General features: G+C 34.3%; 55 protein-coding genes (1 of these 55 only partly in view). 19 read left to right on the top strand and 36 right to left on the bottom strand.

The genetic code is table 11. The features are described 5' to 3' along the window. A protein-coding gene (locus FLAVO9AF_RS01860; RefSeq protein WP_159683345.1) for a PepSY-associated TM helix domain-containing protein crosses the window boundary here: on the top strand, nucleotides 1-349 show its end. 1,244 nt of this gene lie to the left of the window's left edge; only the last 349 of its 1,593 coding nucleotides appear in the window; its start codon lies beyond the left edge, outside the window; its stop codon occupies nucleotides 347-349. 315 nt (nucleotides 350-664) lie between these two features. Here the strand turns inward: FLAVO9AF_RS01860 and FLAVO9AF_RS01855 are convergent, their stop codons facing one another. From FLAVO9AF_RS01855 to FLAVO9AF_RS01845, 3 genes are read right to left on the bottom strand one after another with little or no spacing between them, the layout of a single operon-like run. Further along, nucleotides 665-2,128, bottom strand: coding sequence for an aminoacyl-histidine dipeptidase (locus FLAVO9AF_RS01855; protein ID WP_159683342.1), 1,464 nt, complete (start codon nucleotides 2,126-2,128; stop codon nucleotides 665-667). A 15-nt stretch (nucleotides 2,129-2,143) separates the two neighbouring features. Next, entirely contained in the window at nucleotides 2,144-2,485 is a 342-nt protein-coding gene (locus FLAVO9AF_RS01850; protein WP_159683339.1) for a DUF5615 family PIN-like protein, read from the bottom strand. Next, nucleotides 2,486-2,719: a DUF433 domain-containing protein gene (locus tag FLAVO9AF_RS01845; RefSeq protein ID WP_024980219.1), complete on the bottom strand. Its 234-nt coding sequence runs from the start codon at nucleotides 2,717-2,719 to the stop codon at nucleotides 2,486-2,488. Nucleotides 2,720-2,758: 39 nt separating this feature from the next. On the opposite strand from FLAVO9AF_RS01845, the gene FLAVO9AF_RS01840 reads away from it, so the two are divergent. The 3 genes from FLAVO9AF_RS01840 to FLAVO9AF_RS01830 all read left to right on the top strand — a co-directional run bounded on the left by FLAVO9AF_RS01840 (nucleotide 2,759) and on the right by FLAVO9AF_RS01830 (nucleotide 5,213). Further along, on the top strand, nucleotides 2,759-3,886 hold the full coding sequence (locus FLAVO9AF_RS01840) for a DUF3810 domain-containing protein (RefSeq protein WP_370516440.1): 1,128 nt from the start codon (nucleotides 2,759-2,761) through the stop codon (nucleotides 3,884-3,886). A gap of 194 nt (nucleotides 3,887-4,080) precedes the next feature. Beyond that, the gene (locus FLAVO9AF_RS01835) at nucleotides 4,081-4,581 is read left to right on the top strand and encodes an RNA polymerase sigma factor (protein ID WP_159683336.1); all 501 of its coding nucleotides are present in this window, start codon (nucleotides 4,081-4,083) and stop codon (nucleotides 4,579-4,581) included. Further along, nucleotides 4,581-5,213 (top strand): hypothetical protein, encoded by a 633-nt coding sequence (locus tag FLAVO9AF_RS01830; RefSeq protein WP_159683334.1) that lies wholly within the window; start codon nucleotides 4,581-4,583, stop codon nucleotides 5,211-5,213. Before FLAVO9AF_RS01835 ends, FLAVO9AF_RS01830 begins: the two co-directional genes overlap by 1 nt. A gap of 35 nt (nucleotides 5,214-5,248) precedes the next feature. Here FLAVO9AF_RS01830 and FLAVO9AF_RS01825 read toward each other — a convergent pair whose 3' ends face one another. After that, complete coding sequence (locus FLAVO9AF_RS01825) at nucleotides 5,249-6,058, bottom strand: 1-acyl-sn-glycerol-3-phosphate acyltransferase (protein WP_159683332.1); 810 nt, start codon at nucleotides 6,056-6,058, stop codon at nucleotides 5,249-5,251. Nucleotides 6,059-6,168: 110 nt separating this feature from the next. Next, nucleotides 6,169-6,816 carry a CoA pyrophosphatase gene (locus tag FLAVO9AF_RS01820; protein WP_159683330.1) on the bottom strand — a complete coding sequence of 216 codons (648 nt, stop codon included), beginning with the start codon at nucleotides 6,814-6,816 and terminating at the stop codon, nucleotides 6,169-6,171. A gap of 86 nt (nucleotides 6,817-6,902) precedes the next feature. Here FLAVO9AF_RS01820 and FLAVO9AF_RS01815 point away from each other — a divergent pair, with 86 nt between their 5' ends. Further along, nucleotides 6,903-7,343, top strand: a complete 441-nt coding sequence (locus tag FLAVO9AF_RS01815; protein WP_159683327.1) for a DUF4268 domain-containing protein — start codon at nucleotides 6,903-6,905, stop codon at nucleotides 7,341-7,343. An 80-nt stretch (nucleotides 7,344-7,423) separates the two neighbouring features. Here FLAVO9AF_RS01815 and FLAVO9AF_RS01810 read toward each other — a convergent pair whose 3' ends face one another. The 5 genes from FLAVO9AF_RS01810 to FLAVO9AF_RS01790 all read right to left on the bottom strand — a co-directional run bounded on the left by FLAVO9AF_RS01810 (nucleotide 7,424) and on the right by FLAVO9AF_RS01790 (nucleotide 12,613). Beyond that, on the bottom strand, nucleotides 7,424-7,825 hold the full coding sequence (locus FLAVO9AF_RS01810; protein ID WP_159683324.1) for a hypothetical protein: 402 nt from the start codon (nucleotides 7,823-7,825) through the stop codon (nucleotides 7,424-7,426). A 22-nt stretch (nucleotides 7,826-7,847) separates the two neighbouring features. Continuing rightward, nucleotides 7,848-8,792: a nitronate monooxygenase family protein gene (locus tag FLAVO9AF_RS01805; protein WP_159683322.1), complete on the bottom strand. Its 945-nt coding sequence runs from the start codon at nucleotides 8,790-8,792 to the stop codon at nucleotides 7,848-7,850. Nucleotides 8,793-8,803: 11 nt separating this feature from the next. After that, nucleotides 8,804-10,420, bottom strand: a complete 1,617-nt coding sequence (locus FLAVO9AF_RS01800; RefSeq protein ID WP_159683319.1) for a S8 family serine peptidase — start codon at nucleotides 10,418-10,420, stop codon at nucleotides 8,804-8,806. A 244-nt stretch (nucleotides 10,421-10,664) separates the two neighbouring features. Then, nucleotides 10,665-11,840 carry a tRNA 2-thiouridine(34) synthase MnmA gene (gene mnmA, locus FLAVO9AF_RS01795; protein ID WP_159683316.1) on the bottom strand — a complete coding sequence of 392 codons (1,176 nt, stop codon included), beginning with the start codon at nucleotides 11,838-11,840 and terminating at the stop codon, nucleotides 10,665-10,667. A 68-nt stretch (nucleotides 11,841-11,908) separates the two neighbouring features. Further along, on the bottom strand, nucleotides 11,909-12,613 hold the full coding sequence (locus tag FLAVO9AF_RS01790) for a toxin-antitoxin system YwqK family antitoxin (protein WP_159683313.1): 705 nt from the start codon (nucleotides 12,611-12,613) through the stop codon (nucleotides 11,909-11,911). A 321-nt stretch (nucleotides 12,614-12,934) separates the two neighbouring features. Here FLAVO9AF_RS01790 and FLAVO9AF_RS01785 point away from each other — a divergent pair, with 321 nt between their 5' ends. Next, nucleotides 12,935-13,867 (top strand): fasciclin domain-containing protein, encoded by a 933-nt coding sequence (locus FLAVO9AF_RS01785; protein ID WP_159683309.1) that lies wholly within the window; start codon nucleotides 12,935-12,937, stop codon nucleotides 13,865-13,867. Nucleotides 13,868-13,942: 75 nt separating this feature from the next. On the opposite strand, the gene yidC is transcribed toward FLAVO9AF_RS01785, so the two are convergent. The 6 genes from yidC to FLAVO9AF_RS01755 form a co-directional block, all read right to left on the bottom strand. Then, nucleotides 13,943-15,847, bottom strand: a complete 1,905-nt coding sequence (gene yidC / locus FLAVO9AF_RS01780) for a membrane protein insertase YidC (RefSeq protein ID WP_159683306.1) — start codon at nucleotides 15,845-15,847, stop codon at nucleotides 13,943-13,945. A gap of 89 nt (nucleotides 15,848-15,936) precedes the next feature. Continuing rightward, complete coding sequence (locus tag FLAVO9AF_RS01775) at nucleotides 15,937-17,550, bottom strand: CTP synthase (protein ID WP_159683301.1); 1,614 nt, start codon at nucleotides 17,548-17,550, stop codon at nucleotides 15,937-15,939. A 173-nt stretch (nucleotides 17,551-17,723) separates the two neighbouring features. Beyond that, complete coding sequence (locus FLAVO9AF_RS01770) at nucleotides 17,724-17,954, bottom strand: DUF3820 family protein (RefSeq protein ID WP_159683298.1); 231 nt, start codon at nucleotides 17,952-17,954, stop codon at nucleotides 17,724-17,726. 8 nt (nucleotides 17,955-17,962) lie between these two features. After that, entirely contained in the window at nucleotides 17,963-19,924 is a 1,962-nt protein-coding gene (locus FLAVO9AF_RS01765; RefSeq protein WP_159683292.1) for a LysM peptidoglycan-binding domain-containing protein, read from the bottom strand. A gap of 127 nt (nucleotides 19,925-20,051) precedes the next feature. Then, nucleotides 20,052-21,581 (bottom strand): glutamine-hydrolyzing GMP synthase, encoded by a 1,530-nt coding sequence (gene guaA / locus FLAVO9AF_RS01760; RefSeq protein WP_159683289.1) that lies wholly within the window; start codon nucleotides 21,579-21,581, stop codon nucleotides 20,052-20,054. Nucleotides 21,582-21,659: 78 nt separating this feature from the next. Further along, entirely contained in the window at nucleotides 21,660-22,334 is a 675-nt protein-coding gene (locus FLAVO9AF_RS01755; protein WP_159683286.1) for a hypothetical protein, read from the bottom strand. Nucleotides 22,335-22,742: 408 nt separating this feature from the next. Here FLAVO9AF_RS01755 and FLAVO9AF_RS01750 point away from each other — a divergent pair, with 408 nt between their 5' ends. From FLAVO9AF_RS01750 to FLAVO9AF_RS01725, 6 genes are all read left to right on the top strand, one after another. Further along, nucleotides 22,743-23,129, top strand: coding sequence for a RidA family protein (locus FLAVO9AF_RS01750; protein WP_159683283.1), 387 nt, complete (start codon nucleotides 22,743-22,745; stop codon nucleotides 23,127-23,129). Nucleotides 23,130-23,394: 265 nt separating this feature from the next. After that, entirely contained in the window at nucleotides 23,395-24,648 is a 1,254-nt protein-coding gene (locus FLAVO9AF_RS01745) for a chloride channel protein (protein ID WP_159683280.1), read from the top strand. 171 nt (nucleotides 24,649-24,819) lie between these two features. Next, nucleotides 24,820-25,824: a bifunctional oligoribonuclease/PAP phosphatase NrnA gene (locus tag FLAVO9AF_RS01740; RefSeq protein WP_159683277.1), complete on the top strand. Its 1,005-nt coding sequence runs from the start codon at nucleotides 24,820-24,822 to the stop codon at nucleotides 25,822-25,824. 4 nt (nucleotides 25,825-25,828) lie between these two features. Then, complete coding sequence (gldI, locus tag FLAVO9AF_RS01735) at nucleotides 25,829-26,458, top strand: gliding motility-associated peptidyl-prolyl isomerase GldI (protein WP_159683274.1); 630 nt, start codon at nucleotides 25,829-25,831, stop codon at nucleotides 26,456-26,458. Between the two features lie 23 nt (nucleotides 26,459-26,481). Beyond that, complete coding sequence (locus FLAVO9AF_RS01730; protein WP_159683271.1) at nucleotides 26,482-27,588, top strand: peptidylprolyl isomerase; 1,107 nt, start codon at nucleotides 26,482-26,484, stop codon at nucleotides 27,586-27,588. A 121-nt stretch (nucleotides 27,589-27,709) separates the two neighbouring features. Further along, complete coding sequence (locus FLAVO9AF_RS01725; protein WP_159683268.1) at nucleotides 27,710-28,924, top strand: peptidylprolyl isomerase; 1,215 nt, start codon at nucleotides 27,710-27,712, stop codon at nucleotides 28,922-28,924. A gap of 200 nt (nucleotides 28,925-29,124) precedes the next feature. Here FLAVO9AF_RS01725 and FLAVO9AF_RS01720 read toward each other — a convergent pair whose 3' ends face one another. The 13 genes from FLAVO9AF_RS01720 to FLAVO9AF_RS01660 all read right to left on the bottom strand — a co-directional run bounded on the left by FLAVO9AF_RS01720 (nucleotide 29,125) and on the right by FLAVO9AF_RS01660 (nucleotide 41,974). After that, nucleotides 29,125-29,565, bottom strand: a complete 441-nt coding sequence (locus FLAVO9AF_RS01720) for a hypothetical protein (protein ID WP_159683265.1) — start codon at nucleotides 29,563-29,565, stop codon at nucleotides 29,125-29,127. Nucleotides 29,566-30,073: 508 nt separating this feature from the next. Then, nucleotides 30,074-30,670, bottom strand: coding sequence for a GNAT family N-acetyltransferase (locus FLAVO9AF_RS01715; RefSeq protein WP_159683262.1), 597 nt, complete (start codon nucleotides 30,668-30,670; stop codon nucleotides 30,074-30,076). Between the two features lie 239 nt (nucleotides 30,671-30,909). Further along, nucleotides 30,910-31,266 (bottom strand): hypothetical protein, encoded by a 357-nt coding sequence (locus FLAVO9AF_RS01710; RefSeq protein WP_024981137.1) that lies wholly within the window; start codon nucleotides 31,264-31,266, stop codon nucleotides 30,910-30,912. 132 nt (nucleotides 31,267-31,398) lie between these two features. Beyond that, entirely contained in the window at nucleotides 31,399-32,577 is a 1,179-nt protein-coding gene (locus FLAVO9AF_RS01705; RefSeq protein ID WP_159683259.1) for an AIR synthase related protein, read from the bottom strand. Nucleotides 32,578-32,656: 79 nt separating this feature from the next. Next, nucleotides 32,657-33,448, bottom strand: a complete 792-nt coding sequence (locus FLAVO9AF_RS01700; RefSeq protein WP_159683256.1) for an OmpA family protein — start codon at nucleotides 33,446-33,448, stop codon at nucleotides 32,657-32,659. A gap of 185 nt (nucleotides 33,449-33,633) precedes the next feature. Further along, nucleotides 33,634-35,115 carry a carboxypeptidase regulatory-like domain-containing protein gene (locus tag FLAVO9AF_RS01695; RefSeq protein WP_159683253.1) on the bottom strand — a complete coding sequence of 494 codons (1,482 nt, stop codon included), beginning with the start codon at nucleotides 35,113-35,115 and terminating at the stop codon, nucleotides 33,634-33,636. 41 nt (nucleotides 35,116-35,156) lie between these two features. After that, nucleotides 35,157-36,530, bottom strand: coding sequence for a CsgG/HfaB family protein (locus FLAVO9AF_RS01690; RefSeq protein ID WP_159683250.1), 1,374 nt, complete (start codon nucleotides 36,528-36,530; stop codon nucleotides 35,157-35,159). 1 nt (nucleotide 36,531) lies between these two features. Then, the gene (locus FLAVO9AF_RS01685) at nucleotides 36,532-36,936 is read right to left on the bottom strand and encodes a curli production assembly/transport component CsgF (protein WP_159683247.1); all 405 of its coding nucleotides are present in this window, start codon (nucleotides 36,934-36,936) and stop codon (nucleotides 36,532-36,534) included. A 15-nt stretch (nucleotides 36,937-36,951) separates the two neighbouring features. Further along, nucleotides 36,952-37,239, bottom strand: coding sequence for a curli production assembly/transport protein CsgE (locus FLAVO9AF_RS01680; protein ID WP_236552258.1), 288 nt, complete (start codon nucleotides 37,237-37,239; stop codon nucleotides 36,952-36,954). Nucleotides 37,240-37,274: 35 nt separating this feature from the next. Then, nucleotides 37,275-37,670, bottom strand: a complete 396-nt coding sequence (locus FLAVO9AF_RS01675; RefSeq protein ID WP_159683244.1) for a hypothetical protein — start codon at nucleotides 37,668-37,670, stop codon at nucleotides 37,275-37,277. Between the two features lie 4 nt (nucleotides 37,671-37,674). Next, entirely contained in the window at nucleotides 37,675-38,169 is a 495-nt protein-coding gene (locus FLAVO9AF_RS01670) for a hypothetical protein (RefSeq protein ID WP_159683239.1), read from the bottom strand. Between the two features lie 64 nt (nucleotides 38,170-38,233). Continuing rightward, nucleotides 38,234-39,460, bottom strand: coding sequence for a hypothetical protein (locus FLAVO9AF_RS01665; protein WP_159683235.1), 1,227 nt, complete (start codon nucleotides 39,458-39,460; stop codon nucleotides 38,234-38,236). 324 nt (nucleotides 39,461-39,784) lie between these two features. Beyond that, complete coding sequence (locus tag FLAVO9AF_RS01660) at nucleotides 39,785-41,974, bottom strand: glutamine synthetase III (RefSeq protein WP_159683230.1); 2,190 nt, start codon at nucleotides 41,972-41,974, stop codon at nucleotides 39,785-39,787. Between the two features lie 550 nt (nucleotides 41,975-42,524). On the opposite strand from FLAVO9AF_RS01660, the gene FLAVO9AF_RS01655 reads away from it, so the two are divergent. Beyond that, a complete protein-coding gene (locus FLAVO9AF_RS01655; protein WP_159683226.1) occupies nucleotides 42,525-43,538 on the top strand; it encodes a glutamine synthetase beta-grasp domain-containing protein in 1,014 nt (337 codons plus the stop codon). 190 nt (nucleotides 43,539-43,728) lie between these two features. Continuing rightward, nucleotides 43,729-44,682, top strand: coding sequence for a TerC family protein (locus FLAVO9AF_RS01650; RefSeq protein ID WP_159683223.1), 954 nt, complete (start codon nucleotides 43,729-43,731; stop codon nucleotides 44,680-44,682). Nucleotides 44,683-44,741: 59 nt separating this feature from the next. Here FLAVO9AF_RS01650 and FLAVO9AF_RS01645 read toward each other — a convergent pair whose 3' ends face one another. The 3 genes from FLAVO9AF_RS01645 to FLAVO9AF_RS01635 all read right to left on the bottom strand — a co-directional run bounded on the left by FLAVO9AF_RS01645 (nucleotide 44,742) and on the right by FLAVO9AF_RS01635 (nucleotide 47,119). Further along, nucleotides 44,742-45,254 (bottom strand): hypothetical protein, encoded by a 513-nt coding sequence (locus FLAVO9AF_RS01645; protein ID WP_159683202.1) that lies wholly within the window; start codon nucleotides 45,252-45,254, stop codon nucleotides 44,742-44,744. 74 nt (nucleotides 45,255-45,328) lie between these two features. Further along, nucleotides 45,329-46,180: an alpha/beta hydrolase family protein gene (locus tag FLAVO9AF_RS01640; RefSeq protein ID WP_159683197.1), complete on the bottom strand. Its 852-nt coding sequence runs from the start codon at nucleotides 46,178-46,180 to the stop codon at nucleotides 45,329-45,331. A 66-nt stretch (nucleotides 46,181-46,246) separates the two neighbouring features. Then, nucleotides 46,247-47,119 (bottom strand): AraC family transcriptional regulator, encoded by an 873-nt coding sequence (locus FLAVO9AF_RS01635; RefSeq protein ID WP_159683194.1) that lies wholly within the window; start codon nucleotides 47,117-47,119, stop codon nucleotides 46,247-46,249. Nucleotides 47,120-47,305: 186 nt separating this feature from the next. Between FLAVO9AF_RS01635 and FLAVO9AF_RS01630 the strand changes: the two genes are divergently transcribed. The 3 genes from FLAVO9AF_RS01630 (at nucleotide 47,306) to FLAVO9AF_RS01620 (ending at nucleotide 49,262) form a co-directional block, all read left to right on the top strand. After that, nucleotides 47,306-47,701 (top strand): FimB/Mfa2 family fimbrial subunit, encoded by a 396-nt coding sequence (locus FLAVO9AF_RS01630; protein WP_159683189.1) that lies wholly within the window; start codon nucleotides 47,306-47,308, stop codon nucleotides 47,699-47,701. A gap of 354 nt (nucleotides 47,702-48,055) precedes the next feature. Next, nucleotides 48,056-48,454 (top strand): secretion protein, encoded by a 399-nt coding sequence (locus tag FLAVO9AF_RS01625; RefSeq protein ID WP_159683186.1) that lies wholly within the window; start codon nucleotides 48,056-48,058, stop codon nucleotides 48,452-48,454. Between the two features lie 409 nt (nucleotides 48,455-48,863). Then, nucleotides 48,864-49,262, top strand: a complete 399-nt coding sequence (locus FLAVO9AF_RS01620) for a secretion protein (protein ID WP_159683183.1) — start codon at nucleotides 48,864-48,866, stop codon at nucleotides 49,260-49,262. Nucleotides 49,263-49,341: 79 nt separating this feature from the next. Here FLAVO9AF_RS01620 and FLAVO9AF_RS01615 read toward each other — a convergent pair whose 3' ends face one another. Further along, nucleotides 49,342-52,782, bottom strand: coding sequence for a methylmalonyl-CoA mutase family protein (locus tag FLAVO9AF_RS01615; RefSeq protein ID WP_159683180.1), 3,441 nt, complete (start codon nucleotides 52,780-52,782; stop codon nucleotides 49,342-49,344). Between the two features lie 287 nt (nucleotides 52,783-53,069). Between FLAVO9AF_RS01615 and purU the strand changes: the two genes are divergently transcribed. Further along, nucleotides 53,070-53,924 (top strand): formyltetrahydrofolate deformylase, encoded by an 855-nt coding sequence (purU, locus tag FLAVO9AF_RS01610; RefSeq protein WP_159683177.1) that lies wholly within the window; start codon nucleotides 53,070-53,072, stop codon nucleotides 53,922-53,924. A 30-nt stretch (nucleotides 53,925-53,954) separates the two neighbouring features. After that, entirely contained in the window at nucleotides 53,955-54,671 is a 717-nt protein-coding gene (locus FLAVO9AF_RS01605; RefSeq protein WP_159683174.1) for a DUF4197 domain-containing protein, read from the top strand. A 193-nt stretch (nucleotides 54,672-54,864) separates the two neighbouring features. Here the strand turns inward: FLAVO9AF_RS01605 and FLAVO9AF_RS01600 are convergent, their stop codons facing one another. The 3 genes from FLAVO9AF_RS01600 to pyrF form a co-directional block, all read right to left on the bottom strand. Beyond that, nucleotides 54,865-55,650: an alpha/beta fold hydrolase gene (locus tag FLAVO9AF_RS01600; RefSeq protein ID WP_159683171.1), complete on the bottom strand. Its 786-nt coding sequence runs from the start codon at nucleotides 55,648-55,650 to the stop codon at nucleotides 54,865-54,867. A 98-nt stretch (nucleotides 55,651-55,748) separates the two neighbouring features. Then, the gene (locus FLAVO9AF_RS01595) at nucleotides 55,749-56,555 is read right to left on the bottom strand and encodes a helical backbone metal receptor (RefSeq protein WP_159683168.1); all 807 of its coding nucleotides are present in this window, start codon (nucleotides 56,553-56,555) and stop codon (nucleotides 55,749-55,751) included. Nucleotides 56,556-56,682: 127 nt separating this feature from the next. Continuing rightward, complete coding sequence (gene pyrF / locus FLAVO9AF_RS01590) at nucleotides 56,683-57,504, bottom strand: orotidine-5'-phosphate decarboxylase (RefSeq protein WP_159683165.1); 822 nt, start codon at nucleotides 57,502-57,504, stop codon at nucleotides 56,683-56,685. Between the last annotated feature and the right edge of the window lie 167 nt (nucleotides 57,505-57,671).

The following is a 57,671-nucleotide window of genomic DNA, read 5'->3' as shown; positions in this document are numbered from 1 at the left end:
AACAGAACCTAACTGCGCTATAAAAGAAGCTAAACTATTAGAAAACAAACAACTTACAGAATTCAATAGCAGAGAATATGGTTTTGTCAACAAACGTTTGCCAGTAGTCAAATTAGCGTATGACACTCCAAATAAAAAAACCTATTTTATAGAAACCGCTACCTCAAGATTAGCTGCTCTAGTCGAAACATCGGACAAAATAGAAGGCTATTCGTTTGCTATTTTTCATAAATTCTTGTTTATGGATTGGGCAGGAAAAAGTATTAGGGACTTGTCTACCGTTCTAGTTGCTTTGATTATTTTAGTTGTTAGCATTTTAGGTTTAATATTGTTTTTGAAAAAGAAGTAGAATTTCTCTCTTTTAATACAGCATTTAATCAAAAAATCATTCTCTCAATTGCATCTTGTGATTGGGAGTTTTTTTTTAAAAGTTGTAATGGCAGCAAATTAACCTACCTTTACTTGATTCACTAAAGAAAGTAATCATGGCAAAAAGTCTAAATGCTAAAAAAACAGCAAAAAAAGAACCGCTAAAAACAGCGAAAGAAAAGAAAGAAGAAAAACGAGATAAAAAAAATAGTCCCAAAAGGGACTAAAATTAGTGTTCAGTTATCAGTTTATAGTGTTCAGCAATTCACTGAACACTATACAACTGAAAAACTAATTATTTCGCAGGAATACTTGCTAAAATTTCTAGGAAGAATTTCCAGAATTTTTGAGAAGAACTAATACTTGCTCTTTCGTCTGGAGAATGAGCTCCGTGAATCGTTGGCCCAAAAGAAATCATATCCATTTCCGGATAATTAGTGCCTAAAATTCCACACTCTAATCCTGCGTGGCAAGCCACTACATTAGGTTTAGCATTATTTTGTTTTTCATAAATACCAACCAAAACATCCAAAATTTCAGATTCTGGATTAGGCGTCCATCCCGGATAAGCACCAGAAAACTCTACTTCGCAACCCATTAATTCAAAGGCAGAACGTAAAGCATTCGCCAAATCCATTTTAGAAGACTCTACAGAAGAACGCGTCAAACATTGTACAGTTAACTGTCCTTCGCCTACAATTACTTTGGCAATATTGTTAGACGTTTCTACAAGATTGTCAAAATCGGCACTCATACGATACACGCCGTTATGGGCAGTATACATCGAACGCACAAAATAAAACTGCGCTATAGAAGGCATTACTTTGGTAGGAACCTCTGTTAATTTTTCAAAAACAATTTCTAAGTTAGGCTCAGTCGTTTTGAACTCCGCTTTAATCTCGTTTACGATTTGTTGCATATCAAAAACAAAGGCTTCATCGTATACCGCGGCAATAATCACTTTGGCTACACTTTCTCTTGGAATCGCATTACGCAAACTTCCTCCAGCAATCGAAGCAATTTGTAATCCAAAGTTATCAAACCCATCAAACAACAAACGATTCATTATTTTATTGGCATTTCCCAAACCTTTGTGAATATCCATACCCGAATGTCCGCCTTGTAAGCCTTTTACGGTAATACTATAGCCAACAGAACCTTCTGGTGTATCTTCTTCGTCGTATTCGGCTGTTGCCGTTACATCGATACCACCTGCGCATCCAATGTCAATTTCGTCATCTTCTTCGGTGTCTAAATTCAATAATATTTGACCTTGTAAAATCCCGCCTTGTAGGTTCAAAGCACCTGTCATTCCTGTTTCTTCATCAATAGTAAACAAGGCTTCAATAGCAGGATGTGGAATATCAGTACTTTCTAAAACAGCCATAATTGCCGCTACACCCAAACCGTTATCGGCTCCCAAAGTAGTTCCTTTAGCACGAACCCAGTCACCATCGACATACATATCGATTCCTTGAGTTTCGAAATCAAAAACGGTATCGTTGTTTTTTTGGTGTACCATATCCAAATGGCCTTGCAACACGATAGGTTTACAGTTTTCCATTCCTGGAGTAGCCGGTTTGCGAATGATTACATTTCGGATGTCGTCTTCAAAGGTTTCTAACCCCAAACGATTCCCAAAATCTTTCATAAATTGGATTACTTGCTCTTCTTTTTTAGAAGGACGTGGTACGGCATTCAAATCAGCAAATTGATTCCAAAGTGCTTTAGGCTCTAAATTTCTTATTTCTTGACTCATTGTTTGTATTGTTACTTATTCGATTCCCTCTATCCTATCTTTAAAAACATTGACTAATTTGTGAGTAGCGTTCATTTCTAAAACACTATCCCAAACTTTGCAAATGTTCTCGTGAAAATCTTTCATCTTCATATTTCCAAATCGGATATGAATTACTTTTGGAGGAGGATTGTTTAACATCATTTTATTGGAAAAATCAACATCTTTGGTAATTATAGTGAGGTTGTTTTCCTTTGCATATACCCAAATTTGTTCATCAAACCACTCATCGTTAATATTCTTTTGATGAATAAAATTATCCGAATTCCAAATGGAAAGGTGATATGGTAAATTAACGTCTATTAAAAATTTCGGCATTTAGGCAACCTCTTTAATAGTGAAATTTCTATTCATTAATTCGGATGCAAATTTAAGACAGGCATCAATATCTTCGTTTTCGAGGCTTGGATATTGCAACAAAATTTCTTCTCTTGAATCTCCAGAACTCAAAAACCCAAGAATAGTATTAACGGTAATTCTCTTGTTTCTTATGGTAGGTTTTCCGTTGCAAATTCTATCGTCAATTGTAATTCTATCAGCAATAGTTTCCATAGTGAAGTATTTTAAGGTTCAAATTTACAAAAAAAGAAAGTGCACGACGGATTTAATCCTTATTTTTATGCCAAAAGTCAAGCCTTGAAAAGAAAATACCTTTTACCGCTATTCCTCGTATTTCAGATTCTAGTATTAAAAATCATCCGATTTTTTCCAGAATTCATCGAACGTTGGTACAGCAATGGCCTCTATATCTTTATCTCGAATAATTTACGAATCAGTTTAGGGAAAGTTCCTTTTTCGTTGGGCGATGTGTTGTATGCTTTGCTAATTATTTGGGCGATTCATTGGTTTTGGCTACTCAAAAAAAATAAAACAATCCAAAGTGTAGCACCAAGACAAAAATGGAAAGCAATATCGCTTTCTATTTTAAGTTTTTTATCGGTGGTTTATTTTCTTTTTCATTTGCTTTGGGGACTCAATTACTATCGAGAACCGTTGTATGAAAAAATGAAAATTGAAAGAGAGTATTCGGATGCAGATTTAGCTTTTTTTACTCAAAAGCTAATTGCCAAAACCAATGCGATTCAGTTGAAACTAATGAAAGACAAAAATCGAAAAGTAATTGTCCCTTATTCCAAATCTCAATTGTTTCAAATGAATACGAATGGATACCAAAACTTGGCTCGAGAACATTCGATGTTTCGATATAGCCATTTGAGTATCAAGAAATCGCTTTTTAGTATTCCGCTGACGTATATGGGATTTGGTGGCTATTTGAATCCGTTTACCAATGAAGCACAAGTGAATGGTTTGGGACCTTTGTATAGTTTTCCAATGACTGCCAATCACGAAATGGCGCATCAAATAGGTTTTGCCAGTGAAAGTGAGTGCAATTTTATTGGTTTTTTGGCTTCGATAAAAAATAAAGACGCTTACATTCAATATTCGGGATACAGTTTGGCTTTGCGCTATTGTTTGCGAAATTGGCAAGCACGTGATGAAAGAAAAGTGGCGCTCTTTTTAAAAACAATTCATCCTGGAGTACTAGCCAACTTTAAGGAAAGTGAAACCTTTTGGAAACAATACGACACTTTTATCGACAAAGGATTTCATATTTTTTACGACAACTTCCTAAAAATGAACCAACAAAAAGATGGAATGGAAGGCTATAGTAAATATGTGGATTTGATGGTAAATTATTTTAAGCAACATTCGTTGTAAGTCTTATTTCTTATGAAAACAGAACGTGTAGAATAGCCCCGATTGCAGTAAAAATCATTTGTGGGCTGGGGTTCAGCCGACAAAGATTGTAACGGAAAGCGGGACGACTCGTCTTGGTATTCCCAAAAGTTGTGCTCCTTAAAAAAAATAGTTTTATTTGTAACAAAAATCAGTTTTGAACCACTAATGTCTATATGTCCGATAATTTAGAACAATCCTTTGTATCACAATTGCAGGCGAACCAGAATATCATCCACAAGATTTGTAGGTTGTATACTTCTGGTGAGGACGCGCATAAGGATTTGTTTCAAGAAATCACCATTCAGTTATGGAAAGCTTTTCCCAAGTTTAGAGGAGACAGTAAGTTCTCTACTTGGGCCTATCGAGTCGCGCTAAATACAGCCATAACTTTGTATCGCAAAGACAAACGCTCGGTGGCCACAACTGAATTTGAAGCCAGACAACATTATACTCCAGAGGTCGAATATGATTATGAAGAGGAAGAACAATTAAAATTAATGTACCAAGCCGTGTACCAATTGAACGATATTGAAAAGGCATTAATTTTTATGTATCTAGAAGACAAAGATTACACCGAAATATCCGAAACATTAGGGATTAGCGAGGTCAACGCAAGAGTTAAAATGAACAGAATTAAAGGAAAATTAAAAAAAATACTAAATCCATTAGCCTAATGAAAGAACTGGATTTGTTAAAAAAAGATTGGCAAAAGAACGAAGCTTCTTTTGAACAGGTGACCGAAAAGGACATTTACAAAATGATTCATAAAAAATCTTCTTCGATTGTGAAGTGGATTTTGATATTGAGTGTTTTGGAATTGGTGTTTTGGTTTGTAATTGGCCTTGGAATAAATATTGATGATGATTTTAAAAGAATGAATCACGAAGAGTTTTCTTTGTATTTTAAAATTTATGACAATTTCAATTATCTAATATTATTGACTTTCATATACTTGTTTTATAAAAACTACAAAATCATCTCGACCACAGTATCTACAAAACAATTGATGCGAGATATTATTAAAACCAGAAAAACGGTTAACTATTATGTATACTATAATCTAGGACAAATAGTTGTTTTGTTTTTTATTTTTACTTTTATCTCCTTTAAGTACAATCCAGATTCGGTAAAATTAGCCAATCAAATTGGAGATAATTATGGTATGTTAGCCTTCACTTTTTTATTCTTATTGACGTTTATTCTTATCATTTTTGGATTGTTCTGGTTGTTTTATCGCATCGTATACGGTCGATTATTGAAACGATTACTTGACAATTACAAAGAATTGAAGAAAATAGATTTATAAAAAAAGCGGTCAAAATTTTGACCGCTTTTTTTATATTAATATTCCCATTTTCGCATTTTATCCAATTCTTTTTGAGCTTCTAATTCTTCGGCAGGAATAACTTTTAAAAAGGAAGGATGTTGCTCGATTGCGTATTCTACTTTTTCTACAATCTCTTCAATTGTTTCGTTTTCATAGTCAATCTCTAAAGGTTCTTTGATGATGAACGATTGCAAGATTCCTTTCTTTTTTAATCGCAAACCTTTTTTATCAAAAGAACGTCTAAAGCCATCAATTACAATCGGAACTACAATAGGTTTGTGTTCTTTGATGATATGCGCTGTTCCTTTACGAACGGGTTTAAATGATTTTGTAGTACCTTGAGGAAACGTTATCACCCAACCATCTGCCAAAGCAATCTTGATATTTTCGGTATCATTAGGATTTACTTCTCTTTTTTCGGTAACATCTTTTCCTTTGGAACGCCAAGTTCTTTCTACTGTTATTGCACCTACATAGGCCAAAATTCTTGGCAAAAGTCCAGCATGCATCGTTTCTTTAGCGGCAACATAGTATATATTCATTTTGGGTTGCCACAAATAACAAACGTTCTTAATACTGTCATCTCTTCCGCTCAAACTTGCGTTAAACACATGGAACATAGCTACAACATCGGCAAAATAGGTTTGATGATTGGAAATAAACAACACATTACTATCTGGTAAATTTCGAATAATTTCTGAACCTTCTATTTGTAATTCATTGAAACCACGATACCTTCTATGGGTAACAACACCAAAAATTCGGATTAACCATTTCTTTATAAAAAGGATATGACCAAAAGGATTCCTTTTAAATAATCCCATAATAATTCTTTTTTGAAATTGGAGTGCAAAGATACGACATATTTTCTTAACGTTTAGAAAACGCTAAACTTGCAATAAATTTACAATAAATCAAGAAAAACAGCGCTTATTTATGATTTTTTAAGCACAAAATGCAAGACTTCTTTTAACTCACTCAGCATCATAGCTGTAGCCCCCCAAACTATATGTTCGTTGATTTTGAAAGCTGGAATTGCAATATTAGTAGCATAAGAAGTCGTCAGTTTAGTCTCATGCAAAAGCGCATCACCTAAAAAATCAGACAATGGTAATTCAATTATACTCGCCACCTCTTTCGGTTCTAATACAAAATTTAGGGTCTCTTTTGCAATACCTAAATAAGGATGCACTAAGAAATTACTAGGCGGAATATACAAAGGAGAAAAAGGTCTTATTACTTTTATTTGCTCACGCGAAACTCCAATTTCTTCTTCGGATTCTCTCAAAGCCGTAGTTTCGTATTCTACATCTTCATTTTCAAACTTACCTCCGGGAAAAGCAATTTGAGCCGAATGTACACCTTCATAAGAATTTCTTTCAATCAGTACCAAATGCGTTTGCTCTTGTTTTGGATACAACAACATCAAAACCGCAGCTTTTCGTGGATTTTTATCTGCATAACTAAACGCTTTCAAGGATTCGATTCGTTCTTTTGGCGCCATTTTTATATGTGAAGCAAAAGCAGGAAGCGGAGCCTCAAGTATTTGAGGGATATATTGCTGAAAATCTTGAAAATTCATAGGTAAAACTTATTTTTGCAAGCATTCCAATAAATATACTATAGTTTTGTTTGGAATACAAACCAAACTTTCTAAATTCAATTCAAATGTACAGTAAAGCAGAAAATCAACGATTAAAACACGATTTTTGGGTGGCCTTCGCCGAGAAATACCCAAGAAAATGGGTGTTGTATGATACAAAAATTAAAGATTTCTCTTTTAAATTTTTTGCAGATAATAAAAAAGCCCAAGTACTCATTGATATCGAACACCGAAATGATGACTTACGTTCTCAATATTTCGAAAAAATCGAAGCTTTGAAAGGTATTTTGGAAGATGAATTCATCAAAGATTTGGTTTTTGAAAAAGACTACACATTAGAAAATGGCAAAACCATCAGCCGCATTTGGGTTGAAAAAAATGGGTACAGTATGAGTAACCGCAATCACTGGGACTACATTTTTGACTTTTTCTTCGAAAAAATGAATGCTTTAGAACTTTTCTATCTCGAATATGATGAGTTTATAAAAGATATTGAAAAAGAGTAAGGGTTTTGGTTTGTGTTTTTTGGTTTATAGTTTTTGGTTTTAATGCTAATTACTTTTCACTAAGGACTAATCACTAAGGACTAAATATTATACAAATAAATCCTATTCTCATAGTTGATGTACAACTGCTTGCGATTGCCTTGTTGTTTGCGAGTAATAATCATCAAAGTGCAGGAATCACCATTTTCGTCTTTGCATTCAAAAGAATAAATGATATCGGTTTTGTTTTCTTCAATTTCTGCATACGAAAGAATGTTATACAATTGAAGCATTGGGGTGTAGACTACAATTCGATGTTTAGATGTATCTAACGTAATTGGGATATTGATTAAATCCAATTCGGACCAATCTCCCCATTTTCCTTTTTCGTTTTTCTCTAAAATACTGTAGCCTGAAGTTTGAAACTTATAGGTTTGAGCATTAGACAGCTGAAAACAAAAAAATAGGACAAAAGACAAAAATAAAATAGTAGGTTTTGACATGAGGAGGCGTTTGGGGTTGGAGTTAAAATTGGAATTGTCCGATTTCAATTTGGGCTTGTTTAAACTCGGCAATCATAGTATCTATTATTTCTTTTACAGGTTGAATTTCGGTAATTAATCCCGCAATCTGACCAATTTCTAATTCGCCCTCGACCAAATCACCTTCAAACATCCCGCGCTTGGCTCGGGCTCTACCAAGCAATGCAACTAAATCTTCTTTGGTAGGACATTTTGCATACAGTTCCTGAACATCATTGTAAAACTTATTTTTCACCAAACGAACAGGCGCTAATTCTTTTAATGTTAATTGCGTATCCCCTTCTTTTACTTTGACGATTACTTCTTTAAAATTATGGTGAGCTGATGATTCTACCGAAGCAGCAAAACGACTTCCTACTTGAACACCATCAGCGCCCAAAGCCATTGCCGCAAGCATTCCTCTTCCAGTGGCAATTCCACCAGCAGCAATCAACGGAATGTTTATCTTTTGCTTCACCATCGGAATCAAAGTCAATGTCGTAGTTTCCTCTCGCCCATTGTGTCCTCCAGCTTCAAAACCTTCGGCAACTACAGCATCAACTCCTGCTTCTTGGGCTTTCAAAGCAAACACCGAACTACTCACCACGTGTACTACTGTAATTCCTTTTTCTTTCAAAAAAGCGGTCCAAGTTTTTGGATTTCCAGCTGAAGTAAAAACAATTTTTACACCTTCTTCTACAATGATATTCATTATTTCTTCCACATTAGGATACAACATGGGAACATTCACGCCAAAAGGCTTATCTGTCGCCTTCTTGCATTTTTGTATGTGTTCTCTAAGCACCTCAGGATACATAGAACCAGCACCAATGATGCCTAATCCTCCAGCATTACTAACGGCACTTGCCAATTTATAACCACTGTTCCATATCATTCCTCCTTGAATGATTGGATATTGAATGCCAAAAAGCTTTATAATTGAATTCATTGAATTGTAAATTAATATTTGATGATTTTTCCTTGAGCTGAAAAATTTCCTCCTTGAATAGTGTACAAGTATACTCCATTCCACAAGGTTTCTACAGAAAAAGAAGGTGTTGATTTTGTAAAAGGTACTTCCATTATTTTTTGTCCCAATAAAGAATAAATAGTAAGGTGCACCTCGTCTACTGTCGAAGGCAAAGTCACATAAACCGTTCCTTTGGCAGGATTGGGATACAAAGAAAATGAAGCAATCTGAATGTCTATTGTCGCTAGAAGTCCTTTATTTACAGCCGCACTAAAATCCGGAATTCCATAGCCCAGTTGTGGCGTTGGAGTCAAATATTTATCGGCAGATTGAATAATCAAATCTCTGATTTCTTTATTGGTTTTATCGGGTAAAGCTTGCCATAAGCACGCCACCATTCCTGCTAGAATTGGACTCGAAAAAGAAGTTCCGTTGGCCGTACCAATGTTCCCAAATTCATCCGAAACAACAGAAGCTTGTCCTTGCGCCATCACTTCTGGCTTAACCCTACCATCAAACGAGGGACCAATCGAACTAAAAGAAGCTCTGGACTTACTGGCTGTTACTGCTCCAATCGTAAGAACAGAAACTGCATCTGCTGGAGCAGCAATATTGGGATTAGTTGTGTTCCCTGAATTTCCCGCAGAAGCCACCACAAGCATTCCTCTACTAAAAGCAATCTCGGCTCCTCGGCTAATAAATGTTGTTGCGCCATTCATATCTTCATAAGTATAGCTATATTTAGAATTATCAAAATCAAAATAACCTAACGAACTATTAATGATATCCACACCCAAACTATCTGCTTTCTCTGCAGCTTCTACCCAAAGCGTTTCTTCAATAGGATTTTCTGATGCATCATTCTCTGTAACAAAAAGATAATAAGACGCATCAGGAGCCGTTCCGACCAAAGCTTGGTCTTGATTCCCGCCCATAGTAGAAAGCACCAACGTACCGTGATTATCTCCCGTATAGTAGTTAGAACTTCTATTCACATAATTGTATCCGCCCAAAATCTGATTATTATCTCTCAATTTTTTAAACGGCAATTGGGTGTCTACGCCAGGAAATCCAGCATCCAAAACTGCTATAATTTTACCACTCCCCGTATAATTTTGCTGATGCAATAAATGACCATTCAACATCTGAATTTGATTAGCTGAAGTGCCATAATTATACGTAATAGCAGTGTTATATTTTTTTTGAATTTGCTGTGATTTTGACACAGCTATTGTTTTCCCTGTAGCATTTAAGGACTTATCCGCGAAGCTAATCTTAGTAACAAAAGCTAAATTTTTAAGAGAAGTAATATCCGCTTGAGTACCTCGAACATGCAACGCATTTAGCCATTTTGATTGCCCCATAATTGTGATTCCCGCCGACTCTTTTACAGCTTTTATATACGAAGCTGGAATGGGAACATCCTTGCTGTCAAAGGCAATTTTTTGTCGCGTTCTTCTATCAATAGCACGTTGTGAAAGCATCAATTGAGGATTGTCTAAATAGTTTTGAACATTGGCTTTATCACCAAAATACACCCAAGCATCTTGTTGTGAAAAAACCAAAAAAGATTGGAATAAGAAAAATAAAAAAACTATTTTTTTCATGCCGAAATGTACTCAAAAAATCATTATAAATTATAATTTTAAGTGTTTTTAGGAGCACAAAATTTGGGAATTCATCACGTTTGGTCCCGCTGTCCTTCCTATCTTTTTATCCAGAAAAAGGATAAAAAGGATATTCCCTCCCATAGGGGCTAGGCGACACTATCTTTTTTTCAGAAGATTTTTTTATGGTTTTTACTAAAGACCAATCACTAATAACTAAGGACTAACAACTAACAACTAAAAACTAAGCTATAACCCCAGAGCCTAACAATTCGTCCTCTTGGTACCAAGCCACAAATTGTCCTTCAGTAATAGCCGATTGTGGTTCATCAAAAATCACATACATTCCTTTTTCTTCTTGATGCAACGTGGCTTTTTGCAACGGCTGACGGTAACGAATTCTCGCCATTACTTCTTTAGACTCACCCACTGACAAGGCTAAATCGGTACGAATCCAATGTGTTTCAGAGGCATCAATAAACAATCCTCTTCTAAACAATCCAGGATGATTGCTAGACAAGCCTGTGTAAATTGTATTGGTCACCACATCAGTAGCGATAACAAACAAAGGCTCTGTTGTACCACCAACGTTAAGCCCTTTTCTTTGACCAACTGTAAAATAATGAGCGCCTTGGTGTTTCCCAACTACCTTGCCCATTTCTGGAGTGTAAGTGATTTTATGAGACAAAGAATCAAGAGTCTCAGTTTCATCAGAGGATGAATACACACTGTGATTTTTGTCTATTTGGATAATTTGACCTTCTTTGGGTTGCAATTTTTGTTGTAAAAACTCTGGTAAACGTACTTTACCAATAAAACATAAACCTTGAGAATCTTTTTTCTCTGCGGTAACCAATTCCATTTCGGCTGCTATTTCACGAACTTGAGGTTTCGTTAATGCACCAATTGGAAACAAAGATTTAGCCAACTGTTCTTGCGACAATTGACATAAAAAATAAGATTGATCTTTGTTAGTATCAGCACCTGCGATAAGGTGATACAAGGGTTTCCCGTCTATTTCTGTAGTTCGCTTTTGGCAATAATGTCCAGTAGCCACATAATCTGCTCCTAGACTCAAAGCAATTTCTAAAAAAACAGCAAATTTAATTTCGCGATTACACAATACATCAGGGTTTGGAGTACGTCCTTTCTCATATTCACTGAACATGTAATCCACAATCTTTTCTTGGTATTGTTCACTAAGGTCAACCGTTTGGAAAGGGATTCCTAATTTTTCGGCTACCAATAAAGCATCATTGCTATCTTCTAACCAAGGGCATTCATTGGATATTGTTACTGAGTCATCGTGCCAATTTTTCATAAATAGCCCAATAACTTCATATCCTTCTTGTTGCAACAAATAAGCCGCAACACTAGAATCTACACCTCCAGAAAGACCAACAACTACTCTCTTTTTCATCAAAACCCTTTTTTAAAATAGGGTGCAAAGTTACAAAACATTTAGCACAGAAATTATCTAAGCAAAAGTTAATTCTTTTTACGCTTGGTAAGGCCTTCAGGATAACTCATATTTCGTTTCTTCACTAACTTATCTTTTTCATAAAACTCCCAAACACCCTCTTTTTTACCCAACACAAAATTTCCTTTGGAAGCAATAAAACCATTAGTATCTCTAAAAATCGCAGGGCCATTATATTGTCCCTTTTGATAAACTGTTTCTTCTAAAACGATACCTTTATCAGAATAAATTTTGCAACTCCCGTGTTTAAGTCCATCTACGTAGTGAGTTTCTTCAGCTACTTTACCATCAGGAAAATAAACCGTTCTCAATCCTGACAATTTTCCTTTATCATAAAATTCTTTTGTCATTATCTCTTTCGAATTGAAGTGATAATAAATCCATTCTCCTTCAAAGAGTTTATTAACCACCTTGCCTTCACTTACCTTAAACTTATTTTGATTGTAAAAAATAGTATACGCTGAATTGTCTTTTTCGTTAAACTCGCGAGTGGCAATCACATCTGCTGCTTTCGTATCATCAAAATATTTAAAAACACCTACTTCTTTACCGTGCAAAAAAGTTCCTTCATAACGCAACCTTTTGGATTCTTCATAATACCCTCTCCAAAGTCCATTTTTCTTACCCTCACTATCCAATTGATTGGTAGTCCCTTGTGCCAACAAGGCTGAAATCTGGAAAAATAAAATCAAAAACAATCCCTTATTAATCATATTTTAAAAATTTATCATTGTTAAAAAACTATCAGAAATAAAAATATACAACTGCTAAATGTTCTAAAAATTGTTCTCAGTACTATTCACTACCAAAAGTAATAAATGAAGCTAAAGTAACAAGACTTTGCGATTATTAATATTTGTTTAACAATAATACTATTAAAATAAACAAAAAACACTTGATAAGCTTTAAATCATTTAATTATCACCTATAAACAAGTATTAATCAATATATAAAATTAAATTTTGTTTAATCTTTATTAAATAACTTTGAACAACAAAATAACATTAACTCTAACTCAATTAAAAAAAAAGATTATGAAAATTGCATCAAAATTAAAAATGGCTTTGGCTTGTATTGCATTTTTATCATTCGCTGTATCTTGCGACAATGATGATGACAACCCTAAACCGGTAGACAATACCATTACAGGTATTGCAGTAAAAAATTCAAATTTAAAAATTTTAGTACAAGCGTTAACGAGAGCAGAGTTAGCAGCTACACTTCAAGGAACAGGTCCTTTTACAGTATTTGCTCCAACAGATGCAGCATTTACAAAATTCTTAAGCGATAATAAATTCGCTTCCGTTAATGATGTACCAAAAGATCTTTTGACACAAATTTTATTAAATCACGTAGTAAGCGGTACAGCCAAATCAACCGATTTGAAAACAGGATACATTAAAACACTTGCTAAAGGAGGAGCATCTACAACAAATACTTTAAGTATGTATGTGGACTTAACTTCTGGAGTAAAATTAAACGGTGTTGCCACAGTTACAACAGCTGATGTAATGGCTTCGAACGGGGTTATACACGTAGTGGATGCAGTAATTGGTTTGCCAACAATTGTTACACATGCAACAGCTAATCCTAATTTCTCTACGTTGGCAACATTATTAACTACGCAAAATTTAATTACAACATTAAGTAGTAGCGCAACACCATCACCTTTCACAGTTTTTGCACCTTTAAATTCTGCATTTGATACAGCAACTACAAGTCTGTACGGTGGGTTAACAAGTGCTCAAAAAACTGCAGTATTAACTTATCATGTTATTGGTGGAGCAAATGTACTATCTACAGGAATTCCTGCATCGTCACCTACTTTAGAAACAGGAATTTTAAAGTTTTCTGGCACAACAATTACAGATGAACAAGCAAGAGTAACAAATATTGTTTTAACTGATGTACAATGTTCAAACGGAATTATCCACGCAGTAAACAAAGTCTTACTACCAACTTTGTAAAAGTGATTATTTCTAAAAACAAAAAAACTTCCGCTTTTGGCGGAAGTTTTTTTTATAAACAGAATTTGAAAATACTTATTTTTTCTTTTGTTGAGCCGCTTTTTGAGCTTCAGCTTGTTCCATTGCTTCTTGTAATTTGCGTTGGAATCTTCCTTGTTTTTTAGGCTCTTTCAATTTATTTTCTTGGATTTGAGCGTGAATTTTATCTCCATCGATAAAATATCTTTTGATTACCAACATAATTAAAATAGTAACTAAGTTGGAAATGAAGTTATACAAACTCAAACCTGCTCCATAACTATTAAAGAAGAATAACATCATCAATGGCGAAACATAGATCATAATCTTCATCATTTTGGCCATATCTGGCATACCTTCTTGTTGCGGTGCTGCCATTTGTTGATCTCCTGAAGTCATTTTCATATAGAAGAAAATTGCAATCGCTGCCAAAATTGGAAACAAACTAATATGATCTCCATACAATGGAATATGGAACGGTAATTTTACAATTTCATCAAAAGAAGACAAATCATCTGCCCATAAAAACTTTTGTTGTCTTAACTCAAAAGCTGAAGGAAAAAACTGAAACGAAGCCATCAAGAAAGGCATTTGTATCAATGCTGGTATACAACCCGCCATAGGATTTACTCCAGCTTTGTTGTACAACTTCATTGTTTCTTGTTGCTTTTTCATTGGGTCTTTTTTGAATTTCTCACCCAATTCAGCAATTTCTGGACGCAATACTTTCATTTTGGCTTGTGACAAGAACGATTTGAAAGTAATAGGCGACATTGCCAATTTTATTAAAATCGTAAAAAGAATAATCGCAATACCATAAGCAATATAAGAACCTAGGAAACCAAATAAAGGCACAAAGATAAAACGGTTGATCCAACCAATGATTCCCCAACCTAAAGTGATGATTTTTTCTAGATTTTGATCGTAATGTGCTAAAGTCTTATAATCAGAAGGTCCTATGTACCAATTTAATTTATAATCAAGCTCTCCATTAGTAAAAGCCAAAGGTAAATTCGCTTTGAATGATTTTGTAAAAGTAGTGTCTACTTTTTCATCATTCATAAGATTGGTAGAAACCAATTGCGCTTTCTCAAAAGGTGTTTTAGAAACCAATATAGAAGTAAAGAAATGTTGTTTGAAAGCTATAAATGTAGGCTTTTCAAGAGTTTCTTCTTCTTTAGCACCTAATCCAGCATAATCAACTTTACCCTCTTTATGTTCAAAATAAATCTCAGTATATTTATTTTCGTAAGATATGCTCTTTTCATTTCTGAAAGCTTTCAAATCCCATTCTAAATCCAATGGCTTAGCAGTATTCAATACTTGGTTCAAGCCTTGAGAACGCACATCAAAACCAATCATATAATCGTTTGGTTTCACTACGTATTTATATTCTAAAAATGAATTTGGACCTGACTTTAACTTCATAGACAACACTTGATCCGCTCCTATTTTGGTTAAAGTAGGCTCAAAAAACAAGTCTTTGGTATTTAAAGTTCGGTTGTCATTGGTTTGCAAAACAATATTCAAATTAGCATTATTATTTTTTATCAATTCTACCAACTGACCAGAACCTTTTTTGAATTTTTCAAAGTTTTTCAAAGTTGCCTCAGCGATATAACCACCTTTATTAGCAATTTTTAATTTTATCACTTCATTTTCAATCGTAGTAAAATCATTTTTTGCAGAAGGTAACGTCGCAGAATAAGCAAAATTTCCTAATGTTTTTTGCAAAGCTACCAATTGAGTAGAATCGCCAGTAGCTACCGCAACAGTTGCTTTTTCAACTGCTTTATTCGCCAATTCTTTTGCTTTTTGAGCTTTTAAAACCAATTCTTTTTGGGCTTTTTCAGCCGCAACAACTTTAGGATCGGGTTGGTTTTGGTACATAATCCAAACCAAAATTCCAAAAATCAATATAAAACCGATAATTGAATTAATGTCAATCTTTTTTTCTTCCATTATTATCTATGTTCAAAATTCAAAACTGAAGCAGTTTACTCCAGTTTAGTGTTAGAATACAACTTAAATGCTTTGTTACAACTATTGTATTATTTCTTTTTGGCTTTTACTGCTGCGGCAACAAAACTCACAAAAATTGGGTGAGGATTCGCAACCGTACTTTTATACTCTGGATGGTATTGAACACCTATAAAGAAAGGATGATTTTCAATCTCAACGATTTCTACCAAACCAGTATCAGGGTTCACCCCAGAAGCAATCAAACCAGCTTTTTGCAATTGCTCTACATAAGCACTATTGTACTCATAACGGTGACGGTGACGCTCCGAAATTTCGGTTTTACCATATATTTTGTGTGCTAATGAGTCTGGTTTTATTTCACATTTCCAAGCTCCTAAACGCATTGTACCTCCTTTATCCGTTACTGTTTTTTGGTCTTCCATCAAATTCACAACTGGGTGAGTCGTATTCTCATTCATTTCAGTAGAATTGGCGTCTTTGTAACCCAAAATAGTTCTTGAATATTCTATAATCGACATTTGCATTCCTAAACAAATACCAAAAAATGGAATGTTATTCTCACGAACATAACGCACTGCTTCTATTTTTCCTTCGATTCCTCTTTCTCCAAAACCTGGTGCTACTAAAACCCCATCCAAACCAGCTAATTTCTCAGCAATATTTGAAGGGTCCAAATGCTCTGAATGAATCGAAATCACATTTACTTTTGTTTCATTCGCTGCTCCTGCGTGAATAAAAGCTTCCAAAATAGATTTGTAGCAATCTTGCATTTCGACATATTTCCCAACCAAACCAATATTTACGGTATGCTTAGGATTTTTTAAACGTTTCAAGAACGTGTTCCAATTTTTTAAATCTGGAGCTGCTTTTTTAGGTAAGTCTAATTTCTTTAAGGCTACTACATCTAGACCTTCTTCTAACATTAAATTAGGTACTTCATAAATAGTAGAAGCATCAATAGATTGAATAACAGCTTCTCTTTTTACATTACAAAACAAAGCCAATTTGTTGCGAATATCGTCTGCAATTTCGTGTTCTGTTCTACACACTAAAATATCAGCTTTAATTCCGCTCTCCATTAATGTTTTAACAGAGTGTTGAGTAGGTTTAGTTTTCAATTCCCCAGCTGCTGCTAAGTAAGGAACTAACGTCAAATGAATAACAATAGCATTGTTTTCTCCTAAATCCCAAACCAACTGACGAACAGACTCGATGTATGGTAAAGATTCGATATCTCCTACAGTTCCACCAATTTCTGTAATGACAATATCATAATCACCTGATTTACCAAGCAATTGCATTCTGTCTTTAATTTCATTGGTAATATGAGGAACTACTTGAACTGTTTTTCCTAAAAATTCTCCTCTTCTTTCTTTTTCAATAACCGAAAGGTAAATTCTACCAGTAGTAACGTTATTCGCCTGAGAAGTAGGCACGTTTAAGAAACGTTCGTAGTGACCTAAATCTAAATCTGTTTCGGCTCCATCATCGGTTACGTAACATTCTCCGTGCTCGTAAGGATTAAGTGTTCCTGGGTCAACATTAATATAGGGGTCGAATTTTTGAATAGTTGTTCGATACCCTCTTGCTTGTAATAATTTCGCCAATGATGCCGCTATAATTCCTTTTCCTAATGAAGAAGTCACACCGCCTGTAACAAAAATATATTTCGTTTGATTCATTCTGTTGTTGTTTGTAATGTAGTTGTGTAAAAAAACGTGGCAAAAGTACAAATTTAATTGGAATACTTACCTGCTTCATTCGGGAGATTTTTAGAATTTAACCACAATAAAAAAGACACCTCAGGATTTAGAATACTAGCTAAAGTATTGCTCTAATTCCTGAGGTGTCACTTTTATGGTTTAGGGTATTTCTTTTTTATGTTCCGAATTAAATCTTCTAATCCGTTGGCTTTTAATTCATAAATTAATTGCAGTTGTTCGCCCAAAACACCTTTGGGAAATCCTTTATTTCTGTACCAAACGATATAATATTCAGGGATATCAATAAGATACCAACCTTCATATTTTCCAAAAGGCATTTTAGTGTGTGCCAATTGAATCAAGTGTTTTTGATTTTCATCCAAAATAAAAACTAATTGGCTTGTTTAATCGTCATATCCGAATCGTAATACAAGATATAAACACCTTTATTTGTATAGCCACCCTCTTCTTTTTTGTAGTATTCAAAACGGTTTTCTACTTGTTCCGTTGCAGCACTTTCAATGGTTTCTTGAAACGTTTTGTCCTGAGCCATTCGCATTAGCGTATCAAACGTAAGATCAAAACCTCTTGTAGCAAATGAACTTGGGTACACTTTGTTTTCCTTGCGGTATTTTTGTTCAAAAATGCGAGCTTCATCTGTTTCATTTTCACGAATAGCCGATGGATACATCAACTTTAATTTTACCAAATTAGCAAATGAAATTTCGTCTGTATCCAAAGTAGGATTAGGCTCTAAAGTTACCAATTGCACTTTGTGAGTTTTCATAACCGCCAAAAGTGTTGCAATGGTAGATTTAATTAACATTGTGCTTCCTGTTTCTAAAATGACATAATTCATTTTATCTTTATCCAACAAACCTTTCAAAGCCTCAACATTTAAACCACCTGCAGGGGTAAGTGGTGCAATTTTCACCTCTTTTTGGAATTGGTTAAAATAGCTTCTTGCGGATTCTTTTTTCTTATCTACAACCGCAATTATATTACCCTCCTTGCTTTTCATAAAATCAAAAGCCGCATTTTTAATTACATCGGCCGAAACAATAGATTGATATAAATTAGGAAATGCTTTTCCAGTTTCTTTTGATAATGGAGAAATTACCGCAACATCAGTCCCGCTAAGTAATTCAGCTGTTTTTTCCACATTATTTTGATAAAACGGACCAATAACTACTTGTGCATTTTCTATATTGTTATTTTTGATTAATGACGGAACCTGAGAACTCATTTTGGTTTCTTGAGAATCAAAAACCTGAACATCCACATCAATTCCTAATTGCTTGGCAGAATCTATAGCAATCAAAGCACCCGAGTAGAAATCCAAAGTCATATTCAAAAACTTGTCTTTCTTTAAACGTTCAACGGTTGAGTTAACGGTATCACTTTCAATTTTTGCGATATTGAAAGGCAACAACAAAACCAACTTTTTTCTATCAGCGGCACTTTGTTTACTCAATTGAGTAATGCTTTTTTTAGCTTCTTGTTGTGCTATCAGCTTTACTGCTGCTGGCAACTTAATCACCATTCCTTCTTGAACGCCATTTTTTAATTCAGGATTTAAAGCTATCAACTCTTCTTGTGACAAACCTGAAGTTTTGGTCAAACTATACAAGGTTTCTTTTGGTTTCACCGTATAATTTTGAAAATCCGAAACAATAGCCTTTGGAACAACTGTAGGCGAAAGGTCTTTTTTGTCAGCAACTACGGGAATCTCTTTTACTTCTTTAGGACGATTTCCTTTAATTATTAAATTAAAACCAACTGGAAGATTGGCTACCACTTCTGGATTTTTTTTCTCCAATTCTTCAATGGTGATATTGTATTTCTTAGCAATCGAAAACTTGGTTTCTTGAGGTTGTACCAAATGAAAAACGGGAGTTACCGTTTTTGGAGCAGCAGTTGCTGTAGTGGTTTTGGTCACAACACCATTTGGAATAACGAGTGTTTGCCCAATTTGCAGACCGTCTTTTTCTAAAAAAGGGTTCGCTTTGAACAAAGCCACTTCGGTAACATTATACTTTTTTTGAATTCCAAATAAAGTCTCTTTTGGCGCTACCTCGTGGGTTACTTTTTTAGAAACAACCGTTGAACTAGTTACTGTTTTAGACTGAACTTTAGCTCCTGCTTTAGGTATTAGTAAAAGCGTATTTTGGCTGATTCCTGCTTGAGCATCTGGATTTAATTGATAGATGTCGTACGGACTTACTTTGTACTTCTGAGCAATTTGTGCGATGGTTTCGCCTTTAGCTACTTTATGAGTAATTGCTTTGTCTTGAGCAAATAAACTTCCTATAAAAAACAACCCACAAAGCCAAATCTTACTATAATATTGCATCCGAATAAATTATAAATTAGTACCGTTCAAAGATAGCAAAACGGTATCAAATTTTATTCCAAAATCTGATACCGTTTTCGTATTAATTATTGTAATTTCTCTTAAAAAAGAAACTCGACAATTTATTTTATTCCCACTCGATTGTGGCTGGCGGTTTCGAACTAATATCGTAAACCACACGATTAACACCTTTTACTTTATTGATGATATCGTTAGATACTTTCATCAAAAACTCATAAGGTAAATGTACCCAATCCGCAGTCATACCATCGGTAGATTCAACCGCTCTAAGCGCTACTACTTTTTCGTAAGTACGCTCATCGCCCATTACACCAACACTATTTACAGGCAACAAAATAGCACCTGCTTGCCAAACTTTGTCATACAATCCCCAAGATTTTAAACCATCGATAAAAACTTTATCAACATCTTGCAAAATTTGTACTTTTTCTGGAGTAATATCTCCCAGAATACGAATAGACAAACCTGGCCCTGGGAAAGGATGTCTTCCCAATAACTCCGGGTCGATTCCTAAAGTAGCTCCTACTCGACGTACTTCGTCTTTGAAAAGCATACGCAGTGGTTCTACAATTTTCAGTTTCATATAATCTGGTAAACCACCCACATTATGATGTGATTTGATAGTTGCAGAAGGTCCTTTTACCGAAACTGACTCAATTACATCAGGATAAATTGTTCCTTGAGCTAACCAAGTAACATCTTCTATTTTGTGTGACTCATCATCAAAAACTTCTATAAAAGCATTTCCGATGGCTTTTCTTTTTAATTCTGGGTCTGTAATTCCAGCAAGTGCATCATAAAAACGTTGCGAAGCATCCACTCCTTTCACATTTAGTCCCATACCTTCGTATTGGTCTAAAACACTTTGGAACTCGTTTTTACGAAGTAAGCCGTTATTTACAAAAATACAATATAGGTTTTTACCAATTGCTTTATTCAATAATACCGCAGCTACAGTAGAATCTACTCCACCAGAAAGACCAAGAACCACCTTGTCATTTCCGATTTTCTCTTTCATTTCAGCTACAATTTCTTCTACGAAAGCGTTTGGTGTAAAGTTTTGAGGCACTTCGGCAATTTTTACCAAGAAATTCTCCAACATTTTAGAACCATCGGTAGAGTGAAAAACCTCTGGATGGTATTGAATAGCATAAGTGGTTTCGCCTTCAATTTTGTAAGCTGCAAATTCTACATCGTGAGTACTCGCTAATTTAACACCGTTGGTTGGTAATGCTTTGATACTATCACTATGGCTCATCCAAACTTGGCTATTCTCAGAAACACCTTCGAAGAAGATTTCATTTTCTTTGATGAAAGACAAATTGGCTCTACCATATTCTCTAGTATTAGAAGCTGCTACTTCTCCACCGCTAAAATGCGCTAAATATTGCGCTCCGTAACATACGGCAAGCATAGGAAGTTTTCCTCTAATTTGAGATAAATCTGGATGTGGAGCATCTTCTGAACGAACAGAAAATGGACTTCCTCCAAGAATTACTGCTTTGTAAGATGATAAATCACTAGGAAAGTGATTGTAAGGGAAGATTTCGCAGAATATGTTTAATTCTCGAACTCTTCGCGCAATAAGCTGAGTGTATTGCGACCCGAAATCTAAAATAAGTACGTTGTGTTGCATGCGCAAAAATACTTCTAAATTTCGGAATTGAAAAATTGAATTTTGAAAAATTTTTATTTTGCAAAAAGGAATGAAATCTTATTCTTTCACCAACAGTATAGTTCCCTTAAAACCAGTGGCTAAGTTGTCCCAATAATTTTTGGAAAGCACTTTTTTCTGGTCGTCTATAATGATGATTTCGGCGGTGTTGCCTCCACTAGTTCCCGTATTTAGCGCCTCGAAATCTAGTTTATTAAAGCCTTCACCCAATAAAATTTTGATATCCGTAAAAGAATCGCCAAGAAAAACTTGCTCTTTGAGTATTGTCGCATTTTGATATATTCGAAGTAAGTCGCCATCTACATAAATAAAATCTCGCACTCTTACAATCACATATTTGGATTTGGTATTGATTTGACCGAAATCGAAATTACGACGAAGCAAAGGCATATTGTTTTCGTTCAACGTTTTGTCGACGTCTTTTTGCATCTTTTTTAAATACTCCTCGCCCACGTTGATGAATTTCTCTTTGGGAAACATATCCACATCGTTTGACTTTGTGATTGAAGTTGATGCTTTATTGGGATTTTCTGGAGAATTAAACACGTTAGGTTGTTCTATTTTGGGCAGCTCGGCGGGAGGAATAACTTTTTTCTTTGGCGCTGCAGGAAATTTAGCCGGAGGAATGGGTTTGAATTTTGGACCAAACTCCGCTTGAGCATTTCCTTTGAATGCCAAAACCAAGAATAAAAAAAGGAATAGAAAATGTTTCATTCGCTAAGATGCTTTTGTAATTTCGATTGATTGCAAAGGAAGAATCCCTTTCTGTTTACAAAACTAACTTATTTCTTATTTTATACTAAGGTATTAGAAATATCTTAACATTTAATAGGTATTTTCTAAGTATGTTATCGATGTTCCTAGAAACATATTGAACGATGCATACAAAAAGACTCTTTGTTTCCTGCTAGCCCCGGGAGGAGCGGCATCCTTTGCTGCCGGGGTTCGGCGGCAAAGATATAGCGTATCACGGGACGATGATGGCAAAAATGCGCTTTGTTACTGCTCCAAAAAAAGAAACAAATGTAACTTTTAACGTATTCGAATCGTTTTTTTATTGAACGATGATTGCCTAGTTTTGTTGTTCTATTAATAACCAAAAAGTAATTTTAAATTAGGAAAATGAAAAGACAAAATATTTTGACAGGGTCACCGTGGGAGGATAAAATGGGGTACTGTCGTGCGGTTCGTATTGGAAACATCATAGAAGTTTCGGGAACTGTAGCGATTGTGGATGGCGAAAAAGTGAAGGCAAATGATGCGTATGCGCAAACGCTGAACATACTCGAAAGAGTTGAAAAAGTTTTGGAGGATTTGAATGTGGGAATGAAAGATGTGATTAGAACTCGCATTTTTACTACCGATGTTAGCACTTTTGAGGATGTGGCGAGAGCACACTCCACTTTCTTTAAAGAGGTGAAACCTACGACTGGTTTTTATGGCATTAATCAATTGGTCGCGCCAGAATATTTGGTTGAAATTGAATTTACGGCTATTGCGGCTGAATAGCTATTCACGTTGGGTGCAAAATCAAATAAAAAAAGTAACCACATAGAATCATAGATTAAAGCAAATCAACATAGAAAAAATAGAAATAGCTCTATTTATCACATAGATGTGCTATGTGAATAGTAAAACGTCTTTTTTTTCTTTTTTAAAAACTATAAATTCTATTTTTCTATGTGGTTTAAAAAAAATTCATACAAAGGATTAGTATTCTAAATTTAAATTGAATGCTTACATTAGCAACATTATTTGCTTTTGTTTCTCACTTATGACTTTTGACGCGATAAAAAATAAAGGGCTTACTCTACTCCAATGGATTTTCGTTTGTGTAGTGGTAGGCTTTTTTTCTGGGTCGGCATCAGCGATTTTTTTGTTGGCTTTAGAAAAAGTTACCCAAATTAGAACGGATAATTTCTGGATTATTGGCTTCTTACCTTTGGGTGGATTTGCCATTGGCTTGTTGTACCATTACTACGGAAAATCGGTAGTCAAGGGCAATAATTTAATTTTGGAAGAATACGACACACCGCAACAAACCATACCCTTCAGAATGGCACCTTTGGTTTTGATTACCACTTTACTCACGCATCTTTTTGGAGGTTCTGCGGGACGTGAAGGTACAGCGGTGCAAATGGGAGCAGCGATTTCGGACGGAATTCAGCGTATGTTTAAATGGGCTGTTATTGACCGAAAGACTATGTTGGTTCTCGGTATCAGCGCGGGTTTTGCTTCTGTTTTTGGAACACCAATTGCGGGAGCAATCTTTGCCATCGAAGTACTGAGTTTTAAAAAAGTAACTTTTAAGACTGTGTTTTTGTCTTTTGCAGTGGCTTTCATTGCCTATTACACTGTTGAATTATGGCCGGTAACTCACACTCACTATACCATTCCGATTGTGCCTGAATTTTCGCTTGCTACTATTTTTTGGACGGTTTTCGCAAGCGTTCTTTTTGGACTTGCCGCACTACTCTTTTCGCGTTCGACTCATTTTTGGGGTCTTTTATTTAACAAAACCATTGCTTACTCGCCTTTTCGACCTTTGGTGGGTGGTTGTATTTTGGCTTTGGTGATTTTTAATTTTTCGGTGCAACCTTATATTGGATTAGGAGTACCAGTGATTGTTGACGCTTTTAGTACGGCAAATCCTTGGTATGCTTTTTTATTGAAAATTCTATTTACTGGTTTTACCTTAGGGGCTGGATTTAAAGGAGGAGAAGTAACGCCTTTGTTTTTTGTAGGTGCTACTTTAGGAAGTTCTCTGTCGCTTGTTGTTCCGATGCCCATCGCGCTTTTGGCAGGAATGGGATTTGTGGCTGTCTTTTCTGGTGCCACGCATACACCTATTGCTTGTAGCTTAATGGGAATAGAGCTTTTTGGCTTAGAAAGTGGCGCTTACATAGCTTTGGCGTGTATCATTGCCTATTTTTGTTCAGGAGCAGTAGGGATTTATAAATCGCAAATTGTAAAAGGACCAAAGGCAGTTTTGTATGAGAGCATTAGAAGAAAACTTCCGTTTCGTTAAAATCCCAAATAACTCTTAATGATTTTTACATTAGATAAAAAAATGTAATTTCGCAACTTATGAAATGAACATCACCTCTAATGGAGTTCAACACCAATAACTAAACAATCTGGTCAAAAATGAAAAGGCGAAGCAGTTAATTGGTGTTCTTTAAAAAAATCAAAATTACGAATGACAATACAAGATATTCAAGCAGTTCAAGAGTTATTAGCAACACCAAAAAAAATTGCGATTATTCCGCACCGAGGGCCAGACGGCGATGCTATGGGCTCAACCTTGGCGTTGTATCATTTCCTGATTAAAATCAACCACCAACCCGTTGTAATTGCACCCAATGAATTTCCGGATTTTCTGGCTTGGTTACCGGGTTCTGAAACGGTAGAAGTTTACGAAAAAGAAAGAGAAAAATGTACTGCCATCTTAAATGAAGTGGAACTTGTTTTTACTTTAGACTTTAATGCCTTACACCGCACGGGCGAAATGGAAACGGTTTTAAAAACACTGACCGTTCCATTCATTATGATTGACCATCATCAAAAACCTGATGATTATGCCACAGTGATGTATTCGGATACGCAATTTGGTTCTACTTGCGAAATGATTTACAACTTCATTACCTATTTAGGTCAAAAATCAAGTATAGATAAAACCATTGCAACTTGTATTTACACAGGTATTTTAACGGATTCGGGCTCTTTTCGTTTTCCAAAAACAACAGGAAACACGCATCGCATTGTGGCCGATTTGATTGATTTAGGAGTAGAAAATACTGTTATTCCAACTTTGCTTTTCGATAACAGCTCTTATAATCGTTTGCAACTATTGGGAAGAGCTTTGCAGAATATGCAATTGATTCCTGAGAAACAAACTTCTTATATTACCCTTACTCAAGCCGAATTGAATGAATTTCATTTTGTAAAAGGCGACACCGAAGGTATTGTAAATTACGGATTGAGTATCAAAGGAATTGTATTTTCGGCAATTTTTATTGAAAATCAAGAAGAAAAAATCATCAAAATCTCTTTCCGTTCTCAAGGTGCTTTTGATGTCAACGAATTTGCTAGAAACCACTTTAATGGCGGAGGCCACATCAATGCCGCAGGAGGAAAATCTGAGGAATCGCTTAGTGCTACTGTAGCTAAATTTGAAGAATTGGTACATCAACTTAATCTATAATCGTATGAACAGTATAAAAAACAGCCTTTTAGTCGTTTTATTCGCTTGCTTTCTTTGGAGTTGTGAACAAAACCAAGAAGCCCGAAGACCGCTTTCGCAAGCTTCAGGAAGTTTTATGAAAAAATCAATAGAGCGCAATAAAAAACTAGTAGCTTCAGAAGAAGACCGAATTCAAGCGGTTATCAAAAAAAATGCTGGAATAGAATTCTTGGCCTCCAAAAAAGGATATTGGTACCATTTTTCGAAAAGAAATATGCAAGATACTCTTACACCAAAAAAAGGAGATGTAGCTTTTTACGACTACGAAGTAAAAGATTTGAGAGGAAATATTATTTACACTAAGGAAGAAACACAACCTCAAACCTATTATGTAGACAAACAAAACATTATGATGGGGCTAAGAGATGGAATAAAACTGATGCGTAAAAAAGAAACTTTTGTATTCTTATTTCCTTCACATATGGGCTATGGCTACCACGGTGACAATAAAAAAATCGGCACTAACATCCCACTATTGTGCACCGTAACTTTACGAAATTTTATGCCCGAAGCCGAACTAAAAAAACAAGAAATGCTTAGAGCCAAAGCTTTATTAAAACAACAAACGATTGCAAAAGATACCCTAAATCAATAAAAACCTAAAATCAATTTATTAAAATGAAAAAAAGAATTGTTCTTGGATTACTAGCCTTAACGACTTTCTTCTCTTGTAAAAATGAAGAAAAAAACGATTTGCCTGATGGTTTATATGCCAAAATTGAAACCAATAAAGGAGATATCATCTTACAACTTGCTTATGATAAAGCACCCGTAACAGTAGCTAATTTTGTAACACTAGCCGAAGGAACCAATGAATTCATTACTGACCCCAATTTGAAAAATCGCCCGTATTATGATGGTTTAAAATTCCACCGTGTTATCGAAGATTTTATGATTCAAACTGGAGACCCTTTAGGAACTGGTTCTGGTGATGCAGGTTACAAATTCAAAGATGAATTTTGTGAATTTAGATTTGACAAAGGTGGTGTTTTAGCAATGGCCAATAATGGACCAACAACCAATAGTAGCCAATTCTTCATTACTCATTTAGAAACACCTTGGTTAGACGGAAAACATACTATTTTCGGTCAAGTTGTAGGCAACGGAATGGAAGTGGTTAACCAAATCAAGCAAGGTGACTTTATGAAAAAAGTAACCATTATCAGAAATGGTGAAGCTGCGAAAAAATTCAATGCTGTAAAAACATTCCACGATTATTATATTGTTGAAGCTGAAAATCAGAAAAAATTACAAGCCGAATTAGACGCTTATAATGCAAAATTCAAAGCCGTACAAGACCAAAAAGTAGCTGATTTCAAAGCCTTGAAAGCAAAAGCTACCAAAACCAATACAGGTTTAGAATACGTAATCACTCAAAAAAGTAATGGTAAAAAACCTGCTGTTGGTGCCAATGTGTACATTCACTATGCTGGGTTTTTAGAAAACGGAACTTTATTTGATAGCAGCATCGAAAGCGTTTCAAAAACTTTCGGAAAATTTGATGCCGCTCGTGCCGCAGCCAAACAATACTTACCAATACCTTTTGAATATGGTAAAAAAGATGGTTTGATTCCCGGATTTATTGAAGGAATTGAAAAATTAAAATTTGGTGAAAAAGCTACTATTTTCATCCCATCTAATTTAGGTTATGGCGCTCAAGGTGTAGGACCAATTCCACCTAATGCTAACATTATTTTCGAAATTGAGTTATTAGAAAAAATGTAGCACTTGGTGAATAGTAATTAGTGATTAGCAATTACTAAGCACTATTTACAACAGCTAAGGTCTATGGAATAAAAACTAAGAACTAAGTACTAAGTACCAATTAAAAAACCATCAAAAACAAATGAAATCAAAATTGCTTTTTTTATTATTCTTCGGGATAGTAAGCATCAATGCACAAGTAAAAAAAGTAGCCACTCCTGCTAAAAAACCAGCAGCGAAAACTGCTATTAATCCAACAAAAGTAGCCCCTGGAGAAGGATTATTTGCCAACATCGAAACCAATAAAGGAACGATTATTTTGGCGCTTGAGTTTCAAAAAACTCCGGTTACTGTAGCTAATTTTGTAAGTTTGGCAGAAGGAACTAACCCTTATGTAAACAAAGAAAAATTAAAAGGAAAACCATTTTATGACGGATTAAAATTCCACCGAGTAATCAAAGATTTTATGATTCAAGGTGGTGACCCAGAAGGTAATGGTTCTGGTGACCCAGGATACAAATTCAAAGACGAATTTACCGATTTGAAACACGACAAAGGTGGTATTTTATCTATGGCGAATTCAGGTCCCGCTACCAACGGAAGCCAATTCTTTATTACACACAAAGACACGCCTTGGCTAGACGGAAAGCACACGGTGTTTGGTCACGTAACCGAAGGAATGAATGTAGTAAATACCATTGAACAAAACGATGTAATTACTAAGGTTACCATTACCCGTAAAGGCGCTTTGGCAAAAAAATTCAATGCTGCTAAAGTTTTCACAGACTATTATGCCAATAAAGCAGAGGATGCTAAAAAACAAGCCGCTATTGATGCCGAAAATAAAGCCAAAAAAGCCGCTTTAGAAGCCGAAGCCAAAAAAGCCTATGAAGCAAAATTTGGTCCAGTTATAAAAGCTAAAGCCGATTACATTAGCTCAGTTAGAGCCTCCGGAACAAAAACACCTTCAGGATTAATCTACCAAGTGATTCAAAAAGGAAGCGATGTAAAACCTGTTGATGGGTCGACCATTTACTTTCACTACGCCGGTTATTTTGAAGATGGAAATATGTTTGACAGTAGCTACGAAGAGGTGAACAAAGCCTACGGAAAATTCGATGCGAACCGCGCTGCTCAAAATGGCTACCAACCTTTCCCGTTCGTAGCAGGCAAAAAAGAAGGAATGATTCCTGGATTTATTGAAGCGTTAAGCTTGTTACATTTAGGAGAAAAAATGATTGCTATTATGCCATCTAATTTGTGCTATGGCGAAAGAGGCGCTGGCGGAGTAATTCCACCTAATGCTAATCTTGTATTCGAATTAGAAATAATGGATAAAAAACCAGAAACGAAATAAATCCAATAACTTCTATAAATAGTCCATTTTGTCAGTTCGAGCGCAGTCGAGAACCCTCACTATATCTCGACTGCGCTCGATATAACAAAAACACGATTGGACTATATTGAAATAGTGTTTGATGTAAATTTCCTTTTGTAACAAAATAAAAAAACCGATAACAAATGAAATGTTATCGGTTTTTTTATGCTTAGAGAAATTTATTTCTTTCCAAATTTCCAGTCAAATTCGTCTTTTTGATTGATAATCGCACCAATCTCAAACTTTACTACTTCTTCAAATTCGGTTTGTAAAATAAACCAATTCTCTTCGTTGAAGTAATTTTCAAACGTATCAAATTCTTCTTGTGTAAATTTGGTTATTCCTTTTGCAGCCAACTCTTTTTTAACAGATGTAATTGGCTTATCAATAATCAAATTGCCAAACAATTCCAATTTTGGACTCGAAGCCACGATATATCCTAATCTCAACTCTTCTTCTTGATAAAAAGTCAAACGCATTTTCAATTTGTTGTACACCAAAATCACGTTATCATCTTCGTCTTTGTAATTGCGATCTGGTTTACCATAAATGGCGGTCACATCGTTTTGTTTCATCCCGAACAAAAGCTGTTCAATCCCGCTTTTTAAATTTATTTTCATATGAAAGTGTGTTAAATTGTATAACTAAAGCACAAAGGTATTTCCAATTTTTGGGATAACCACCCAATTCCAAAAAATAATATCGAAACATTATTTTATATCAGGAGCAGATACAAAAGGCTTTATCAGGCTGCATCGTCCCGCTTTCCGTTACAATCTTTGCTGCCGAACCCCGGCAGCAAAGGATTTCCACTACAATCCTTTAGATTTGCTAAATAAATTTAAATTACTTTTAATCAACAACCAAACTGACAAAGTGAACCTTCTCTTCGATCAAAGTTAGCTACTTATGCCCCGATTAGGACTTTGTCAGTTTTATTGAATAATCTTCAGAATAGTAATTAAGGATATAATAATAACTTATGAAAGGCACAACAAACCTTCGTGTAATTCTTATTCGAAGGCTTGTTATGTCTTTTTTTTAAACTAAAAAATAAATAAATTTTTAGTTTGTATATATCATAGTAATCGGGGCTAAAGAACAACATCCTGCCTTTTTGGAGAGAGATTACAATTGTTGCTCCAAATTCATTTTCACCATATCAAACCATTCGTCCTTCAAAATACTCAAAATAATACTATCTCTTCGTATTTCGGGAGTATGCGTAGGCATATGACTTCGCAAAACACCTTCCACCGTACAACCAATACTTTTCATAGCCGCAATACTGCGTTGATTGTTCGCATCGGCTCTAAATTCTACGCGCTCCATTCCTAAAGTCTCGAAAGCAAAACGAAGCAACAAATATTTGCAATGCTTGTTGAGTCCCGTTCCTCTAAAATCCTTTCCGTACCAAGTGTAGCCCAATTGCAGCGTTTTGAATTCAAAATTGATATCATAAAAACGAGTACTTCCTGCATATTTCTCCAATTGTTTATCATAAACGATAAAAGGAGATTCTTTCTGCGTTTCCTTTGCCTTCAAAGCTAATTGAATATAGTTTTCGAGATTGGCCTGCCCATCGGCTTTTACTAACGAGAATTCCCAAGTTTCGGGTTCGTGAAGAGAAATGGGCAATAAATGAGTAACATCATCCATTTTTAGCGGACGCAATTGCACTCGGTCATTTTCTAAAATAGCGTTGGAGAATAAATCAAAGTTCATAGTATTGAATTAGCTTTAAAGATAAAACTTTAAGCGTTTTATCAACCTTAAAAACCATCAAAAATAATCAAAACTATGTAGCGACCTACTTAGCCCAGACCGTAGTGGAAAGCCCGGAGCAAAAAAAATTGATTTTTCTTGTTCTAAAAGAGCGACTAACAGAAGCTCCTTTTAGAATATAGAAAAATCAATTTTTTTGTGAGGACTTGTAACGGAGCGCTGGAATTAGCTCCTAAAAATTATTCATTGAACTCGTCGTAACGAACGGGAACTTGCGGGTCATAAACTGGACATTTGAACTCTTCGAGCGTGTCGGCCAATAGATTCATCGTTTTTCCATCGGTGCCATAGCAGTCGATTTGAATGCTTTGGGGTGTGGTTTTGACCTGAAAAGCGCCTTTGCCTTTGGTGTTTTTCCAACTGCTGTCGTCTACCTTCTCCCAAGTAGCGAAAACACTATTCAACCGATTCAAAATAACCTCAACAGGTAAATCTTCTAAACCCTCAACGATTTCTTGTTCGACCAAGGCTTCGTAAACCAAATGATGATTGAGGTAAATGCCCTCTTGATAGCGCCAAAAAAGTAGTTCGTACATAGGGAAAAGGGGGTTAAGGGTTTAAGGTTTAAAATAGTTTAAGGTTGTTTAAAGTTTTATATCGTTTAAAGTTTAAGATTGTTTAAAATACGAATTGTTAGTTCCTTAAACAATTTTAAACTTTTAAACAATTTAGTATTCGAAAGTGCCGTATTCGCTGTTGATGGTTAGTTTTTTCGAATCCGAAGCTGCTACTCTACCTACAATTTTCGCATCGACATTAAACGATTTTGAAATCGCAATAATGTCTTGTGCAATGGCTTCTGGTACATACAATTCCATTCGGTGCCCACAATTGAATACTTGATACATTTCTTTCCAATCAGTTTTGGATTGCTCTTGAATCAGTTGAAACAAAGGCGGTACTGGGAATAAATTGTCTTTTATGATGTGTAAATTATTGACAAAATGCAGGATTTTAGTTTGTGCTCCTCCGCTACAGTGTACCATTCCGTGCACTTCGTTAGCAGAATATTTATCTAAAATAGCTTTTATAATTGGCGCATAGGTTCTGGTTGGTGATAAGACCAATTTACCTGCATCGATAGGAGAATTTTCTACAGCATCTGTCAATTTTACTTGTCCAGAATAAATCAATTCTGAAGGAACAGCGGCATCGAAACTCTCAGGATATTTGGCCGCTAAGTATTTTTCGAAAACGTCGTGACGGGCAGAAGTTAATCCGTTACTTCCCATTCCTCCGTTGTATTCTTTTTCATAAGTGGCTTGACCAAAAGATTCCAAACCAACGATAACATCACCAGCTTGAATATTGGCATTATCAATTACTTTGGAACGTTTCATACGAGCAGTTACGGTTGAATCTACAATGATAGTGCGAACAATATCTCCAACATCAGCCGTTTCGCCACCTGTAGAATGAATAGTCACCCCAAAAGTAGCCAGTTCCTGAATTAATTCTTCAGTACCATTAATAATCGCCGAAATAACCTCAGCAGGAATAAGATTTTTGTTTCTTCCGATAGTGGAAGAAAGTAAAATATTGTCAGTAGCGCCTACGCACAACAAATCATCAATATTCATAATCAATGCATCTTGTGCAATGCCTTTCCAAACAGAGATATCCCCAGTTTCTTTCCAATACATATACGCTAGTGAGGATTTGGTTCCTGCACCATCGGCATGCATAATCAAGCAATAGTCTTTATCTTGGGTAAGGTAATCGGGTACAATTTTACAAAATGCTTGTGGAAATAAACCTTTATCGATGTTTTTAATAGCATTATGCACATCTTCTTTGGATGCCGAAACACCGCGTTGTGCATATCGTTTAGAAGTATCTGAACTCATGAAATTAGTTTGTGTTGATGTGGTGCAAAGATACTAATTTGATTTAGGAATTAAGAATCAGTATTTAGGATTTATTCGACTATTTTTTTACAATCAAAATCTCAACTCTTCTATTAGCGATTCTTTCATATTCATCTTTCTCGGGCAATGGATAAATAGGTTTTTTACTACCAAATCCTTTATACGAAAGCCTCTCCTTTTTAATTCCATTCTCAATCAAGATATCATAAATTCTCTTGGCCCTTGCCTCCGAAACATCGTATTGTCCCTCCTTTTTCTGACAGCATATATGACCTTGAATTTCAATTTCTAAATCTTTTGTCTTTTTCATAACAGAAATCAACTCCAAAAGAGCTGGTTTAGACTCTGGCAACAATTGATCACTTAGATTTAAAAAATTAATATTATCTAATTTTAACAAATCACCCACATAAGCCTTGCTTAAATTTAATTCAATAGCTGATTTTTTATACTCTTCATTTTTAGCTGTCGTTGGCTGGACTTTATGAAATAAAATTTCAACTTTTCTATTCTCACTTAGGATTTTGGATTGAAGAAAATTCTCGCCAAGAAAACTAAATTGTATATTTTTACTAAGCATAACCTTATTTGTCTTCAAAAGCGCAAGGACATTATCAACTCTTCTCTTAGACAAATGCATATTATAAATTTTGACATCAATACTATCACAATACCCGTGGATATTGGTTACTTCAATTTCTTTAGCATTGTAAAGCCAAGTATTGAAATTCTTTTGGGATTCTTCATTAATTACATCCTCATTAGAATTAAAAAACAAAACTAATTTGTCCTGAGCGGATAATGTATAGAAATTTAAACTGCACCATAATAAAAAACATCTTACAATCATAAAATTTAAAAAATAGTGAAACAATTAATTGGAAAATCGCAAACTAGATATACCTAAAACCCAATTTACTATTTCATACATAAATTCCTTCTTTATAACGATAAAAAAATAAAATCGTATAAAAAAACCGATAGATCCTAAAATCGTATCGGTTTTCAAAACAAAACTAAAAAATGATGTGGTATTTATTTCCAATCAGGCATAGAGGCACCTGAAAATAAGACAACTCTTGATTCTACATTTGCCAAACTTATCTTTTGAATATTATTTGATGAAATACCATCATTTGAAGTATTGACATAAATTACTTCGGCTTGATTTGGAGAAAAACGAACATCCAAATCATTAAATCCTGCCAATTTATTACTAACCAACTCAGTATTTACTTTTGTAGACGTATTAAAAGTAAAAATTCGAGAGTCCAATCGGCGGTAATCTAAATTCTGAAAACCTGAAACGTCGCGAGTATATACGATCTTACTATTATCCACAGTTATGTCTAACCCACTAACTGCACCACTAATACCAGATAAAACAGAATACTGAACAACTCCTGAAGCAGAAATTACAAACACTTCTACTTCATAACCGATGTTGTTGTTAACTTTTAATACAATAGAATTTTCATCATTACTCCAAACACATTCCGAAATAAACTTCCCATTTGGTGTTTGATAGATTTGTGTGAGCCCTGTTCCATCAGCATTAATCTTATAAAGCTTATCAAAGTTTGGATAAATAATTTGATTTCCCGTTGTATTCCAACTATAGCCAACATGCTCCATATTAAATCCAGCAATAGGAACTGTATTCGTAACTTTTTTTATAGATGAACCATCGTTATTCATTGTGTAAATATGATTTTGCGAACCGTCAGAACTTATGTAAGCAATTTTACCAGAATTATTATTTCTTCGAGGACGATAACAATTACTGTTTGCAGAGGAGATTTGTAGTTGCTCTCCATTATCGTTTGCTGTAAAAATTACATTATTGGAATTTATTTTTTTAACAAACAAATACCTCCCATCGGGAAAAGGCAAAGTAGTAAACGAAAAAGTCACACTGTTAACTGGCTTATTAATACCATCAGAGACAGATACTTGCCAAAAATATTTCGTATAATAACTTAAATTAGTCAAGTCTAAACTTGCTGTTTTTAAATCAGGATACGTTGTTGTGACATCAGTAGCTGCATTTTTTAAAGTAACTGAATAAGTTAAAGGGTCCTTATCAACGTCTGTCGCTGTCCAAGTAAGTTTTGTTGCTATGGATTGATTTGTTGCATTATCATTTGGGGCGGTTAACACAGGTACATCAGGAGCTTTGTTATTAACAGAAGACACTGATAGTTCAAATACAATTTGACTAGTTGAGTTTAAGGTAACATTTGCAGGTTCAAATTTTGCTAGATAACCTTCTTTTTGAGCCTGAAATGAATATTCTCCAGCGGGAACATCATTAATAGTGAAATAGCCTTCACTATCCGTAAATACAGTACTTGTTACTGGACTAGAGGATATTTTTGCATTTGCAATGGGTTCAAAACTTACTTTGTTTACAACTCTGCCCTTTACAATTCCTTTACCTGCATCATCTATTTGTTCCTCACTACAAGCAACGAATAAAGTTATACAAACAAAAAATAGTATATTTAATTTTCTCATTTAGAATCAGTATAAAGCGTTTAATTCTGTTTTTAGATAAACTAACGTTTTTTTGCTTTTATTTTTTTAGGAAAATAATAGGTCATTCCTAAGCCAAACCTCCAATAATAATCATCTCTCACTCCATTACTGATGTAATCAATGTTATCTGTAAAAGCCATATTGTATTCTCCATATATTTTTACACCAAAATTATTAGTCACTAAATATTCTAAACCCCCACCATATTGGATTTTAGCATGGAAATTTTCATATTTTGAATTAAAACCAGTACCTGTACCAATAAACACATAGGGACTTAAGGCATCATAAGGAAGAACCAAAAATTCTAAATTAGCGTCTAAAGTTGCATATCCGACATCTAGTTTGTTTTTATTTCCCAACTTAAAAACATTTGCTGAGGCACTAAAACAAAAATTAGGGGTGAAATAAAATTTAGCAGCTCCTCTTCCCATCGGTTTAGCAATTGGATTGGTATAATCGCCATCCATAAAAGTTACACCTCCCGTTGCCTCGACACCAAAACGCCCTCTTTTTTCCAATCGATCTCTGCCGTGTAGTAAAGCAACTTCCGCTTCTTCCTTCTCATCAGAATAACTTGCAATATAATCATCCACCACTTTTTTAGGCGCTGATGATTTCCAAATTCCTGCTTTTAAACCTTCTAATACTAAGGAGTGAACAGCTTTTTCAATAGCCTCTGTAACGGCCATATGAACTGGCTCGTTAGTTGTAAACCCTGTTTCAACCTCCAATAATCGTTTAAAATTAACATAGCGAAACAAGCTTTGATCTATGGCTTGGGAGAGTATAGTTTTTGAAACGTAAACTGACTTCAGAATTTTACCATTAGCCGTAGAAATCATCCTCAAATAGATGCTCACCCGGTCTTGTCTGTATTTTACAGAACCTCCTGCTCCAAAGTAACGTGCTCCAAAACCTCCAGTTAAGATATTAGAATCATAAGAAATTATTCCGCCCTCTAATAAAACGCCAGCATACAATAAAGGCGTAATTTGAACTTCATTTGGATTAGAACTTTTAGAATATTCTTGACGTGTTGACCGAATAAGATTTCGTTCTTGCAATAAATTTCCAATATTTTCTCTTTCAATTGGAACAAACCATTTAGAATCCTCTAATGCCTTAATTAGTATTGAAGTAGCCCCTTGAGTAACAGCGGTACTAAAAGTACTTCCTGTTTCGGCTTCCTTATATTGTCCGGTTTGATCTCTAAATTTGTAAATACCAACAACTACGGGTTCTTGAGGTTTAGGAAGATTTTTCAATAATGAAGTAGCTGGTGTGTTTTCTCCTATAACGGCTTTTTGAACTCCTGTAGGCTGATTAAAATAAGCCCCACAACTAGTCAATAGAATGACCAAAGTCATAAGTAAATACTTTTGGCTTCTCATACTATTTCTTAGGTATTATTACAGTAGTTTGTTCTCCTGTATTGGTATCCAAAATAGTTACACTAAGCCCCCCTTCTGAAGGAAAAATATCTACAGATAAACTTCCAAAAGTATAAGAACCTTCTGTAAGCCCTGAATTTCCAAATTGTTGGGTAAAAAGAGATCTAGTAATTTGATTTAATAATTGTGAATTCAAACTCTCCGTAAACCTTTCAAGTTCTGTTTTTTCTAATCTTTCTTGAGATTTATCTTTGAATTTATTTTGGTTTTCAGCGGAACTCATCAACCATTGGTAGTTAAAGGTATCCCCACCAAATGCAGGGTTTCTAGGTTTGTAAACCAAACTTTGTGCAAAAAAAGAAGGACAAACTATGCCAATAAAAAGAAGGGTTAAGATTGCTTTCATAGTAAAAAAAATAAATTAATATTGAATGAAATATTTGCTTTGTTTTTCTAGCTCTTTAAAAAAATAATAAGTTCCCTCTACTGATTCTTGAGCAACTGATTCTAAATACTCGTCATCTGGACGAGCAATAAATTCATAAACTATTGAATTGTCAATACTTATTATAATTTTTGTATTTCTTGCAAAAGTGAATTCTTCACCTATAACTACAATTTTTTTAGCATTTATTCCAATCTCATTATACTTGTAATAATATCGATCATAAAAATCTTGTCCAATTCGTGTTTTAGTTTCGTTGAGCACAACTCCCCGTAACTCAAAACCATCAACAGGTATTTTTATATTGTCTTTTTTTTTTGCTCCCCAAGAACAACTCTTTCTTTGCTAATAATTTGCTTTCTTTCATCAAGAAAAACTAACATAACAATTACTTCATCACCACTTTCGATATTTATTTGAGTAGAAGATAGTTTTTTAAACTCACCAGGATTTAAAGTGAACATACCTTCTTGAGCATTATTCGTTTGATTATTACTTATATTATTTTTTTTTATAACGGTTAATTTATAACTCGCACTTTTTAAAATATCTGAACTATTCTCAGCAGTACCTGTAAGAATAGTATTTCCTTCGATATTTTTTATTTCGATTTTAGCTTTTATCTCATCTTGAACTACTTGAGCATAACTCATATTGATAAAAATAAAAAAGAGCAAAAAAATAAATCTAGACATAGTATTATTTTAAATTGACTACTATAACCGTTGAACCGTTACCACTTTGCGTTATTTTCATATCTTTTGAAAGTGAATTTGTTCCAAAAGTATGAATGCTTTGATTGTTCCCTTTTTGAATAAAATCCATAAAAACAGAATGATTGGTATAACCACCATAATCAAAAACCGTGTTGTTATCTCCATTCTGCGTTATTTTTTGTTGAACTGAAATTGCTTCTTTTGAAACGGCAATACTATTGCTATTACCTTGTTGATTAAACCTTATTTCAGATCTGTTTGCTATGATATTACTATTTGCAGAATTAAAATTCCCAACTTGTTGTATGTAAACAGCATTATTATTTTCAACGCTAGTTTTAACTTTTTCAGACTGATTTGACAATATTTTTTGTGTTTCAGCTTTAGTATAATTATCAGCTAAACCTAACTGTGATTGAGCATAATTATTGAGCTGAAAAAGAAAAAATAATCCGACACATACAATTAATTTTTTCATTTTGGGAAATTTTTAAAAAAACTGGATGAATTGCAGCAAACAATCCATCCAGTTAAAATTATTATTAGTTAGACTGAATCACCAACGCCATATTTCCAGTTCCATTTTGGAAAGTGGCGCTAACATTTCCTGTTCCGTATTGACCAGTACCAGACATGTTTCCGTTTCCAATTTGCAATGATCTTGAGAAATTACCTTCACCAAATTGTCCTGATGCAGCAAAATTACTGTTACCATATTGAAAACTTTTGGTGTCGTTTGCATTACCTTCTTGCCAACTCAAAGATTGATTTAATTGTCCTCCTTGGCTAGCATAGGCTTTGTTATCATTACCCAATTGTAATTGATATGCTTGATTTGATCCATGTGGTGCAAAAGGAACTGTAACACCACCTACTGCAGAAATGTCAATTGATCCAAAATCAGCAGCCGCAGGTAAATCATTTCCAAAAGTACCTTGATCTATAGCTGCATAATTAGCATTTCCCTCTTGTGCTTGATAAGCTTCATCACTTCCCAATGATCCAGGTTCGTCTTGCCAAATTATAGCTCTGTTACCATCTCCAATTTGCAATTGAGCGGCAAAGTTATTTAGATTAGCTTGAGAAACATAGGCATCATTACCATTACCTGCTTGTATTTGGCTTGATGTATTACTATCTCCACTTTGATTAGACAAAGCAACATTGCTTAAGCCCATTTGATCTTGAACTGCATCATGATTAGTTCCTGTTTGATTTACAGTAGCATTATTACTACTTCCATCTTGTTTTTGCCATGAAGTATTGTCATCACCATTTTGAGTAGCAGTTGCAGTATTACCAGGAGATTGATTTGGTCCTGAGCTTTGATCTTGGATAGCTTTATTTCCATCACCATTTTGTGTTACTGTTGCCATATTATTGTCAAATCTTTGTTTTTGACTAGAAGTATTCATATCACCAGTCTGAGACGTAGAAGCTACATTATCCTCTGCAAATCCAACTCCTTGATCAATTTTTGCTTTATTTTTATCCCCTAATTGCATTACTGAGCCTAAATTTCGATCTCCATCTTGTTTAACATCAGATTTGTTTTTCTTTCCATTTTGCATTACTTGAGCATCATTATTATGACCTCCATCCATAAAATTAGATCCTAACTGTTTAACTTTAGAATCGTTTTGGTTTCCAGTTTGGGTTACAGCTGCATTGTTGGCTGTTCCAACAGAACTAACACTACTTGTATTGGATTGTGCAAATCCAATCACGGACATCAGCATCGCAGAGATGCTTAAAATTACTTTTTTCATAATAAATATATTTAATTGGTTATTAATACAACTTATCATGTAGGTTTTCAAAAAAGTCTTTAGGGGGCATTCACTTTTTCGTAATAAACATACTTTACTGTTAAAAAACTAAGTTTTGTTTATTTGTTGAGCCAAAGATAGTATGGTTTTTAAATACTTCAAAAAAGTAAAACTCTGTATTTTAGATATTTAACTAACTTTTCGATGAAGTGTAAATCTTGTCGGACTAACTACAATTCAAGGAAAAAAATACGTAGGTAAAACATTATAAAAAAAATGGGAACCTAAAATTAGGTTCCCATTACAAGTAACTAGTACTTTATATTACTTAGTAAACAATAACTCTCTGTATTTGGTTAAAGTCCATAATTCATTGTCAACTAACAATTCTAGCTTGTCACAATGGTTACGAATTTCTTCAAAATAAGGTTTTACTTTGTTACAGTATGCTTCAGCCATTTCTTGAGCATTAGTCAAGTTGTTGGCAACTTTTCTTTCGTTTGTCATTAAAGCGACTTTTGAATTGATACCTTCAATATGACCTGAAATTTCTTTTATTAGAATGATTTGTTCTTTTGCAACGTTTTCGTAATCCGATCCAAAAATATCTTTTAATCCTTTTACATTCTCAATTAAAGTATTTTGGTAACGAATTGCTGTCGGAATTACATGATTCTTAGAAATATCACCTAAAACACGTCCTTCAATTTGAATTTTTTTAGTGTACTCTTCTAATTCAATTTCATAACGAGCTTCAACTTCAACGTGATTCATAATACCTAGCTCAGAAAATAAATCTAAAGCTTTTCTAGAAGCTCTCGCTTTTAATGCTTCTGGTGTCGTTTTGAAATTACTCAATCCTCTCTTAGCTGCTTCGTTAGCCCATGCTTCACTGTAGCCATCACCTTCAAAAAGAATCTTTTTAGATTGTTTGATGTACTCTCTTATTACATTGAAAATGGCATCATCTTTTTTCATATCCTTCTCTTCAATTAGAGCATCAACTTCTATTTTAAAATCTCTTAATTGTTTTGCAACAATAGCATTCAAAGTAGTCATTGCGTTAGAACAGTTTGCAGAAGAACCTACGGCTCTAAACTCAAATTTATTTCCTGTAAAAGCAAATGGAGAAGTTCTATTTCTATCGGTATTGTCTAAAAGTACGTCTGGAATTTTACCAACTACGTTCAATTTTAAGTCTGTTTTTTCTTCAGGAGATAATTTTCCAGCCGTTACACCTTCCAATTCAGCTAATACTTTTGTCAATTGTTCACCAATAAAAACAGAAATAATTGCAGGCGGTGCTTCATTGGCTCCTAATCTATGATCATTACTAGCCGTAGCGATAGAAGCTCTTAATAATTCTTCATAATCATTAACCGCTTTGATAGTATTAACAAAGAAAGTCAAAAATTGTAAGTTGCTCATTGGTGTTTTACTTGGGCTTAACAAGTTTACTCCAGTATCAGTAGCCAATGACCAGTTATTGTGTTTACCAGAACCATTAACCCCTTTGAATGGCTTTTCGTGCAATAACACTTTGAAATCATGTCGTTCAGCCACTTTACCCATTACATCCATCAATAAACAGTTGTGGTCTACTGCTAAGTTCGTTTCTTCAAAAATTGGTGCTAACTCAAATTGGTTTGGTGCAACTTCATTATGACGTGTTTTAACAGGAATCCCAAGTAGCATACACTCTTGCTCAAGATCTCTCATAAAAGTTAAGGCACGTGATGGAATAGAACCAAAATAATGATCATCTAACTGTTGTCCTTTTGCCGAAGTATGCCCTAATAAAGTTCTACCAGTCATCATCAAGTCGGGACGAGAATTTGCCAAAGATTTATCGATTAAGAAATACTCTTGTTCCCATCCTAAAGTTGCAGTTACTTTCTTTACGTTTTTATCAAAATACTTACAAACTTCAGTAGCGGCTTCATCCATAGCTGATAAAGCTCGCAATAATGGAATTTTATTATCTAACGCTTCACCAGTATACGAAATAAAAATAGTAGGTATACACAAAGTTGTACCATAAATAAATGCTGGTGAAGTTGGATCCCAAGCAGTATAACCTCTAGCTTCAAAAGTGTTTCTAATCCCTCCATTTGGAAAACTAGAAGCATCCGGCTCTTGCTGAACCAATTGTGCTCCACCAAATTTTTCTACTGGATCACTTCCATCATAAGAAGTTTCAAAAAAAGCATCATGCTTCTCAGCTGTAGTACCCGTTAATGGTTGAAACCAATGCGTATAATGAGTAACACCTTTGGCTAAAGCCCACTCTTTCATTCCCATTGCTATGTAATCTGCAATTTTTCTGTCAATTTTTGTTCCATGCAAAATGGCACCTTTTACTGCTTTGTAAGCATCCGAAGTCAAATATTGCTTCATTGCTTTATCATTAAAAACATTCGAACCAAAAAGAGATGATTTTCTATCTGATTCCTCAAATTTTACCGGCTTTCTATTCGATGCTTCGCTTAAAGCTTGAAAACGTATTGTAGACATAGTAATGGTTTTTAGTTGTTATTACTTTATTTTTTTTAATGTAACAAATATAAACAATTACACTTTTAGAGTCGAATATTAAAATTTAATAATTGGAGGCAAAAAAAGAAAGAGTAAAAAAAACAAACTACAAGTCGACAAGCAAACTGCAAAAAAATTAGGCTAAATTCAAATAAAACTTTAAAAAAAAATAAAAGCTACTACTATGACGAAACCACAAGTACAAAACAAGAAATATTCATAAAATCAATCAACTTTCAAAACAAAAACCACTTTTTTACAAAAATATAACAAAAAAAAGCAGTTATTTTATATAAAAAACATCTATTTATCAATCAAGACATTAATTACTCAATAAAAAAAAGACGAATATTACGAATTTGTATTTTTAGCGCGTATAAAATTATTTTTTTTTAAATATACCCCCTTCAAAATTACAGTTTATTAAAATCCTTCAACAAAAGCACAATTATTACCCCCTATTTTTTAGCAGTAAAAAAAATAAATTTATATTTGTCACAGAAAAAAAATAAAACAAATTCATATAGTTATGGCTAAAATTAAATTAGAGTACATCTGGTTAGACGGATACGAACCAACACAAAATTTAAGAAGTAAAACAAAAGTTGAAGAGCATGAAAATTTCCAAGGAACTTTAGAAGAACTAGGTAACTGGTCTTTTGATGGATCCTCTACAAAACAAGCTGAAGGCGGATCATCTGATTGTCTTTTAGTGCCTGTTGCCATTTATCCTGACCCAACTCGTATTAACGGTTGGTTAGTAATGACAGAAGTTATGAACGCTGATGGTACTCCTCACGCATCTAATGGTAGAGCTACTATTGATGATGATGGAGATTTCTGGTTTGGTTTCGAACAAGAATACTTTATCATGGACACTAAAACATTATTACCATTGGGCTTCCCTGTAGGAGGATACCCTGCCCCACAAGGTATGTACTATTGTTCAGTTGGTGGAAAAAACACTCACGGAAGAAAATTAGTTGAAGAGCATGCTGATTTATGTATTGCTGCAGGAATTAACTTTGAAGGAATTAACCAAGAAGTTGCTTGTGGACAATGGGAATTCCAATTATTCGCAAAAGGAGCAAAAAAAGCAGGAGACGAAATTTGGGTAGCACGTTACCTTTTAGATCGTTTAACTGAGAAATACGGTTACTACATCGAGTACCACCCAAAACCTCTAGGAGACACAGACTGGAATGGTTCAGGAATGCATGCTAACTTCTCTAACGAAGTTTTAAGAACATGTGGCTCTCAAGAAGTATATGAAAAAATATGTGAAGCTTTCCGTCCAGTAACTGCTGAACACATTGCAGTTTATGGAGCATTTAACGATCAACGTTTGACTGGTAAACACGAAACTGCATCTATTCATGATTTCTCTTACGGAGTATCAGATAGAGGTTGTTCAATCCGTATTCCTTTAATGACTGTACAAAAAGGTTGGAAAGGTTGGTTAGAAGACAGAAGACCAGCATCTAACGGTGATCCATACAAAATTGCTGCAAGAATTATCAAAACAGTTAAATCTGCTTTGTAATTTCTACAATACTTATATGGAAAGTGCTAGCTATTATAGTTAGCACTTTTTTTATATCTATAAAACAAATCAGAACGAATCATGTAAGCAAACAATAATGCATGATTTAAAAAAATATATTTAATTTTCATATCTCTTTTTAAGTCAAAATTCAAAAACTATCTTTGCATTTCATTAAAAACAAACTACTATGTTGATTTGGACGCTCTTTTTGGTTTTTATTATGGGAATCTTAGCATTAGACTTAGGTGTTTTCAACAAAACTCCTCATATAATCAACACTAAAGAAGCCAGCAAATGGACATTGATTTGGTTTACAATTTCAATGCTGTTCTCTGGGGTTATCTATTGGCTGTATAGTAATGACTATGTTGCCAACACTACAGGATTAAAACCTGCTGTGGCTTCAATGAAATTTATTACTGGTTACTTAATAGAATTATCCCTAAGTGTGGATAACATTTTTGTTATTGCAATAATTTTTTCAGCTTTCAAAATCCCACAAAAATACCAACATCGTGTCCTTTTTTGGGGAATTTTAGGTGCAATAGTTTTTAGAGGACTAATGATTTTCTTTGGTGTATTAATCATCAATAAATTTGCTTGGACAACGTATTTATTTGGAGCGTTCTTGCTTTTTACAGCTATAAAGATGTTTTTTGCAGGCGAAGATGACGAATTTGAACCTAAAGAATCTTTTATATACAAAACTCTTGGTAAAATCATACCATTAACTTCGCACACTGATAAAGAGCATTTTTTTATTAAAATAAATGAAAAGAATCATGCAACTCCACTTTTTGTAGCATTAATTGTAATTGAAGTAATGGATGTTTTATTTGCTGTTGATAGCGTTCCGGCTATTTTAGCAATAACCTCAGATCCTTTTTTAGTATTTAGCTCTAATATTTTTGCCATACTAGGTCTACGCTCGATGTATTTCTTCTTGGCAAATATGCTTGCTAAATTTAGCTATTTAGAATACAGTTTAATTGCTATTCTGAGCTTTGTAGGCTTAAAAATGCTGCTTCATGATTATATAGAAGTTCCTGAATGGGCTTCACTTGGTTTTATTGCATTATCACTACTTACTGGAGTATTAGTTTCATTAAAACTCAACAAAGACGAAAATATTATTGAGTAACTAAAGCACAAAAAAAGCTGTGAATTAAAATTCACAGCTTTTTTTTATATTGACAAAAGTTAATTTAATTGTTTAACATTACTATCATTAATGTTATACCTTTTAATTACAGCGTAATAATCAGAATAATCCACCTTGTTATTAACTGATTTATTAATAATTGAAGGATTTGTCCCCGGAACAATAACAATACGGAATTTTTGACCGGTTCTTAGATTTGCAGGAACAGTATTCAATTCAAAACCATCTAAATATAATTCAAAATCTACATCAGTAAAATTAAATTTATAAGTAAAATATTGTGTTCCATCATCATAATAATAAGTTTCTGGAATTTGAGTCCAAACGGTACGGCCATTCTCCACTCCTGTCGCTCTATAAGCTAAAACTACATCACCTTGAAAAAGTGTAAATCCAAATCTTCTAACTCCTCCATTACCGTTTAAATCAAAATTAACATTATTAACATCAATCACTTCTGCAATAGTATCTGAATCCACATTGTCATCAGTTGTACAACCAGAAAATGCTATTAGCCCTATAATAGCAAATAATGTAACTATTCTTTTCATAATTATTTTATTTTTTAAGTTATGTTATGCTGTGTTCAAAAATCGAACCAAAATTTCAATTAGAATAAAATCAGCTATTTTCTTGATAGTATTTTACTAAAAAAGAATACGTGATATGGTAATGCATTTTCCCAATATTCCCAAGTGTGTGCACCTGGCCTTTCTGTATAATCATGTGCTACTTTATTGTACACCAATCTACGATGCAATTCTCTATTGGATTCAATCAAAAAATCATCAACACCACAATCAATAATTAAAGGTAGTTTATTTTCTTTGATAGCATCAACCATTCTCAATACAGCATGCTTTACATACATTTCTTGACTCCCACTTTGCTCGCCAAAAACTGGCTGCATTAATTGAATGACTTGCTGCGAAGATTCTCGGTTAAGCATTGTGCTCATGTCCACTGCACCACTCATGCTCCCTGCTGCGCAGAATAAATCTGGATGTTTGGCTGATAAATAAAGAGCTCCATGACCACCCATCGACAAGCCTGTTATTGCACGAGCTCGCTTATCAGCAATGGTTCTATACGTTTTATCAACTGTACCAATTACCTCCTTAGTAATAAAAGTTTCAAATTGACTACCTGAATTAACTGGGCTATCAATATAAAAACTAAAAGTTTCGCCTTCTGGCATTACAATAATTATATCGTATTGGTCCGCTAGATTTTTAACTACTTCTTTATTTGGTGTTTTACTCAACCAATCATTGAAATGCCCATAAGCACCATGAAGCAAATACAATACAGGATAAGCTGTTTTGCTTTTTGCATAGGAATTAGGAAGTACAATTGCAGCTTTATAAGTTTTATTCATCGCTACGCTTGCTACTTGAAGGGTATCTACTTTGGCTGCAAAAAGGAATGTGCTGCAAAAAAACAAACACATATAGATAATCGATTTCAACTTTTTCATTTTGTAAAATTTATTTTCTGCAATTTACAAAACTTAAGGTTCAAAATTTTAGTAAAATACGACCGTCTATTTTATAATGGTTTTTAATTCGTTACGGTATTGAGAAGCGCTTTTGCCTGTATAGGCCTTAAAGGATTTGTTAAAATGACTAAAATTATTAAAACCACTCTCAAAACACACTTCATTTATACTCATTGGTTTTTCAGCCAGAAGTTTAGATGCATGTACAATTCGGTATTCGTTCACAAAAGTGGTAAAAGTTTTATTGGTGATTTTTTTAAAGTACCTACAAAAAGAAGGAATTGTCATACTTACTAAATCAGCAACTTCTTCTAAAGCTATAGGCTCTTGAAAATGGTCTTTTACGTAATTAAAGACAACATTAATCCTGTCGTTATCTTGTACCTGCAATTCCAAAGAAAAACCAACCGCATTCAAAATAATACTTTCATTAGATTCACTCATCTCTTTGAGTACACTCCAAAGCGCAATCAATCGATCAAAAGGATCCAATTGATGCATCATTTCGATTTTTGCTCCAATTCTAGCTTTACTCTCTCCCAAAAATGCAATACCAGCTTTAGCTTGCTGTAATAAATTCTTGACTGCAGCCATTTCAGGTATATTAAAAAAGTCATTTCCAACAAAATCAGGCTTCATTTGAATAACCGTTTCAGATTTATTACCTGTTTGGGAATTCGTAAATCCACAATGTGGCAAATTGCTACCTATTAATATAAGGTCACCATCTGTAAAATAAGATAAATGACTTCCTATCTGCCGTTTTCCAGAACCTCCATGAACATAGACCAACTCAATCTCGGGGTGGTAATGCCACAAATGGGATTTGATGTTGCTACTTTCATTATACTTAGCAATTGTAAATGAACTTCCGTAAGACGGAGAAATAATTTCTAGAGCAGCTTCTACTTTTTTCATTTCGTTTCGGTTTGGTCTCTAACAAAGCTAAACAATTAATGATACAATTTTACCTTTTTTAACATATAACGTTTTCGTAAATGATAAAATAGCACACATATCTGAAAACTGTGTTGTCCTTAGTCACACGTAATCAGACTAATTTAGCAAAATAAATAATGACTAATAATTTAAAAAATTGAAAATATGAAAATGATGAATAAATTAAGTTTAGTAGCACTTTTTGCATTGGTATCTTTAAACACATATGCAGTAGACGGAGATTTTTTACTTAACGTAAAAAAAGGAAAAGGAAACGAAATTAGCTTTGCAATGAATGGAGTTCAAAAAGCTACAATCGCAATATTTGATTCAGAAAATAACTTAATTTATACTGAAAACGCAACTGGTCAAAATGGAATTGTAAAATATTACAATTTAGAAGAATTGCCTATTGGAACTTATTCTTTGATTGTTAAAACTGACCTAAAGGAAGTAACACATGAAATCAAAGTTGCTTCTTCAAATGTTACTTTAAGCAAAAGAGCTTATTTAGAAGTTTACAAAACTTCATTTGCTGACAAAAATATTGCTTCAAATTAATTAGTACTTCGACCATAAAAATTCATACTTTTTAAAAGCTGTCATTTTTGACAGCTTTTTTTTGCTTAAAAAAACAGCAAAACTTAACTTATTGTCATCAAAAACTACAAAATGACAAAAAAATAATAACACTTAAGACAATTCACCTAATTTTATTCAACATTTTCACAATAAAAAGACAAAAAACATCTATACTATTTTACCTTAACACTATACTATATTAACAAAAATAACACTATAACGTTTTCGAAAAGGCAAAATAGCATTCTAATAGGCAAATTCTGTTGTGTTAAACTTCTTTTAGTTACATTATTTTAGTAATCTAAAACCTATCAACAACTTAAAACAAGAATTATGAAAACAATCTCAAAATTAAGTTTAGCGACATTATTCGCATTGGCTTGTAGTACTACCTATGCTATTGATGGTGATTTTTTACTTAACGTAAAAAAAAGAAAAGGAATAGAAATTAGTTTTGCTCTTAATGGTCAACAAAAAGCTAAAGTAACTATTTACGATACTTCTAATAAAGTTTTATTTTCTGAAAATGCTGTTGGTGAGAAAGGCATATCCAAAACCTACAATCTGGATGAATTCCCAGAAGGAAATTATTACTTAATAGTGACTAATGATTTCAAATCGGTTAAACACACAATCAAAGTAAATGGAGGCTCTGCTGTTTTAAGTAAAAAACCCGTATTAGAAGTTTATTTGAAAGATGAAGATGATAAAAAACTACTTGACATAAAATAAAAAAAAGCTACTCAAAATTAAGACTGTCTTCATAGGCAGTCTTTTTTTTTTACACACATCTCAAGATTTTGAATATCTCATAAAAATTCAACGTATTAAAAACACAATATATAAATTAAATTTCAATTTTTTATTATATTCAAAAAATAACCATTTTAAACAATAATTATTGATACAAAAGCATCAATTACATCATTTTATTACACATTTTTAACGTATTTATCAATATATCACAAAATCAGTATGTTCAAAATTACCCAAAAGCTATTCTATTTTACCCAAAACATCACTATATCGTTTTCGAATAGTGAAAATAACATAATAATTAGAAAATTCTGTTGTGTTATAAATTTGTTTGTTACTATACTTTAGCAATAGAAATTTAACTAACAACTTAAAAACAAGAATTATGAAAACAATCTCAAAATTAAGTTTGGTACTAGTATTTGCTTTAGCCAGTCTAAACACTTACGCAGTTGATGGCGATTTTTTACTTAATGTAAAAAAAGGAAAAGGAAACGAAATTAGCTTTGCTCTCAATGGACAACAAAAAGTTACAGTTTCTATTTATGATAAAGACAATACCCTTCTATTCACAGAATATGCTTCAGGTAAAAAAGGAATTTCTAAAACCTATAGTTTAGAGGAATTCCCAGAAGGCAAGTATATCTTGGTGGTAGAAAACAATTTAAAAACCGTAAAACATGAAATCACTATTTCAAAAAACGAAACGGTTTTGAACAGAAAAGCAATAGTGGAGGTATATAAAAATAGTGCAAAAAAATACCTTGCTATTGCGAATAACTAAAAATTGGTTTTTTAAAGTGTGTTTTAAAAAGAAAGGCTGTCAGTATTGACAGCCTTTCTTGATTTATTGCAATTGAAGATTACATATTTCTTCTGTACTGCCCACCTACTTCAAATAATGAAGCCGTTATTTGCCCTAAAGAACACACTTTTGTTGCTTCCATCAAATGATCGAAGATGTTTTCATTCTTGATTGCTGCTTCTTGTAAGGTTTTCAAATGTTGAGCTACCAAATCAGCATTTGCTTTTTGTAAATTATTCAACATTGTAATTTGGTATTGCTTTTCTTCTTCTGTAGCACGAATAACTTCCGCTGGAATTACCGTTGGAGATCCTTTAGAACTTAAAAATGTGTTTACCCCAATAATTGGGAATTCACCTGTATGTTTCAATGTTTCGTAATACAAACTTTCTTCTTGAATTTTAGAACGTTGGTACATTGTCTCCATAGCTCCAAGTACGCCACCACGTTCTGTAATTCTATCAAATTCTTGTAAAACGGCAGCTTCCACCAAATCCGTTAATTCTTCGATGATAAAAGCACCTTGAATTGGATTCTCATTTTTAGCCAAACCTAATTCTTTATTAATAATCAACTGAATAGCCATAGCTCTACGCACCGATTCTTCAGTTGGCGTTGTAATCGCTTCGTCGTACGCATTGGTATGTAAGGAATTACAGTTATCATAAATCGCATACAATGCCTGCAAAGTCGTACGAATATCATTGAAATCAATTTCTTGAGCGTGCAAAGAACGTCCAGAAGTTTGAATATGGTATTTCAGCATCTGAGCTCTTTCATTGGCACCATATTTATTTTTCAAGGCTTTCGCCCAAATTTTTCTCGCTACACGTCCTATAACTGCATATTCTGGATCGACACCATTCGAAAAAAAGAACGATAAATTCGGTCCAAAATCATTGATATTCATTCCTCTACTCAAGTAATATTCTACATAAGTAAAACCATTGGCCAAAGTAAAAGCCAATTGCGTAATAGGATTAGCTCCAGCCTCGGCAATATGATAGCCTGAAATAGAAACCGAATAAAAGTTTCGGACATTTTTTGCAATGAAATATTCCTGAACATCGCCCATTAGTCGCAGTGCAAACTCTGTTGAGAAAATACAAGTATTTTGCGCTTGGTCTTCTTTTAAAATATCGGCTTGAACGGTTCCACGAACTTGCGCTAAAGTTTTGGCTTTTATTTCATTATAAATTTCCAATGGCAACACTTGATCCCCGGTTACTCCCAAAAGTAGTAATCCCAAACCATTATTCCCCTCTGGTAAATCACCTTGATATTTTGGACGCTCTACTCCTTTTTCTTGGTAAATCGCTTTAATTTTAGCTTCGACTTCTTCCACCAAATCATTCTGCTTGATATACATCTCACATTGTTGATCGATAGCCGCATTCATAAAGAATCCAAGCAACATAGGCGCTGGTCCATTGATGGTCATACTCACCGAAGTCATAGCGTGCACCAAATCAAAACCAGAATACAGTTTTTTAGCATCATCCAAGCAACAAATAGAAACTCCTGCATTTCCGATTTTACCATAAATATCAGGACGAATGTGTGGATCGTTTCCGTACAAAGTCACACTATCAAAAGCTGTCGAAAGTCTTTTGGCTGGTAAACCCGCACTTACATAATGAAAACGTTTGTTCGTTCGCTCTGGTCCACCTTCACCTGCAAACATTCGAGAAGGATCTTCACCTTCGCGTTTGAAAGGATACAATCCAGCAGTAAATGGAAATTCTCCTGGAACATTTTCTTGTAAACACCAACGCAAAATATCACCCCAAGCTTTATACTTTGGCAAAGCAACTTTAGGTATTTGTGAATGCGACAAACTCTCGGTATGTGTCGCCATTTTGATTTCACGATCTCTAACTTTAAAGGTATAGACTGGATTTTTATACTTATTCACTTTATCATTCCAAGTCAGAATCATTTCCCAATTGTAAGGATCTAAATCCATTTTTACTTTGTCGAATTGATTCAAAAGTAAATTCAAAAAGATGCGGTTTTCATCATGCGGCGCTGTAGCAGATGGCAATACAGACGCGTCATCAATTCCAGCTTTATTTAGTTCTGGTTTCTTATTGGAAACCGTCTCGATTGTTTTGTATATTCCGTATAACTTTTGAGCTACTTGCTCTTGACTTAAAGCTGTTTCATCATATTTGCGGTTGTTCTCTGCTATTTCAGATAAATAACGAGTACGATGTGGCGGAATCACAAAAATTTTCTCGCTCATTTCACGAGTAATCTCGAAAGTCGATTTTAAATCTGAACTGGTTTTCTCTACAATTTTATCCATAATCGATTTGTAGAGTGTGTTCATTCCTGGATCGTTAAACTGAGAAGCAATCGTTCCAAAAACCGGCATTTCATCTGGATTTACATCCCATAAATTATGATTGCGTTGGTATTGCTTTTTCACATCTCTAAGTGCATCCAAAGCACCACGCTTGTCGAATTTATTCAAGGCCACTAAGTCCGCAAAATCAAGCATGTCAATTTTTTCCAATTGCGTAGCTGCACCGAATTCAGGTGTCATTACGTATAATGAAACATCTGAATGATCCATAATTTCAGTATCCGATTGCCCGATTCCTGAAGTTTCTAAAATAATAATATCGTATTTTGCCGCCTTAAGTACCTGAATCGCTTCGGCTACATATTTAGACAAAGCCAAATTAGATTGACGTGTCGCCAACGAACGCATATAAACTCTAGGATTATTGATTGCATTCATACGAATTCTATCACCTAACAAGGCGCCACCTGTCTTACGTTTTGATGGATCTACAGAGATTAATCCGATTGTTTTTTCGGGGAAATCAATTAAAAATCGTCTTACCAATTCATCCACCAAAGAAGATTTTCCTGCTCCACCGGTTCCAGTGATTCCTAGAACGGGAATTTTAGAAGTTTCATTTTTAGTATGAATCTTATCAAAAACTGGTTTTGCAATTTCAGGAAAATTCTCTGCAGCCGAAATAAGTCTTGCAATCGCAGTTGGTGTTTTATCTTCAATTAATTCTAATTCATTAGACAATTGATTACCAATAGCAAAATCAGAACGTTCCACCAAATCATTAATCATTCCTTGTAATCCCATAGCACGACCGTCATCTGGAGAATAAATTCTAGTGATACCGTACTGATGTAATTCTTCAATTTCTGAAGGCAAAATAACGCCTCCGCCACCGCCAAAAATCTTGATATGTCCTGCTCCTTTTTCCAGAAGCAAATCGTACATGTATTTGAAATATTCGTTATGTCCCCCTTGATAAGAAGTCATTGCAATAGCATTGGCATCTTCTTGAATGGCAGTATTTACTACTTCTTCTACACTTCGATCATGCCCCAAATGAATTACCTCCACTCCAGTTGATTGAATAATACGGCGCATAATATTTATGGCGGCATCATGACCATCAAAGAGAGAGGCTGCGGTAACAATTCTTACTTTATTAACAGGAATATAAGGTTTTTGTGGTTCCATTTTATGAATATGATAATTAATAGTGCCAAATTACACATTTTTTAAAATAAAAATTAGCATTTTATTGAATTACTATAAAACAACCAAATGCTGCTATTTCTTAAAAAAAATAAGTTAGTTTTGGTAAAAAAGGACAACTAATCGCAATAGAATCAAAAGAAAACGTTTTCTTTTGATTCTAAAACAAACAAGATTTTGTCCTCAAATAAACAAAAAAATAGTCATTCAGTACGTTTAATGATAAAAACATTTTAAAACCTAGTAATAAAGCACAATTAAAAGAAAAAATGCAAAAAATTACCATCCTCATTCATTGTAAAGATCAAAAGTCAATTATAGCCTCAGTTACCAACTATATCGCCTCGATAGAAGGAAACATTATTTATTTGGACCAACACGTTGATGCCGATGAAAATGTTTTTTTTATGCGATTGGAATGCGAATTAGAATCTGAAAAATGGCCTATAGAAGCCATAAAAGCTGATTTTGAAACCAATCTAGCTCTTCCATTTGATATGGATTGGAAAATTTATCCGCAACAGCAAAAACCGAGAATGGCTCTGTTTGTTTCTAAATACGATCATTGCCTATACGATATTTTGGGACGTTATAGCGCTGGCGAACTACCACTTGAAATCCCTGTAATTATTAGCAATCACGAAGATTTAAGAAAAGTAGCCGAACAATTTGCTATTCCTTTTTATTGTGTTCCTTTCACCAAAGAAATTAAAGAAATTGGAGAAAAAGGACAATTAGAGTTATTAGATAAATACAATATCGACTTCATTGTATTGGCGCGCTACATGCAAATCATTACCAAGAAACTGATAGAAAAATATCAAAACAATATCATCAATATCCACCATTCTTTCTTACCAGCTTTTCCTGGGGCAAAACCTTATCATTCTGCTTTTAAACGCGGCGTAAAAATCATTGGCGCTACTAGTCATTATGTAACCGAAGGTTTGGACGAAGGTCCAATCATCGAACAAGATATTGCTCGTGTAACCCACAGTCACTCTATAGAAGATTTTATTATGAAAGGACGCGATTTAGAACGAATGGTTTTGGCAAGAGCCATTAAATTGCATGCAGAACGAAAAACTATGGTGTATAACAACAAAACTGTAGTATTTTTGTAGCCTTTTCAATTAAAAAACCCCAAAATCCTAATGAAAAAATTTTTAATCCTACTTATTTTATTCCCTGTTATTAGTAACGCTCAATTCAAAAACATTCTAAAAAAATCATCCGAAACAGCAACCGGTATTTTAAACAAAAACGGAAAAGTAGATATTGCTGCTGGGCTAAAAGAAGCTTTAAACAAAGGAATCACCGAACAGGTTTCGAAATTGACGCAAGTAGACGGTTTCTACAAAAATGAATTGGTCAAAATCGTAATGCCAGAAGAATTGTCCAAAGTTGACAAAACCTTGCGTAAACTAGGAATGGGTTCGCTAGCCGATGACGGAATTAAAGCCCTGAATAGAGCCGCAGAAGACGCTGTAAAAGAAGCAACTCCAGTGTTTGTAAACGCCATAAAAAACATCAAAATTGCAGATGCTAAAACCATTTTGATGGGCAATGAAAATGCCGCAACAACCTATTTACAGCAATCTACTAACAAAGATTTATATGCTAAATTCATTCCTATAGTGCAACAATCTATTGGGAAGGTTGGTGCCGATAAAATTTGGAATGGAATTATTCAAAAATACAACACGGTGCCTTTGGTTTCAAAAATCAATCCCGACTTGAATGATTATGTAACCAACAAAGCACTAGAAGGCGTTTTTAAAATGATTGCTATTGAAGAAAAAAACATCAGAACTGATTTACAATCAAGAACTTCTACTGTTTTAAAGAAGGTTTTTGCTATGCAAGATTAACATAATATAACAAGAAAAAAACACCAAAAAAACATTGTTAATTAGACTTAACTTATTGACAACAAAGTAATAACATAATTTTAACAATGACATACTAACTTATTCCTGACCTTTGTAGTGTAATAAACTGGTTATTTATTATTTGGTTTTGGTTAGTTATAAAAATGCCGACGTCTTTGGATTTCGGCATTTTTTATTGTGCTGTATTTAGAAAAGAAAGTACTGCTGTATTGAAAGCCAAAGGTTGCTCAACATTCACTACATGACCGCATTTTTCAATAACAAAAAGCTTTGAAGAGCGATAGTGATTTTCGACTACTTTTCGAACAGAAGGCAAAAACATGTAATCCTCTTCTCCCATAACGTAAAGTGTTGGAATATTCAATTCTACTTGTCTGAACCACTTCAGAACAGGATTGATTTCGGCTGTGAGTTTAAACCATTTTATAAACTCTTTTTGGTATAATTTTTTAGCTTCATTGATAAACAATACTCTGGACTGCTTGTGGCTTTTCTTAGGCATAATGACGAAAGCAAAAAAGCGATACAATACCAAATAAGGCAATACATATTTAAAGGCATTACCTAAACGCATTAAAATTTGAGAACGGAAATTCATTTTCAAAATGGCACCACCCAAAATCATACTTTGTACTTTTTGCGGATACATTTCAGCCAATTGACGAATCAAAATCGTTCCTAATGAAATGCCAACAAAATGAGAACGTTCAATTTTCAAATGCTCTAAAACTTCCACTATATCATTCGCCAAAGCCGAAAAAGTATATTTCTGTTTAAAAGCTGTTTTCAGGGTTGGTTTAGATTCTCCATGTCCTCTTAGGTCCAAAAGTAAAACATTGTATTGCTTTTGAAAATCTCGAATTTGCTTAAACCATATCGACGAGCTTCCTCCTGCACCATGGACAAAAGTTACCCATTGTGTACTTGTTTCATTCTTGTAGATAGTGTAATTAAGCATTCGGTAGTTTTTTTTGTAAAAATAGAATAATAATTTTAAAAGCCAATTCAATGTGTTGAAATTAGCAACTCTAACACAAATTAGTAACTAACAACAACTTATACATTCAAGACCAACTCTTGTTGTAATTCTTTAAAATAAGAAAGCGCCTTAAGTAATCGGCTACCGTGCCAAGAGAAATATTCACCATCTACTAAACGTATTTTGGCATTTGGAAAAAAGGAAGTGAACTCGGCTACATCTTCATTCTTAAAAGGATAAGGTTCCGAAGAAAGCAACACCAAATCAACAGCATCATACCGAGTTGACGCATCAACAGCTATTTCGGGATAACGGGATTGCGTTCCAAAAAAATTATCGAATCGATTCAATTGCAACAACTCGTGGATAAAAGTACCTGAACCTGCTACCATATATGGCTTTTTCCAGATAAAATAAGCTACTTTTTGAGTAGGAATGGTTGCTATAAAAGTTGCAAAATCAGCCAACGCCAAATGAATACTTTCATTCAAAATTTTGGCTTCGGCAGTTGTATCGAAAAGCAACCCAAAATCCGTAATCATTTGAAAATTATCCGCAATGGTAACGACATTGGTCACCCAAACTGGCGCAATTGCAGAAAGTTCTTGCACCATTTCTAGTGTATTTTCTTCTTTGTTACAGATAATGATATCAGGTTGTAAGGCTTTGATTTTATCAAAATGAACTTGTTTAGTACCGCCAACTATTTTCTTGGTTTTAAGAAAATGGTTTGGATGCACACAAAACTTGGTGATTCCAACGATTTGGTCTTCCAATCCTAAATGAAACAACAACTCCGTTTGTGAGGGAACCAACGATACAATTCGACGAGGTGTCGATTCCAAAAAATGAGAAGTACCGATTTGATCTGTTAGTTGTTTCATACTGATTGAATTTAACCGCAAAGGGCGCAAGGATTTACGCAAAGTACGCAACGGTTCAACAAACAATATTAAACCTTTAAACTTTAAACCTTTAAACTTTAAACCTTAAACTTTTAAACCTTAAACTTTAAACCTTTAACCTAAGAATCTCCTCCATTTCCTGTTGCATTTTCAACGCTTCGTTTCTAGCAACTTCGGCAAAATCTTCTTTATTCGAAGCATAAATAATGGCTCTAGACGAGTTGATCAACAAACCAACTTGACTATTCAATCCGTATTTGCAAACCTCAGACAGACTGCCGCCTTGTGCGCCAACACCAGGAACCAACAAGAAGCTATCAGGAACAATTTTACGAATTTCAGTAAAGTATTCGGCTTTTGTGGCGCCAACCACATACATCAAGTTATGACTGTTCTTCCAAGATTTTGAGGTTTCCAAAACCTGTTTGTACAATTCTGTACCATTTACCGATAAGGTTTGAAAATCAAAAGCGCCTTCGTTAGACGTCAAGGCTAACATTATGGTGTGTTTGTTTTCGAAAGCCAAAAAAGGCTCCACCGAATCTTTTCCCATATATGGCGCAACTGTTACACTATCAAAATTCAAATCCTCAAAAAAGGCTTTGGCATACATTGAAGACGTATTCCCAATATCGCCACGTTTTGCATCCGCAATCGTAAAGAGTTGAGGATAATTGGCATTTATGTATTCAATGGTTCTTTGCAACGACTGCCAACCTTTTATGCCATACGCTTCAAAAAAAGCCGTATTGGGTTTGTACGCCACACATAAATCGTGCGTCGCATCAATAATTGCTTTATTGAATTCGAAGATTGGGTCTTCCGTTGCTAATAAATGAGAAGGTATTTTATTCAAGTCAACATCTAAGCCTACGCATAGAAAAGACTTTTTCAATTGGATTTGTTCTAGTAGTTGTTGTGTAGTCAAAACAGTAGTTGTTTATTGTTTGTAGTTTGTTGTTGTTGGCAAAGTTCGCAAAGTTTTCACAATGTTCTCGGCCTGTTAAAAAAAATGCCAAACATTTCAGTATGGCATCTTTTCTCAATATTTTCATCTTAGTACTTAATACTCAATACTTGGTACCTAATTAATAC

The organism is Flavobacterium sp. 9R, assembly GCF_902506345.1.
Classification (GTDB): domain Bacteria; phylum Bacteroidota; class Bacteroidia; order Flavobacteriales; family Flavobacteriaceae; genus Flavobacterium.
The sequence above is the reverse complement of the archived record's forward strand: the minus strand, read 5'-3'. Positions and strand labels throughout refer to the sequence as shown.

Coding starts and splice junctions, on each gene's coding strand:
- FLAVO9AF_RS01855 (WP_159683342.1), bottom strand. CDS start 2,128: ATGAGTCAAGAAATAAGAAATTTAGAGCCTAAAGCACTTTGGAATCAA.
- FLAVO9AF_RS01850 (WP_159683339.1), bottom strand. CDS start 2,485: ATGCCGAAATTTTTAATAGACGTTAATTTACCATATCACCTTTCCATT.
- FLAVO9AF_RS01845 (WP_024980219.1), bottom strand. CDS start 2,719: ATGGAAACTATTGCTGATAGAATTACAATTGACGATAGAATTTGCAAC.
- FLAVO9AF_RS01835 (WP_159683336.1), top strand. CDS start 4,081: ATGTCCGATAATTTAGAACAATCCTTTGTATCACAATTGCAGGCGAAC.
- FLAVO9AF_RS01830 (WP_159683334.1), top strand. CDS start 4,581: ATGAAAGAACTGGATTTGTTAAAAAAAGATTGGCAAAAGAACGAAGCT.
- FLAVO9AF_RS01825 (WP_159683332.1), bottom strand. CDS start 6,058: ATGGGATTATTTAAAAGGAATCCTTTTGGTCATATCCTTTTTATAAAG.
- FLAVO9AF_RS01820 (WP_159683330.1), bottom strand. CDS start 6,816: ATGAATTTTCAAGATTTTCAGCAATATATCCCTCAAATACTTGAGGCT.
- FLAVO9AF_RS01815 (WP_159683327.1), top strand. CDS start 6,903: ATGTACAGTAAAGCAGAAAATCAACGATTAAAACACGATTTTTGGGTG.
- FLAVO9AF_RS01810 (WP_159683324.1), bottom strand. CDS start 7,825: ATGTCAAAACCTACTATTTTATTTTTGTCTTTTGTCCTATTTTTTTGT.
- FLAVO9AF_RS01805 (WP_159683322.1), bottom strand. CDS start 8,792: ATGAATTCAATTATAAAGCTTTTTGGCATTCAATATCCAATCATTCAA.
- FLAVO9AF_RS01800 (WP_159683319.1), bottom strand. CDS start 10,420: ATGAAAAAAATAGTTTTTTTATTTTTCTTATTCCAATCTTTTTTGGTT.
- mnmA (WP_159683316.1), bottom strand. CDS start 11,840: ATGAAAAAGAGAGTAGTTGTTGGTCTTTCTGGAGGTGTAGATTCTAGT.
- FLAVO9AF_RS01790 (WP_159683313.1), bottom strand. CDS start 12,613: ATGATTAATAAGGGATTGTTTTTGATTTTATTTTTCCAGATTTCAGCC.
- FLAVO9AF_RS01785 (WP_159683309.1), top strand. CDS start 12,935: ATGAAAATTGCATCAAAATTAAAAATGGCTTTGGCTTGTATTGCATTT.
- yidC (WP_159683306.1), bottom strand. CDS start 15,847: ATGGAAGAAAAAAAGATTGACATTAATTCAATTATCGGTTTTATATTG.
- FLAVO9AF_RS01775 (WP_159683301.1), bottom strand. CDS start 17,550: ATGAATCAAACGAAATATATTTTTGTTACAGGCGGTGTGACTTCTTCA.
- FLAVO9AF_RS01765 (WP_159683292.1), bottom strand. CDS start 19,924: ATGCAATATTATAGTAAGATTTGGCTTTGTGGGTTGTTTTTTATAGGA.
- guaA (WP_159683289.1), bottom strand. CDS start 21,581: ATGCAACACAACGTACTTATTTTAGATTTCGGGTCGCAATACACTCAG.
- FLAVO9AF_RS01755 (WP_159683286.1), bottom strand. CDS start 22,334: ATGAAACATTTTCTATTCCTTTTTTTATTCTTGGTTTTGGCATTCAAA.
- FLAVO9AF_RS01750 (WP_159683283.1), top strand. CDS start 22,743: ATGAAAAGACAAAATATTTTGACAGGGTCACCGTGGGAGGATAAAATG.
- FLAVO9AF_RS01745 (WP_159683280.1), top strand. CDS start 23,395: ATGACTTTTGACGCGATAAAAAATAAAGGGCTTACTCTACTCCAATGG.
- FLAVO9AF_RS01740 (WP_159683277.1), top strand. CDS start 24,820: ATGACAATACAAGATATTCAAGCAGTTCAAGAGTTATTAGCAACACCA.
- gldI (WP_159683274.1), top strand. CDS start 25,829: ATGAACAGTATAAAAAACAGCCTTTTAGTCGTTTTATTCGCTTGCTTT.
- FLAVO9AF_RS01730 (WP_159683271.1), top strand. CDS start 26,482: ATGAAAAAAAGAATTGTTCTTGGATTACTAGCCTTAACGACTTTCTTC.
- FLAVO9AF_RS01725 (WP_159683268.1), top strand. CDS start 27,710: ATGAAATCAAAATTGCTTTTTTTATTATTCTTCGGGATAGTAAGCATC.
- FLAVO9AF_RS01720 (WP_159683265.1), bottom strand. CDS start 29,565: ATGAAAATAAATTTAAAAAGCGGGATTGAACAGCTTTTGTTCGGGATG.
- FLAVO9AF_RS01715 (WP_159683262.1), bottom strand. CDS start 30,670: ATGAACTTTGATTTATTCTCCAACGCTATTTTAGAAAATGACCGAGTG.
- FLAVO9AF_RS01710 (WP_024981137.1), bottom strand. CDS start 31,266: ATGTACGAACTACTTTTTTGGCGCTATCAAGAGGGCATTTACCTCAAT.
- FLAVO9AF_RS01705 (WP_159683259.1), bottom strand. CDS start 32,577: ATGAGTTCAGATACTTCTAAACGATATGCACAACGCGGTGTTTCGGCA.
- FLAVO9AF_RS01700 (WP_159683256.1), bottom strand. CDS start 33,448: ATGATTGTAAGATGTTTTTTATTATGGTGCAGTTTAAATTTCTATACA.
- FLAVO9AF_RS01695 (WP_159683253.1), bottom strand. CDS start 35,115: ATGAGAAAATTAAATATACTATTTTTTGTTTGTATAACTTTATTCGTT.
- FLAVO9AF_RS01690 (WP_159683250.1), bottom strand. CDS start 36,530: ATGAGAAGCCAAAAGTATTTACTTATGACTTTGGTCATTCTATTGACT.
- FLAVO9AF_RS01685 (WP_159683247.1), bottom strand. CDS start 36,936: ATGAAAGCAATCTTAACCCTTCTTTTTATTGGCATAGTTTGTCCTTCT.
- FLAVO9AF_RS01675 (WP_159683244.1), bottom strand. CDS start 37,670: ATGTCTAGATTTATTTTTTTGCTCTTTTTTATTTTTATCAATATGAGT.
- FLAVO9AF_RS01670 (WP_159683239.1), bottom strand. CDS start 38,169: ATGAAAAAATTAATTGTATGTGTCGGATTATTTTTTCTTTTTCAGCTC.
- FLAVO9AF_RS01665 (WP_159683235.1), bottom strand. CDS start 39,460: ATGAAAAAAGTAATTTTAAGCATCTCTGCGATGCTGATGTCCGTGATT.
- FLAVO9AF_RS01660 (WP_159683230.1), bottom strand. CDS start 41,974: ATGTCTACAATACGTTTTCAAGCTTTAAGCGAAGCATCGAATAGAAAG.
- FLAVO9AF_RS01655 (WP_159683226.1), top strand. CDS start 42,525: ATGGCTAAAATTAAATTAGAGTACATCTGGTTAGACGGATACGAACCA.
- FLAVO9AF_RS01650 (WP_159683223.1), top strand. CDS start 43,729: ATGTTGATTTGGACGCTCTTTTTGGTTTTTATTATGGGAATCTTAGCA.
- FLAVO9AF_RS01645 (WP_159683202.1), bottom strand. CDS start 45,254: ATGAAAAGAATAGTTACATTATTTGCTATTATAGGGCTAATAGCATTT.
- FLAVO9AF_RS01640 (WP_159683197.1), bottom strand. CDS start 46,180: ATGAAAAAGTTGAAATCGATTATCTATATGTGTTTGTTTTTTTGCAGC.
- FLAVO9AF_RS01635 (WP_159683194.1), bottom strand. CDS start 47,119: ATGAAAAAAGTAGAAGCTGCTCTAGAAATTATTTCTCCGTCTTACGGA.
- FLAVO9AF_RS01630 (WP_159683189.1), top strand. CDS start 47,306: ATGAAAATGATGAATAAATTAAGTTTAGTAGCACTTTTTGCATTGGTA.
- FLAVO9AF_RS01625 (WP_159683186.1), top strand. CDS start 48,056: ATGAAAACAATCTCAAAATTAAGTTTAGCGACATTATTCGCATTGGCT.
- FLAVO9AF_RS01620 (WP_159683183.1), top strand. CDS start 48,864: ATGAAAACAATCTCAAAATTAAGTTTGGTACTAGTATTTGCTTTAGCC.
- FLAVO9AF_RS01615 (WP_159683180.1), bottom strand. CDS start 52,782: ATGGAACCACAAAAACCTTATATTCCTGTTAATAAAGTAAGAATTGTT.
- purU (WP_159683177.1), top strand. CDS start 53,070: ATGCAAAAAATTACCATCCTCATTCATTGTAAAGATCAAAAGTCAATT.
- FLAVO9AF_RS01605 (WP_159683174.1), top strand. CDS start 53,955: ATGAAAAAATTTTTAATCCTACTTATTTTATTCCCTGTTATTAGTAAC.
- FLAVO9AF_RS01600 (WP_159683171.1), bottom strand. CDS start 55,650: ATGCTTAATTACACTATCTACAAGAATGAAACAAGTACACAATGGGTA.
- FLAVO9AF_RS01595 (WP_159683168.1), bottom strand. CDS start 56,555: ATGAAACAACTAACAGATCAAATCGGTACTTCTCATTTTTTGGAATCG.